The organism is Streptomyces sp. YIM S03343 (assembly GCF_054729195.1).
This window is the reverse complement of the sequence record NZ_JBPUKX010000001.1, coordinates 115,344-173,014: the sequence shown is the minus strand read 5'-3', so window position 1 is coordinate 173,014 and position 57,671 is coordinate 115,344. Positions and strand designations below refer to the sequence as shown.

The following is a 57,671-nucleotide window of genomic DNA, read 5'->3' as shown; positions in this document are numbered from 1 at the left end:
TCGTGCTCGGCCCGGGCGTACAGCTCCTGGAGCCGAGCCGCGATGGCCCCCTCACCGGAGACCACCTCCACCAGCCGGGCCGGATCCTCACGCAGCAGCCCCGCCTCGTATACGGTCGTCAGCTCCTCGGCGGTCGCGGCGAGCAGCTCGGACTCCGTCTCACGCCGCCGGATCAGGGCCCGGACCGCCACCCGCGGGTCGACGGCACGCATCCCGCCCATGGAGTCCGGCGGCTGGAGCAGCCCGAGCGCGAGTAACCGGTTGCAGGCCTCGCGCACCTGGGCCGGGGAGCCGGCGCCGGTGAGCAGTGCCCAGCCGGCCGCTCCCGCGTCGGGCTGATGGAGGATCGCCTGGTAGACCAGCTCCTCGAAGACGGAGACCCCCACCGCGGCCCAGGGGCTCGCGGCAGGGGTTCGTCCCGCAGCCGGTCCGGCTGTCGCCGTGCTCGGTCCTACCGTGTCGTACGCCTTGTTCCCCATGGCCCGGCACGGTAGAGGACCTTTGTTAAGACTGCCGCACCCCGTTACTTCAGGCCGAACGCCTGTATGACCGTCTGGTCGATCGTGTTGCCATCGGGGTCGGCGGCCTTTACCCGCAGCGACACGAACCGGGCGCCCTCGGGGTGCCTGAGCTCCGCCTTGCCATGCCGCACCTTCGCCTCCTTCCAGGAGGTGCCGCCGTCGTAGGAGACCCAGGCCTTCAGACCGATGGCCGTGACCTTGCCCGCCTGGTTCCGGAGGGAGAGCCCGAGACTCGACGTCCGGTCGCCGTCGGTGCGGTTGAGGAGGTCGAGCCCCGGCAGGTCGTAGTCGACCGAGAGCAGCGGCAGCGCCGCCCGCTGGTCCGTGTGCGCCGAGATGAAGGACCATTCGGTGTGGCTGCGGGTGGAGTACACGGCCCAGTCGGCCGTACGTTGCGCGTCGAGCACGAGGCGGTAGGACGTCTTCGCCGCCGGGACGTCGAAGGTGCCCAGTCCACCGCGGGTGGTGTCGCCGACCAGTTGGCCGTCCGCGTACAGCGTGCCCTTCGCTGTGTCCTGGACGCCGTCCACGGATGCGTAGTGGCCCGGCGTGGCGTCGCTCAACTCCGCGATCTTCAGGGTGAGCCGGTCACCGGTGCGCTCGGAGACACCGTTTGCCCTGGTTGCCGGGCGGAGGACCTGCCGCAGCCAGTCCTCGGCGGGCCGTCTGCCCGCCGTGTCGAAGACCTGCAGCGAACCCCACTGCGGGCTGTTCGCCCGGTAGTCCGGATAGACCGCGTGCCAGATCCGGCTGTCGGAGACGTTGTAGTACTCGGTGCGCTCCGTGCCGAGCCGCAGGGTGTCGGTGGTCGAGATGTCGATCAACTGACCGGGGCGGTACCGGTACACGCTGTCCATGCCGACCGCACCGGCGGCAGCCGCGTGGTAACGGACCTTCTGCCGGGCAGTGTTGGAGCTGTTCAGCTCGTAGGTCTGATCGTTTGAGACAGCACCGGCCTGCGGGAACTGCACGTTGTACACGTACGGGCTGACCGCGGTGCCGTCCAGCTTCAGCGTGACCTTCCGCCCGCTCTTCAGCAGGGCCCCCAGCTTCGCGCCGTCCTCGCCGGCGGCGATCATCAGGGGAATGGCTGCGCTCTTCACAGAGGCGATCCAGAACCCGGGTGCCTCGTGGTAGGCGATGACGTAACCGGCCCCGGCCGCCGCCGCGTTGGCCAGCGCCTCGTCCGCCGTCTGCCCGGCGGCCACCCGGACGACCGCCACCTTGCCCTTGACGTCGAGTCCCTCGAAGTCGGCCGCGGTGCCGGTGCCGGCGTCCACCGCCCGCACCGTCCGGCTGCCGTTGATCTTCACCGGGAGGCCGGTGAAGGTCTGCGCGTAGGACAGGGGCAGCGCGTACTTCCCGGGGCTGACCACGGCTGCCTTCAGCTCCTTCGCGTACAGCCGGAACCTGGAGGAGAACTCGAATGTGCCCTTGGTGACGTGCTCGGTCGGAGCCACATAGATGTGGTCGGTCCAGTAGCCCTGGCTGTACGTCAGCCCCAAGGAGCTTCCCGGGCCTTCCCGGTGCCAGCTGGTGCTGAAGCCCTGGAACTCGGAGTCCTCCTTGGTCCTCGGCTTGATCTCGACCGCCTTGCGGGCGTCGAGGACGACCTCGGTGTTCCCGGTGACCTCGATCTCCGGGTCACCGACGACCGAGGTGCCGACGGCCAACCTGGCCGAGTCCAGGTCCGGGATCCAGGCCGCCGTCGAGTATGTTCCGGCCGGTACCTGGAAGGTCTCGTCCTTGCCGATGAAACCGTACGTGTCCGGGAATGCGCCGTTCAGCTCCTGCAGCATGAAGAGCGAGGCCCCGGCGGACGGGTTGCCGTCACGGCCCTTCACCGTCACCTTCAGGTCGTAGGTCTTCGCCAGTTTCTCGAAGCCGACGCCCGTGGTGACCCGGACTCCGCCGGCGCTCGCCGTGATGTGGCCCGTGTACCGTCCCTTCGCCAGCCCGGCCGGGTCGACGGTGACCGCGACCGTGGCGCTGCCCTTGGCGGGCACGGTCACCGCGTCCGCACTGGGTACGGCCTCGGCAACATCGGACGACAGCTGCAACTCCACAGGTTCGTCAGTGGTGTTGGTGTAGGTGATGTCCTTGCTGCCGGCTTCGGAGGCGCCGTCCGTATATTGGCCGAAGCTCAGCGTCGGCGTCGCGAAGACACCCTGCCGCACCGCCCGGACGGCGTCGACCCGGCCGTCGCCCTGCTCGAACGCGGAGCTGCCGGGAGCGGTCTTCGCGGTGGTCGCCAGGGCCTCCTTGATCTGCTCGCCCGTCCAGTCCGGATGAGCCTGGGCGACCAGCGCCGCCACACCCGAGACATGCGGGGTCGCCATCGACGTACCGCTCGCTGCGGTGTAGTAGCCGTCGACGGGCGTGCCCATGGTGGTCCCCGCGGCGCGGGCCGCCGTGATGCCGACACCCGGTGCGGTGATCTCCGGCTTGACCGCCGAGTCGTCCAGGCGCGGTCCGCGGCTGGAGAACGAGGCCAGCTGGTCGGACCTGTCGACGGCGCCCACCGTGAGCGCCGAGTCCGCGATGCCCGGGGTGCCGATGGTCTGCCCGGATGGGCCCGTGTTGCCCGCCGCGACCACGAAGAGGGCACCGGTGGACGCGGACAGCTCGTCCAAAGTCTCGCTCAGCACGTCGGAGGAGCCCGAAGCGGTGCCGCCCAGCGACATCGACACGATCTTCGCGCCGGAGGCCGCGGCCCACTCCATGCCAGCAATGATCCACGACGTCTGGCCCTCGCCGGCGTTGTCCAGCACCTTGCCGACCAGCAGCTCGGCACCCGGCGCCACGCCCTTGCGTCTGCCGTCCGACGCCGCGCCCGAGCCGACGATCGTGGACGCCACGTGGGTGCCGTGACCGTGACCGTCCTGCACGGACTCGTCCGGCACGAAGCTCCTGGACTCGGCGATCCTCCCGGCGAGATCCGGATGCCCGGCGTCCACCCCCGTGTCCAGGACCGCCACCTTGACGCCCGTGCCGTCATAACCCGACTGCCACACCTCTGGCGCGCCGATCTGCGGAACGCTCACGTCGAGCGACGCCTTGACCTGCGCGTCGAGCCAGATCTTGCCGATACCGTCGCCGAGCCGTCGCGCGGACGCAGTGGTGGGCTCGGTGCCGAGTGCGGGGGCGACGTCCGCCCAGAATGCGGTCGACTTCCGGGCGCTCAGCGCGGCCCCGTCGATCCCGGGGAGCGCGAGCGTGCGGCGCGTGCCGTCGGGGGTCTTGCTGCCCTTCTCATAGGTGGCGATCACGGGGGTGGTGCCGGTCCTGGCGTCGGTGTAGCCCTGCTTCACCAACTGGCTGACGTTGAACAGGGCCGGGTCGAGGCGGCCCGCCTGGATCAGCGGGATCGCGTCCGCCGGCAGCACGCTGACCTCGCCGCCGCGTTCGCTCGACAGAAAGGTGGCGGACTCACGGCCCGCGCCGCGCCGGACCTCGACGGCCTGCTTGCCGTCCGGGCCGGTGGACAGGGACACCGTGTCGCCGGTGATGAGGGTGACGGTCTGCGTCGCGGGTGCGGCTGCCGCTGCCCCGGCCGGGACGCTCGTGGCGTCCGGGCCGGTGAACAGGAATCCGGGGCCGGCCGCCGCGGGCGACATCGCGCCCGCGAGCAGCCCGGCCGCTCCCGCCACAGCCCAGACGGCGTGGAGTCTTCGCATGGTATGGACGTCCTCCCCTGAGCACGGATAACGCCTCCGCCTGTGAGCGGAAGCCGCGATCAGGGTGAACGCCGCGCCGGAAGGGGCTCAAGGGATTCCGGTGGCCGAGGAGTGCCAATGCCTGCTTCGGCCACGGCAGTCGGCCAGCCGCGACGCCGGGGCACATCCTCACTGCCGAACCCGGAACGGTTCAAGTCGGCGGATGTGCACGGTTGTCGGCGGAAACGCCGAGACGGTCACGAGAGCGGCGTTGAGCCGTGCCGCATCAGCCGGAACCTGGTCACGCGGGTTGGACCCGGGAAGCTAGGCTTCTGCAATGCCCCAGCACCAGTACGTGTGCTCCGCGCTCGAGCAGTTGTCGATCATCGACGGTTTGAGCACGCTGCCTTTCCCCGGAGAAGAGGGAAGGCCCGGAGCGGACGGTCGGTGGAGTGGACCCGGGTTTCACCTGGCCGTGATCCGGGAGAGCCGGGACTTCTGGGAGGACCGGAGCACAGTGATCGTCGAGGCTGCCGAACGGGACCTGGAAGCCGACCTTGCCGCCCTGGCTGTCATGTTCACGGGACGATGGGGTGCTTCGGAAACCGTTGATCTGTGGCCGTATCTCGGCTTCGACGACCACGGCCCTGACGGCAGGACTCGCGAGCCGCTCCAACGCACCAGGTGCGCACCCACCCGCCCGGTGGTGCGGCTATCGGTGTAGAGCCACCACGGTGTCCACCACCGCACGGGTCCGTTCAAGCTGCTCGTCGCGCAATGCCTGCAGATTCTGGACGACGTCCTTCGGTGCGTCGGCGAGGACCTGGCCGACGAAGTGCGCGATCACCCCGCACCCGGTGCGCATCGTCCATCCGGTGTGCAGCACGGTCCGCACACTCGCCTGCCGTTGTGCATCCACTCGGTGGGCGATGCTCGCCGGTGCGGTCCGCGGCGCGGGAGTCTCGGTGAAGTGGATGCCCGGGCGTCGTCGGTGCGCACCGCAGCATCGGGTGCGCGGTATGGGGTGCAGTCAGTGGCCGGTCTCCCGGCCGCGGTGCGTTCCGGGCTTCTGCGGGTGGTGCGCCTGCTGGTCGTCCTCGCGCACCGGCTGTACTGCGTCGGCATCGTCCCGGGCGGCTGCAACGTCGAAGAGTCCCACCAGGGCCGCGCGACATCCGTCATCACCACCATTTCCTACCTCGGCTTCCTCCTCGGCCCCGTCTACGTCGGTTCGTGGGCCGCTGCCACCGGACTGCGGGGGGCCATGACCGCCGTCGCGGCACTCGCCGCCGCCCTGTTCCTGCTGACCTCACCACTCCTGGGACTCAGCAGATCCACCGGCAAAGGAACCCGCCACCCGCGCCCACGCGACATCAAGAGCCGCCGACATTGAGGCCCGCCGATCGCTGCGAAACGGCTTCCGAAGCCGCGTCGAAACGACTCCCCCGGAACTGGCACAGCCGGCAAGGTCCGCCAGACCCCTCAACCGGGTACCCCACAGCCCTCAGAGAGGTCCACCAACGCCCGGAGCGGCTGGCCCACTTCACCATGCTGCCTCCGTTTCGCGGAGGCGGCGACGGGCGCGGTGGACCCGGGCGGGGGAGCGGCTGCGGGCGTACGCCACGGTGACGCTGGGGTCGGGGATGCTCAGCCTGTCGGTTCGCGCCTTCCCGCTCGACCCACTGTGCGAGGGCGGACAGGCCGTGCTGGAACGCCTGTTGCGCGCCTTGCTCGGGCCCTCCGTCGGAGGCGTGGCCGCCGGATGGGAGGAGGTGCCTCAAATGGCCGCACACCCAGCTGGGGAAGCCGCTCCTGCTGCTCGGTGGACAGCTGCGTCCGGGTGCCCGGCTGCTTGTGCCGCTCCAGCCACTTGCCCAGGTTGTTCTGTGGCAGCAGCGCCATGCCCAGGCCATGACCAGGCCACTCCCGTACGCCCTGGTGCTCGCCGATCGGGCAGACGAAGGTGCCCCTGCTGCACTTTCCTGTGCAGCAGGGGCACCTTCGTGCGGGTGATCCTCACGCCGGGGCAGACAACGGCGGCGCTTGAAATACAGACTTGCTCCTCTACGGATGGAAGATCTCCTGCGCGGCGGTGATCTGGCTGTGGCGGTTGACGCGGTAGTAGAAGTACGGGGTGTTGGTGAGCTTGTGGTTCACCAGCCACTTCGGGGTGACCTTCACGGTCGTGCTGTCGCGGAGGACCTTGACGGAGGCGCCTGACGCGAAGCCCAACGACCGGGCCGGTCCACTCGGGGTGTAGACGACGTTCTCGTCGTTGTGTGTGTTCACCTTGCACGTTTCCGGAGTGACGCGCACGACGGTCTTGCCCCGGACGTTCTTGGCGGAGTCCAGCTTCAAGAAGTGGTCGTACCCCGCCGGCAGGTAGCACGGCCGCCACGCCGTAGCCCCCGTGGTCCTGGCCGAACTGGCCTTGGTGGATACGGCCGTGGTGCTTGCCGCCGCGTTCGGGCTGGCGTTGGAAGGCCCGCCCGCGATGGCAAGAAGCGCGGCGGCGGAGGCGAAGACGACGGCACCGGAGACGTAACGGTGGTTCATGAACATCCTCTTCTACGAAGATCTGCTTACGCCAAGGGAGATACCGGACCGAAGGTAGGGGTTTCGCCGATCGCGGGCTGTGACGGAACGGTGACAATCGCTCTTGGCTGAGACGATCGGCCGGCCTGGCGCTTCTGATGCACTGCCTATTTCGGTGGCGTCCCGCGGCGGCTCGTCCCGGACGACCTGAAGACCGGCGTCGACGAGCCCGATCTCTACGACCCGGAGATCAACAAGGCGTAGGCCGAACTCGCCACGCAATACGGGTTGAGCGGCCGATGCCCTGTGTCCGCGACTCGTTCTGGCGGGGACGGGAGTTCACCTCGATCGAGCACATGCAGGTCGAGGCCGTGACCTGGAGTCAGCAGGTTGCCGGCCGGCGGAAGTGCCGGCCGCTGGGCGGGACCCCTCCGATGACCGTGTTCGAGGCACTGGAGGCAGCAGAACTGCTGCCCTTGCCGCCGACGCCGTTCGTGCTGATGCGCTGGTCGACTGCCACGGGCGGCCCGGACATCCACATAAAGGTCGGCCGCACCCTCTACTCGGTGCCGTGGAAGCTGATCGGCCGCAAGGTCGACGTCCGCTCCACTGCCACGATGCTCCAGGTCTTCCACGACGGCCAGCTCGTCAAGACCCACACGGCCCTCGACCAGGGCAAACGCACCGACATGAGCGACTACCTGCCGGAGAAGATCGCCTACCAGATGCGGACGCCGGTCTGGTGCCGCAGCCAGGCGTCCGAGACCGGCGGCGCCTGCCGCGAGGTCGTCGACCAGCTGCTGGAAGTCAACGTCCGCGGAACTGACCCGACTTGATTGCCGAGCGCAGGTCGTCCAGGAACCGCGACACCCCGATCTCTGCTTCGATCCGGCCGGGCGTCAGCCCGTCCGAGCCTGCAGTACGAGCGCCGCGGTTGGCCTCGACGCTCCACCACGCAACTTTCAGCGTGGCAGGGTCGTGCACGAGGCTGTGAGGTCGGCCCGGGGCGCCCTGTCAGCATTGCTGCTGGTGGGTTTCCCCGGACCGCCTCCCGCACCCGGCATACCCGTCTCCGGGCACCGGGTGCTCCACAAGCCCCGTTGGGTGACCGTCGGATCAGGCCCTGCTCGCCCACGGAGTGGGAATTGCTGCTCCCCGGTAGCGGTATCGAGTCGTTCCGAATCGTCCCGGACCAAACAGCGCCGTCTCGCCGTTCTTCGGCCACCACTGGCTTTGGCAATAGCGGCGGCGCAACTGCTTCCAGTTCGCCCGGGGGCGCTTTCGTCGCAACCATCCGATGACCCTGCGCCAAGTGAAAGCACGCAGGAACCGGAAGGTGGCGCTCGAAACTCCCGGCTGGAAGTAGAGACACCAGCCCCGCAACACAGGGTTGAGCCTGTGCAGCAGGACTTCGAGCGGAAGGGCGGTGGTGTGGTCGTCCGCGTCCACCTCACGCTCGTCTCCGTGAATGTGGGCCGTGGCCGCGGCGGCAGCGTCGATCCGGTCGTTCTTGCGGCCACCGCCACGGGCGAGTTGACGGACGCGGCTGGTCGCCGAGGCAGGTACATCGACGACGCTCTCGCCGCGGGCGACGAGCCACTGGGCCAGGTGGCGGGCCGAGCCCATTGGCGTTCTCCACCACCCACTTGCGCTGCGGCCACCCCCGTGATGCCTTCCATCGTCGGCCAGGCCGATTCCTCGGCCATGGCGTCATCACCGTACGGGATGGAGGACGTCGCAGCGCGAGGGGGAGCAGGCCCGGCCCGCCCGCTTCCCGTTTTTCGCGCGACAGCCAAAGGAACACACTCGCGCGGACGAACCCAAGGACTGGAAAGGCCGTCAATCAGCACGTCGGGCATCATCCGATCCAGGGAAAGGTCTCCCGTGCCTCCATTCGTGCGAATACGACGGTCGCGCATACTCATCGTGCTCGTGGCAGCAGTGACCGTCGTCCTGACTGTCGCGGTGATCATTGCCCTGACGGTCACGACGTACGATCACACGTCGCCGCGTGCCGCCCGGGACAAGGCATCCGGATCCGTGGCCGGACCCGTCGACTGCCGTAAGGCGAAGTGCGTGGCCCTCACCTTCGACGGTGGCCCCAGCCCGACGACCCCCGGGCTGCTGGACATCCTGAAGCGGGAGCATCTGCACGCGACGTTCTTCGTACAGGGCGCCGGCCACATCGGGAAGTACCCCGAGATTCTGCGTCGTATCTCGGACGAGGGGCATGAAATCGGCAACCACACCTGGAGTCACAAGATCCTTACGCAGATCGATCAGGACGAGGCGCGTCAGGAACTGACGCGCACACAGAGCGCCATCGAGAGGATCACCGGCACCAGGCCCGCTCTGATGCGCCCGCCGCAAGGCCGCACCAACCGCAAAGTGGCCAAGATCTGCCGAGAGTTGGGTTTGGCACAAGTGCTGTGGAGCGTCACGGCCAAGGACTACGAGACGACCGACTCGGCCCTGATCACCGAGCGGGTGTTGGACCAGACCCACCGCGACGGCATCATCCTGCTGCACGACCTGCACAAGGGCACCGTGCCCGCGGTCCCTGGGATCCTCAGGGCGCTCAAGCAGCGCGGCTACACGATCGTCACGGTGTCGCAGCTGCTCGCCCCGGCCAAGCCCCAGCCCGGTATGGTCTACCGGCCCTGAGTCAGGGTCAGATGGGGACACCGGACATGACCGGACAACCGATGGTGTCCATCGACTCGTAGCGCACGGTGGACTCAGCGTGCTGGTCACGGCGGGGGAGTACTGGACCGGCATGATCCGGCTTCATTTGCCTTACCAACATCCTGAAGTACGCCGGCGCCCGCAGCCGTGTCCCCCTGTCGATCGCTGCCAGGGACACCCGGCTGAGCGTCCGGGGCCTGGACACCGGCGCGCCCGGCCGGACCGGACCACCGCCGGAGTAGGAGGACACGACCTGGTGGGCGTGCGCGAATGAGCCGCCCTGCGTGGCGGAACCGTCACCACGGGTCCCGCGCCCGGCGGCGGCTGGACCGTGAGGCCACGCTCGACCTCACCCGCCTGCGGCCTCGGCCTCGCCCGCCCCGACTCCGGCTGAGCCGACCGGTCCGCCCGCGCCCCGCCCCTGTCCTCGCTTACGCCGTTGCCGTCGTCTACGTTGTCTCTGTCTCCGTCACCTTCACCGAGAAGTCGTTGTCGACCGTGTAGTAGGGGCGCAGTACGGCCGTGCCGACGGTGACCGGTGGGTAGACGAACACCTCCTTGCGGTCGGCCACGTCGTCGAGCAGTCGCGCGAGACGGATGAGAGGTTCTTGGGCCGAGGGCTCCACGAAGGCGTCCCAGACACCCTTCCCGGTGTCCGCCCGGGCGGCCAGCTCCGTGAGGCCGACGGCGAAGGAGAAACCCCGGCCGTCGTCCGTGGCCCGCGGCTTCGGGACACGTACGACGGTGCCGGTGCCCCGCAGACTCAGATGGACGGCGGCTTCCGCCCCCAGGACGGCACCGTGCAGGCGAGCGCGGACCGTCACCGAGCCGGCCGAGACGGCTATGTCACCGACCTCCGCGTGGGCGGTGCGCAGCCAGGCGCGCACCGCGAGGAAGCCGTCCTTGGTGACATAGGGAATTCGGACGGCCTGGGGGGACGGCCGGTCGCGGAGATGTCCGTCGACGAGGACGCGCAGATCGCGCAGGCCCGCGCGCAGACGCTGCTGCCGGGGTTCCTCCTCACGGAGCAGGTACAGGTCCCACCGGCCCTCATCGAGAACGGGTCGCGGACCGAGGACGGCGCGTTGCCGACCGTCGTCGGCGGTGTGCAGTTCGAGGCGGTGCAGGACCGTCTCGGGCTGTCCCTTCTTCGGGCGCAACCGCAGCAGCAACTGCCGTCCGCCGGGTACTCGCGGCGGCAGCTCGAAGGTGATCCGGCCGTCTGCGTCCATCACGCAGTCGACGCGCCGGTGTGCTTCGTGGTCCGGTCCGGTGCTCATCGCCGCCCCCTCCGCACGAAACGCAGCGCACCGCCGGCCGCGCACAGCGCGGCATCGCGGGCGGCGGAGCACTCGGCGGCCAGAACGTGGCGCACGCGCGCACGTTCGACTACGACCCGGCGCCCGGCCCGCCGCGCCGAGACCGCCTCGGCGAACAGCCGCTCGGCTTGTCCGACCACCGAGCCCGGGGCGAACCGCCGGGCGTTCGCCGCAGCGGCACGACCGCTGCGGAGGCGGCGCTCGTCGTCGCCGACCAGCTCCAACAGGGCCGCCCCGAACGCCTCATGGTCGCCGACCGGCACCAGTCGGCCGTCGACCCCGTCCTCGATGATCTCACCGGGACCATAGGGGCAGTCGGTGCTCACCACCGGCAGACCGCAGCGCATTGCCTCGACGATGGTCATGCCGAACGCCTCGAAGTCGGAGGTCACCGCGGCGATCGAGCCCTTGACCCACTCCGCCTCCATCGGGGCGGCCGCGCCCATCAGGAAGACGTTGTTCCACAGGCCGAGGTCCGTGATGAGTTCGCGCAGCCGCTTCTCCTGTTCGCCCCTGCCGTAGATGCGCAACTGCCAGTCCGGATACGTGGCGGCGACCCTGGCGAAGGACTCGAGGAGCAGGTCGTAGCGTTTGAGCCGGACCAGCCGCCCGGCGGCGACGATCACCTTCGCGGTGCCGTCCGCGGTCGGCAGCAGGGGAGCCGGGATACTGTTGGGGAGGGTCTCCACCTTTACGCCGGGCAGCCTCATCCCGCGCCGGTAGGCGGCGGCGTCCGCCCGGGTCACGGTGGTGAGTGCGTCGAGCCGGCGGTAGGCCCGGCGCAGCGCGGTGCGCAGCCGCGGCGAGTGGTGGTCCAGGGTGAGGTGCTCCTGACCGACGCGGGCGATGTGCCCGGGTGCCTGGAGTGCCAGATGCACATTGAGTCCCGGCCGGGTGCCGACGACGACATCGGCGTCGATCGTGTCGAGGCACGCGCCGATCCGCCGGTCGGTCAGCTCGCTGTACTGCCCGTAGCGGTACTCGGCGCGCGGGAACACTGTCGCGGGTCTCCCGTGCAGCGGATGGTTCTGCTCGTCCCTGAGGTCCACCAGGGGCCGGAGCGACACTCGCGGGTCCAGGACGAGGGCCGGCTGTTCCCGGTGCCGCAGGACGGAGACGATCTCCACCTCGTGCCGGTCGGCCAGCGCTTGGGCCAGGTTGAAGGTGGTGCTGATCGTGCCTCCGATCCCGTAGGCGTTGTGCAGTAGGAAGGAAATTCTCATGCTGGGTAGACAACGACAACTCCCTTACCGTTGTGACCCGTTACAACTCCGTTGTGCCCGTCGTGGGATGCTCCGCGCCGCCTTCGGTGCGGCCGGGTGGGGCATGGTGCCCCCGCGGCGTGCGCGGTGTGTCGCCCCCGTCGCGCGTCCCGCGCCGGGGCTGTTGCGGTAGACGTGCTTTCCGTCTGTCGACTGCCAGTTCGAGCCTCGCTAGTGACTTCACTGCGGGCCGGTCGGAGCGGAGACGTGTCCCCGGGCCGGCGTCTGCGACGTCGGAGGTCGTGTCCCACGAGGTGCCGGTCCGGATGCCGCGCCGCCACCCTGACCGGCGCCAACCGGGATCGCCTGCCGGGGTGCCGTAGTCGAGCGGGACCATGGCCTCCCGGGTGAGGACCCACGCGTGCAGCTGTTCGTCGCCGGATTCAGCGGCGGCCCTGGCGGCGGTGGCGAACCACGAGCGGCCTTCGCGACGGCTCCAGGTCGTGCAGGACGATCGCGGTCATCCCGGTCAGTTGCCCGGCTGCCGTGGTGAGGTGTCCGCGCGAGCCAGGCGCGATTGCGTGGGGAACCGGGCACTCGCAGCGAGTAGCCGTCGAAGGACACCGTCCGGTAAGCACCGAAGCACACTTCTGGCGTCGTCGGGCGGGCCGGCGGCCCGGCGAGGGTCTCGAACAGAGACCTCACCGGCGCGGCCCCAGTCTCCGGCGAAGGTCTCCGGCGAAGGTCCCGCAGTGCCTTCGCGCTCGGCGAGGCCACCGGCATCCCGGCCGGACCGCCGGTGAGCTTGTCCCAGACCGGCCGGTAGCCGATCTCGGGGAACAGGCCCTGCTCAGCTGCGCGTACCGTTCCGGCAGGTGGATCGGCGTCGGCGCGCTGTGCGACGATCGAGACGTGCCGATCTCGTGGCCAGAAGGCGTTCTTGACAAGCCGACCGTGATACCGCGCCTCATCATCCTGCTGCTGGTCGCCGTGGGAGACCTCACGCTGCTGCAGAACGGCAGCCGGACGCCATGGGCCGACTGGGTTTTCGCCTTCGCGGCAGTCGCGTTCGGCCTGTTCGGCGCCGTCCGGCCGCTGGCCACCGCGCTCTGCCAGGCGGCCCTGTTGCTTGCCGCAGACGCGTACGGGACCTACGAGCACGGCCCTGCGGCCCTGGTGAAGTACCTGGCCGGCATCTCTCTGCTGGAGCTGGCGATCCGCAGGCCATGGTCGAAAGCGATGATCGGGGCCGGCGCTCTGAGCGCGGTGTACGTCATCCATGTCAGTGACGACATGCCGAAGGAGTTGCCGGCGCTGTTCTATCGCGTGGCGGTGACGGTGGGCGGCCCGGTACTGCTGGGCGCCTATGTCCGGACCACCCGTCAGCTCGCCTGGCACACCCGGCAGCAGGCGGAAGAGGAGAAGCGCAGCCAGGAGCTGCGGATTCGTGCGGCGCGGGTCGCCGAGCGCACCGCGATCGCCCGGGAGTTGCACGATCTGGTGGCCCATCATGTCTCACCGATGGTGCTGCGGGTGGGTGTGGCCAGGCACGTGCTGCCCGTCGCTGACGAGCGGGTGACCGAAGTCCTCGACGATCTGCACACCACCGGCACAGCGGCCCTGACCGACCTGCGCCGCCTGGTGACCGTCCTGCGCGATCCGGAGCAGCTTCCGGAGGGCGACGCCGCGGCACCGTTGGTGGCCCCCGAGGGGCTGCCCGCGGCCCTGGGTGCGGTGGTCGAGCAGGGCCGGCGGATCGGGCTTGACGTCGAGGAGACGACAGATCCGGAGGTCCGGGACCTCGACGCGGTCCGCGGGCTCGCCGTACTGCGGCTGGTCCAGGAGGGCCTGGCCAACGTCGCCAAGCACGTTGGGACCTCGGCGCACGCCAGGGTGGCGGTGGGGATGACCGAGACGGGCGCTGTTCGCCTGCGCATCTGTGACAATGGGGCGGTGCGCGGTGACGATCGGACAGGGCCCGTCGGGTCCAGGCCGGGGCTCGGACTGGTCGGAATGCGGGAGCGCGTAGAACTGCTCGGCGGGGAACTGTCGGTGGGTCCGTCCGACGACGGCGGCGGCTGGCAGCTCTCGGCCATGCTCCCGGCCCATCCGGCACGCGCGTGCGACGACGCCCCGGGCGAAGAGGGCACGGACGGCGGGTACGGGGACGGGGAGCGCCAGTGATCCGCGTACTGCTCGTGGACGATCAGCAGTTGGTCCGTGCCGGACTGCGGATGCTGTGCGAGGCCGCCTGTGATGTACGGGTCGTCGGTGAGGCCCCGAATGGACGGCAAGCGGAACGCCTCGCCGAGGAACTGCTGCCCGATGTGATCCTCATGGATCTGCGCATGCCCGGCGTCGACGGCATCACCGCGACCGGCCGTATCCTCGCTGCCCGTCCCGCCACCCGTATCGTCGTGCTGACTACCTTCGACGACGACGACCACCTCTACCCGGCGCTCGCCGCCGGCGCGTGCGGCTTCCTTGTCAAGGACGCCGCACCGGCCGAGCTGTTGGACGGCATTCGGCGGGCCGTCGGCGGGGACGACCCGTTCAGCACCTCCGTACTGCGCCGTCTGGTCGGGCAGGCGGTACGGGCGCGGGGTGGCGAGCCCGAGCGGCAGCCCGGCCCGCCCGCCGGACTCACTCAGCGCGAGCGTGAGGTGCTGTCACTGGTCGGGGCCGGGCTGTCCAACGGTGAGATCGCCGAGCGGCTGCACATCGGGGTCACCACCGTCAAGACACATGTCTCCAGTCTGATGGCCAAGACCGCCACCGCCAACCGGATCCGGCTCGCGGTGCTGGCGGTCCAGACCGGCGTCACACCGGGTTGACCGGCTCGTAGGCCGGGTCCGTGCCGTGAAGGCGGTGGTGGATCCGGGGCCGGCGCGCGTGGTAGACAAGCGCGGGCGGAAGGTTGGCCCAGACCGTACGGCTCGGCACCAGCTCCTCGAACGCCGCGCACAGCAGCCGTCGCAGCCGCACGGCCGGCGGCGCCCATCTGCCGAACACGTAGGTGAACGTGGTGAAGGCACCGTCCGGGACCAGACCGGCCGTCACCGCTGCCACCAGGCCCCGTTCCGCATCCGGCAGGAAAGCGGTCCACGGCAGCCCGCTGATGACGGCGTCGGCCCTGTCCAGCCCGCGCGTCGTGAGTATGTCCGGCAGCCGGGCGGCGTCACCCGCCACGACATCGACACCGGGGAAGCGCTCCCGCAACCGGTCCGCGAACCGCGGGTTGATCTCCACGGCGAGGTGCCTGCCGCGCCCGGCCAGCCGCCGCTGGATCGCGGCGGTGAACACCCCGGTGCCCGGCCCCAACTCGACGATGACCGGATCCCCGGTCTCCGGCACGGGAGCCACCACTCGCTCCGCCAGGCGCGGCGAACTCGGCGCCACCGCACCGACTCTGAGCGGATCGCGGACGAACTCGCGAACGAATCGGGACGGTTCGCTTCCGGCCCGCATCTGGTCAGCTTTCATACGGCCGACGCTAGTAGTGCTTGGTCAGGTTGATGGGGCTGGTGCGTGTCCTTCGGGTCCGGTGTGGTGTTGAGGGGGTGTGACTCCGGACGAGATTGCTGTGGTGCGTGGTGAGCTGGAGGCGTTCGCGGAGGAGGTGTTCGAGCCGTTCGCGCGCAAGGACCAGCGCCGGTGGGGGCAGGTCTACCTTCGGGGACTGCTGACCGACGGCAAACGCAAGTCCATCGAGCCGATGGCCGCCCGGCTCGGGGCTGACGGCAACCGTCAGGCTCTCGCCAACTTCATCACCACCAGCCCCTGGAACCCGGCTCACGTCCGGGCCCGGCTCGCCTGGCGGATGGAGGCGGCGATCAAGCCCAGGGCCCTGGTCTTCGACGACACCGGGTTCCTGAAGGACGGGAGTGCCTCGGCGTGTGTGTCGCGGCAGTACACCGGCACTGCGGGCAAGGTCACCAACTGCCAGGTGGGCGTCTCGCTCCACCTCGCCTCCGACCATGCCTCGGCTGCGGTCGACTGGCGGCTGTTCCTGCCCGAGACCTGGGACCCGGCCTCACCGAAGGCCGACCCGTGCAAGATCGCCCGCCGCACCGCCTGCGGCATCCCGCCGGACGTCGGGCACGTGGAGAAGTGGCAGCTGGCCCTGGACATGCTCGACGAGGTCCGCTCCTGGGGGATCGAGGTGCCGCTGGCCGTCGCGGACGCTGGATACGGCGACGCCGCGGCCTTCCGGCTCGGCCTGCAGGCCCGGGGTCTTCGCTACGTGGTGGGGATCTCCACCACCATGTCGGCGCAACCCGACGACGCGGTCCCGGTGTGCGAGCCGTACTCGGGGCACGGACGCCCGCCGGTTGCGAAGTACCCCGACCCGGCCCGGTCGGTGAAAGAGCTGGTCCTCGCCGCGGGCCGGAAGGCCGCACGGCCGGTGCAGTGGCGGGAGGGATCCCGTCCCGGCACCGGCCGCTCCGGCCGCAGGCGCATGTACTCCCGTTTCGTGGCCCTGCGGATCCGGCCTGCCGGGCGCGAGATCCGGCAGGCCACCGACGGCCCGGAACTGCCCGAGTCCTGGCTGCTGGCCGAATGGCCCGCCACCGAACCGGAGCCGGTGCAGTTCTGGCTGTCCGACCTGCCCGCCGACACCCCGCTCACCACGCTGGTCCGGCTCGCCAAACTGCGCTGGCGCATCGAGCACGACTACCGCGAGATGAAGCAGGCCCTGGGCCTGGCCCACTTCGAGGGCCGGACCTGGAACGGCTGGCACCACCACGTCACCCTCGTCTCCGTCGCGCACGCCTTCTGCACCCTGCAGCGGCTGAACCGATCCCCAAAAGACACGGCGCCGGCCTGAGCCTCTACCAAGTCGTCCGCGAGCTGCAGACACTCCTCGCCCTCTGGACCGGCGCCTGCCCCACCTGCCACCGCGACATACCCACGGCGATACCAACCTGACCAAGCACTACTAGGAGTAGCCCGAACAACGCGCTTCATCCCCGCGGGCCGCCTTCCGACCGGTTGGAGGATCCTGCCTTCACCCGGCGGACGCTACGGAAGCCCGGCCCAGGTACGGTGTCCGCCTTGTGGCCGGCCTTCCGGCCGGTGGGAGGAGAAGCGGGGCCGGGCGGGAAGCGCACGACCCGTTCGCGTGCAGCGGCCGCCGGGCGGCCCTCAGCCTGCGTGCAGGTACCGCGCCCGTATCCGCGCGGCCACGCCCGCACCCACCCCAGGATCTGGTCACTTCTCCTCGCCGAGTAAGGGAGTTCGTGCTCGTCGGCGGCCATCCGGACGGATACAGCGACTGGTTCGTCCATTCTGATTCGTGGCAGGTCCTTCCGCTGCGGCCGATGCCGGCACATCGTGGGTGCACTCCATCACTTGGAAGTTCACCGGTCTACGCCCGAACCCGACCGGCTCAAACCCTTGAGGAGACAAGCTCAGGCGTAGCTGATGATCAGGCAGGTCAGCACGACCTGAGCCGTCCACTGGACCACGACGCTCCCGACTCTGGCGCCCGTCCAGCGGGCACGGGGCCACAACAGCGCCGTCAAGCCGGCGACGACGGCCGTCCAGAAGCATCCGTAGAGGAGTGCGCCGGGGACCTCAGAGCACTCGTCACCGTAGGTGATACACCGGCTGCCGCGCCCGCTGGCGAGAACGGGGACGCAGCTTAGGGCGACCATCGGCAGGAGCAGTCCGAGTCCCCAGCCGGACCACCTTCGGAGCCCGCGGTCAGTGTCCTGCTGATGCGTGGTTGCCCAGGTCGCGTCCATGAGCCCAGCCAACCGTCCCGGCGAGCTACCGTGATCGGGCGCGGTACTCACATGTCCTGGGTTCGTATACTCAACGCCCGCTCTGCGATGGCTGCCTCGACGCGGGGCCCCGGACAGGACCCACGGTCAGGCGAGACCGCCCGGGAAGCCCTCCGCGCTCTCGTGTCGACGCCGGCAGTGCCCTTCCGCGGGCCTGCCCACCATGAGGTCGCGCGATGGGCCCAGAGGCTTCTGGGTAACTCGAGGAGGGACGGAATGCTTTGTCAGGAGCCTTCCCGCCACGGCTTCATGCCCTCCTCGGCGACGAACTCGTAGAAGTCCATGTTGGCGATCTCCAGGTTGCACGCCATCGATCCGACCTCGCGGCACGGAAGGACGGCCTGCCGCCCCGGGGTGTCGTACAGGTCGACGACGGCTGGCGGTCGTCCGGGTTCGGCAAAGGTCCGGGCGTCGGCGAGCGCGACCAGCGTGGTGTGCTCCTCGGGAGGGACGAGCGCGTACAGGATGGACGCCCACATCAGATTGGTATGGACCAACTCTCATGTCAAGGCGTTCGGGAATCCGCTCCAGGGCCTGAGCGATGTCGAGCCCGCTCCCCTGGAGGAGGCGGACCGCACCGGCAGGGCTCCGACCGCAGCCGGCGCGGCGTGCACGGCCCCGGTGACGAGTTGCCCGGTCTCCCTGGTGGGAGGAACGGCTGGGCTCACGCTGTCTCTTCCTGCGTAGCCGCTCGGCTGCCAGGGGTCCCGTCGTTGTGCGCGGGCTTTGCCGCCGGTCGGGGGCTCGTCGCCTTGTTGGCCGGGAGGGCGATGCTGGGGATGACTGCGGCGATGGTGATGCCGATCGCCCACCAGAACGCCCCCCGGAAGGCACCGGTGGCGTCGTGGCCGAGGAGCGACTGGAGGGCGACGGCGGCGATCGCGGTGCCGAACGAGGCCCCCACTTGCTGGGCGATGCGGGTGTTCATGGTGGCGTGCGGGATGCCTGACGGTTGGATGCCCTGGTAGGCGACGGACATCGGGGGGATCAGCATCGCCCCGATCCCCAGACCGCGAACCAGCAGCACGGCTCCCAGCCACCACAGGCTCGTGCCCGGCCCGGCGAGCGCGAACGGGACGGTAGCGGAGGCGGCGAGTAGGAAGCTGGCGATCGTCACGGTGCGCGCTCCGAACCGTTCGACCAGCTTGCCGACCACGAAGCGCGAGGCGAGCGCCCCCACACCCTGCGGGATCATCAGCAGCCCAGCCCCCAGCACGCTGTCGCCTCGCAGTTGCTGGTAGTACAGCGGCAGCAGGAACATGCCGGCGTACATCGCCGCGCCGGCGGCGAACAGGACCGCGGAGGCGCTGCCCAGCGAGCGCACGCGCAGCAGCCGGACGTCGACGATCGGCTCGCGCTCGCCAAGCCGCCACGCCCAGGCGATGAACGCGGCGAGTAGGACGCCCCCGGCGAGCAGCGGCAGCAGCACCCCGGCGTGGCTGATCCCGCCGTCCTCGGACAGCTGCGAGAGGCCGAGCAGGATGCCGGCCAGTGCCGGCGCGAGCAGCACCAGGCCGATCCAGTCCAGGCGCCCGCGCCCGGCCGAGGTGTCGGGGTGGTCGGCGGGCAGGAACCGCCAGGCCAGCAGGAGTCCGGCGGCGATGAGCGGTACGTTGACGAGGAACAGCCAGCGCCAGCTCAGCCAGTTCAGGATCACGCCGCCGATCACCGGACCGAGGATCGGGCCGAGCGCGATCGGCAGGCTGACGGCCGCCATCAGCCTGCCGCTGACACGTCCGCCCGCGGCTCTCACTGCGAGCGTCTGCATCAGCGGGAAGATCAGCCCGGCACCGAAGCCCTGCAGGGCCCGGAAGCCGATCAGGCTGACGTCGTTCCACGCCACCGCGCACAGCACCGAGGCGAGGACGAACAGCAGCAGCGCGGCCAGCCAGACCCGTTTTCCGCCCCAGCGCCGCTCTGCCCATCCCGTGACCGGGATCGCGACGGCCATCGCCAGCAGGAAGCCGGTGGTGACCCACTGCATCGTGTCGGTGGTCGAGTGCAGCTTCACCACCAGCGTGTGGATCGCCAGCGTCACCATCGTCGAGTCGAGGATCGCCGCGATCCCGCCCACCACCAGCGCCAGCAGCGCGTTCTTCACCTGCGGCGACAGCTTCGCCTCGGTGGTCTCTGTCATCGTCTCGCCCCCAATATAAGAGTGGAATCCCTCTCTTGTGAGGCTAGGGTGCTTCACTACGGAATGCAAACCTTCCTTATAGTGGAGCCGTGACCACATCCGCCGCCGCACCCTCCCGCCAACGCCGACGTGGCCCCGAACTCGAGGCAGCGCTGCTGGACGCAGCCTGGGACGAGTTGGTCGAGTTCGGCTTCGCGAAGCTGACCATGGAGTCCGTCGCCTCCCGCGCCAGCACCGGAATTGCCGTGCTGTACCGCCGCTGGGCCAACAAGGACGAGCTCGTGCTCGCCGCGCTCGAGCACTACCGGAACAGCCACTTGGTCGAGATCCCCGACACCGGTACCCTGCGCGGCGACCTCCTCGCCGCACTGACCGGCATGGGCGAGGCCCGCGCCCCGTTCTTCGCCGTCGCTGCGGCCACCGCCTTCTCGGGGCTACTGGCCGGCACAGGGCTCACCCCCGCCCAGGTGCGCGACCGGATCATGGGCGACCAACGGCTCTCGCGCGTTCAGGCCATCTATCAGCGCGCCCATGACCGAGGCGAGATCGACCTGGAACGGATCCCGTCCGCGGTACTCGCCATGCCGTTCGACCTGGTGCGCCACGACCTGCTCATGGACCTCAAACCCCTGAAGCCCACACGCATCCGGTCGATCATCGACGAGCTCTTCCTGCCCCTCGTCCACAACCACCACAACGGGCCGGATTCGGCAGGAGCCATCTGACCTGACTCATGTCCCGGTGTGCCGAGGGGGTCAGGCTGCCTGGTGACGAACGGACCGGAGCTCAGGGCACGTCGCCGTCGGCCGCGGTGAGGCGGACGCTCGCGGTCTCGGGTCCAACGTCTGACTTCCACACTCGTGATGCAGAACGTGATCGACGACCCGCCCCTTCCCGAGTAGTCGTGAGGAGGGTGCCGCACAGGCGCACTCCCGCACTCGGAAAGATCACTTCCGCCTGGACGATCAATTCCAAAGGGTCCGGTCGGCCGATCGTCCCGGCGTCAGGCCGCGCCGACAGCCGGGGATAGGGTCGGCCGTGGTCGTGTTGTTGTCGGAGAGCGCGAGCCTTACTGCGCGGGAGACCTTGACGGTGCTCGGTTCGGGCGGTGTCCGGGCTGACGCGCTCACTGCGGGTGGGTCGTCGATCGGGCGGTTCAGTCGCTGGCGATGCCATCTGATCCCGGCTCCGTCGCCGGGCACCGATCCACTCGGCTCTCTGTCCCGAGTGTCGGGGCTGTGTTCGACAGGCGAGTACGAGGCCGTGCCGGCCACTCACGAACAGGCATGGCTGTTCGCAGCGAGACGGCATCTGCTCCCGCTCGATGCCTCGATCGCCGTCGCGCCGATCGAGGCGTTCGACAGGATCGCGGGCAAGGCGGAGTTCGCGACACTCTGCGACGAACTCGACATTCCCCAGCCGCGATGGTGGTGGTGCGACGAGCGGTCGGCGCAGGTGCCGTACCCGCACCGGGTGAAGGCGTCCTACGGGACGGCTGGGCGGGCCGTGTGCCGGGTCGAGACGGCGGAGTAGGAGCGTCATGCGGTTCGGGAACTGTTGGGGACCGGAGGCCCGGTCAGGGGCCAGGCCCCTGCTGTTGGCGAATACGGCCAGGTGCAGGCCCTGTTCGAGCACGGATGGCTGGTGGCCGCGCACACCAGCGTCCGGATCGGTGCCGGTACCGGCGGGTCTGCGGCGGCACGGCTGAGCGTCGATCACCCGGCGGCCCTCGACTACGCGACCAGAGTGGGCGCACATCTGCGCTGGCACGGCGGGCTGACCCTCGACTACTTCCACGTCGACGGACAGCCGGAGTTCATCGAGTGCACCCCGCGTACCGTCGAACCCGGCAACGCCGCCCACGCCGGTGTCGACCTTCCCCGGCTGACCATCGCCCTGTCCCGTGGCCGGACGCTGCCCGACCGCCCGGCCGTCGGCCGCCCGGGCGTCCGGACCCGTGGCGCCCTGGCCCTCGCCATAGGGGCGGCCGAGCAGCAGCAACGCCGCGCGACGATGCTGGTTCCAGCCTCGACGACACCGCACCAGCTCCGGACCTGCCTGGGCGCCTGGGTGGCGAAGGGCAGACTGACCTTCTCGCTCAATTGCTGCAGCGCTGCGACGTTCGCCCTGTAGACGCAGGCACCGGGACCCCGCTTCTAAGCGCTTAACATTGCTGACGACACAGGCGGCGAAAGGTGAAGAACGTGGCGAAGACGGCGACGGTCTACGAGGTGGCGCAGCGTGCCGGTGTGTCGATCGCGACTGTGTCGATGACCTTCCGTCGTCCGCACAAGGTGAGGGAGGAGACGCGGCAGATCGTCCTGGCTGCCGCACAGGCGCTGAACTACGTGCCGAGCGCGAGTGCGCGTGGGCTGGCGCGAGGGCGCACCGGGGCATTGGGCGTGTACTCATTTGACTACTTCCGCCCGGAATTGGCGAGGGATTTCGCGGAGCTGCACCCGATGGGAAAGAAGCCTTCCGCGGGCGGGGTTACGGTGGTTCGGGGTGACGCGGGCGACGATCATCTGCGGTTTCCGTTGTATGTGGACGAGGTGCAGCGCGGTGTCGAGCTGGAGTGCTGGCAGCGTGGTTATGCCCTGTTGATCGGTGGGGGCGGCCGGTCGGACAGTGCGACGGTGGTGACCGACATCGTGGGGCGGGTGGACGGGCTTGCGGTTTTCCCGAACACGGTGCCGGCCGACGTGCTGGAGCGGATCTCGCAGCGGATACCGGTGGTCGAACTGTCGGAGGGGCCCCAGCACGAGGGACTCAATACAGTCTCGGTGAACAACCGCGGCGGAATGCGGGCGGTCACGGAACACTTGATCGTCGAGCACGGGCTGCGGGATCTGCTGTTCGTCGGCGACATCGGCACGTTCGATGCGCGGGAGCGGTTCGCCGGGTTCCAGGGGGCGCTGCGGGCGGCGGGATTGCGGGTGCCGCGCAAGCCGCTGGCTGGACTGGCCGTGCATGAGGACGAGGTGCGCGGCGTGATCGGCGGAGTGCTGGCGGACGGGGCTCTGCCGGAGGCGTTCGTGTGTGTCACCGACCTGGCGGCGCTGAACCTGTTGTCGGTGCTGGCCGAGCTGGGTGTGCGGGTGCCGGATCAGGTGGCGGTCACCGGCTTCGACGGGATCGTGGCGGGACGGGTGGTGCGTCCGGCGCTGACGACCGTGCGGCAGCCGATGCAGGCGATGGGCAGGGCGGTGGTCGACATCCTCGTGGAGCGCATCGCTGATCCCGCTGGTCCGCCGATCGCGCGCAGGCTACCGGTGCAGGTGGTGCTGAGGGAGAGCTGCGGCTGCACGCAGGCATGAGCCTCCCTGCGGCAACGCCACATGCGCTGGTCATGCCTGAATGCGGCTGGCGGGCGCGCCCGCGGCCGCTCAGCTGCTGATCTTTACCGGCGTATCACGTCTGAAACATAACCAGCGACGCCCCTTTACAACCTGACTCTAAGCGCTTAGATTCTCGTCATGCACTGAATCTAAGCGCTTAGATGAGCTGGATTGAGTTCATTTGCGAGCCATCCGGTCAGGATGGTTTCCAGCCAGGAGAGGAGCGGCGACCATGCTGAGAAGGACTTCCGCGGCCGCGGTGAGTACAGCTGTCGTGTTGGTGCTGGCGGCGTGTGGGCGGGGTGAGGACAGCGGGTCGTCGGCGCCGTCGGCCACCGTGCCCTCCGGCAAGGTGACCGGCACGGTCACCCTGTGGGCGCAGGGCACCGAGGGGGAGAAGCTGCCGGAGCTGCTCAAGGGCTTCGAGGCGGAGAACCCCGGGGTGAAGGTGAAGGTCACCGCGATCCCGTGGGGGGATGCGCATGCCAAGTACCAGGCGGCGATCGCGGGCGGCACGACGCCGGACGTCGCGCAGATGGGCACGACGTGGATGGCGGACTTCGCCGACTCCTTCCAGTCGGTGGGGAGCGCAATCGACACGAGCGACATCTTCCCGGATGCGAAGGCTCCGGCGGTGGTGAAGGGCACCGCGGTGGGGGTGCCCTGGTATCTGGACACCCGGGTGATCTACTACCGCACCGACCTGGCGAAGAAGGCCGGCTACAGCAGTCCGCCGAAGACCTGGGACGAGTTCAAGGCCATGGCGAAGGCGATGCAGACCAAGGCCGGCGCGAAGTGGGGGATCGCGCTGCCGCCCGGCGGCGGTGGCACCTTCGAGTCCATCCTGCCGTTCGCGTTCTCGGGCGGGGCCTCGCTGATGAACAGTGCTGGCAGCAAGTGGACACTGGACAGCCCGCAGATGGTCGGCGCGATGAAGTACTACCAGAGCTTCTTCACCGAGGACATCGCCAACCCCAACCTGACCACCGCGCCCGGTGCGCAGGAGTCCGGGTTCGTCAACGGCAGTACGCCGATGCTCATCAGTGGCGGCGCGGCCATCAGCGGGCTGAACCAGGCCGGCGGCGCCGGTTTTGCGAGCAAGTACGCCGTGATGCCGTTCCCTGCGAAGGTGTCCTCAACCTCGTTCGTGGGCGGCTCCGACCTGGTGGTCTTCCGCAACTCCCCGCGTGCCGCCGCGGCGTGGAAGCTGGTGCAGTACCTGACGAAGGCCAGTGTTCAGGCGAGTTGGTACAAGGCCACCGGCGACCTGCCGGCCGTTCAATCGGCCTGGAACGTCACGTCCCTGAGCACGGACCCGAAGCTCAAGGTGTTCAAGCAGCAGCTGGGCTCTGTGCAGGCGCCGCCCGCGAACACCGCGTGGACGCAGGTCAGCACCGTCGGCGACAGCCAGGTCGAGCGGATCGTGAAGGGGACCGATCCCTCCTCGGCGCTGAAGTCCCTGCAGAAGAGCGCTGAGTCGATCGGAACAGGGAACTGACCGATGGCACAAAGCAACACCAGCGCCCCGGTCGGCCGCCGCAAGGCCGGCCGGGCTGCCGGACACCGCCATCCTGGCAGGAGGCGCGCCCTGAGTGAACGGCGGCGGCAGGGGCTGGCGGCGTGGCTGTTCGCGCTGCCGTTCCTGCTGGTTTTCGGGTTCTTCATGCTTGTCCCGCTCGTCTCCTCCTTTCTGATGTCGTTCACCGACTTCCGCGCCACCGACGTGCAGAGCCCGTTCTCGGTGAACTTCGTCGGACTGAGCCAGTACGGGGACCTGTTCGGCGACGCGCAGTTCCGCAAGGCGATGCTCAACACCGCGATGGTCGTCGTGGTGGGCATCCCACTGACCATGGCGATCGCCCTGGCACTGGCCGTGGCCCTCAACAGCGGCATCACCCGCTTCCGCACCGCCTACCGCGTCGGCTTCTACACCCCCGTGGTGACCAGCATCGTCGCCGTCGCCGTGGTGTGGCGGTTCATCCTGCAGCCCGACGGGCTGCTCAACACCATGCTCGACTGGGTCGGCATCAGCGGCCCGGACTGGCTGCACAGCACCACGTGGGCGCTGCCCTCGCTGATCGTGATGACGGCCTGGCGCAACATGGGCACCCTCATGGTCATCTTTCTGGCCGGACTCCAGAACGTTCCGCCGGAAGTACACGAGGCGGCCATCATGGACGGCGCCGACGCCTGGCAGCGGTTCCGCCGCATCACCGTGCCGCTGCTGCGCCCGACTCTGCTCCTCGGTGCGGTCCTGCTGTCGGTCGCCTACCTGCAGTTCTTCGAGGAGTCCTTCGTGATGACGCAAGGCGGCCCGCTGGACTCGACGCTGTCGGTGAGCTACTTCACCTACAACCAGTTCGGCTTCGGCAAGTACGGCTACGCCTCCGCCGCAAGCTATGTGCTGTTCACCGTGATCGCCGCGCTGAGCATGATCCAGTTCCGTCTGCTGCGGTCCAAGGATTGAGGCGGCCCCACCATGACCCACCACACCATCCCTGCCGGTACCGGCCCGACCGCAGCCTCCCGGCGCGCCCGCGTCCTGACCCACCTGGTCCTGATCGTGGCCCTCGCGGCGACGATCCTGCCCTTCCTCTGGATGCTGCTGGCTTCCTTCAAGACCCAGGGCGAGCTGCTGCGCGACCCGAGCGGCTGGCTGCCGACATCGCCCACCTGGAACAACTACGCCACCTGGCTCGGCCAACTGCGGATCGGCCACTACTTCCTCAACAGCGCGGTCGTCGCGGTCTTCACCGTGCTGGGCAACCTGCTGTTCTGCTCCATGATCGGCTACGCACTGGCCAAGCTGGACTTTCCCGGCAAGCGCGCACTGTTCGCCCTGGTGATGATCACGCTCATGGTCCCGGGCGTGGTGACCTTCGTGCCCCTGTTCGTCATGGTCGCCAAGCTGCACCTGGTCAACAGCTACCCGGCGCTGATCCTGCCCTACCTGGCCTCGCCGCTCGGGGTGTTCCTCATGCGCCAGTTCATGCTCGGCATCCCCGACTCGCTCCTTGAAGCCGCCAAGATCGACGGCGCCGGGCAGATGCGCATCTTCTTCAGGATCGTGCTTCCGATGTGCGGGCCGCCCCTGGCCACCTTGACGATCCTGACGTTCCTCGGCTCGTGGAACAACTTTCTGTGGCCGCTGGTCGTCGCCCAGAGTCAGGACAAGTACACCCTCCCGGTCGCCCTCGCCCTGTACTCCCAGGGTCAGAACGCGACCAACTACGCACTGCTGCTTGCCGGCTCGGTCCTGGTCATCGCGCCCATGGTCGCCCTGTTCATGGCTCTTCAGCGGTTCTTCGTCCAAGGCGTCGCCACTACCGGCATCAAGTAACCGTCCCCGCACGGCCCGACTTCTCATAACCCGATCCAAGGATTTCCATGCCACCGAACCACCTGACCTTCCCCGCCGACTTCCTCTGGGGCTCGGCCACCGCGGCCCACCAGACCGAGGGCAACAATGTCAACAGCGACTGGTGGGCCCGCGAACACGCCCCCGGCACCAGCATCCACGAGCCCAGCGGCGACGCCTGCGACAGCTACCACCGTTACGGCGAGGACATCACCCTCCTGGCGGACCTCGGATTCAACACCTACCGCTTCAGCCTGGAGTGGGCCCGTATCGAACCGGAGCAGGGCTTCGTCTCCCGTGCCGCCCTCGACCACTACCGGCGTATGGTGGCCGCCTGCCACCAGGAGGGCCTCACGCCGATGGTGACCTTGCACCACTTCACCGTCCCCCGCTGGTTCGCCCAACGCGGGGGCTGGCAGGCGCCCGACGCAGCTGACCTGTTCGCCCGCTTCACCGAGGCCGTCCTGCCCATTCTGGCCGACGGGGTGGAATGGGTGTGCACGATCAACGAGCCCAACGGTGTCGCGCACGACGCCGGCCAGACCGACGAGGGCCTGCCCAACCACGTCTATGGCCTGCCCGATCCGGAAGTCTCTCAGACCCTGGTCCTTGCGCACCGCAAGAGCCGCGCCGTGCTCTCCACCCTCGCCGGGGTCAAGTCCGGCTGGACGGTCGCCACCCAGGCGTTCCAGTCCGAGCCCGGCTGCGAGCAGATCGCCCATACCTACGGCTACCCGCGGGAGGACTTCTTCCTCGAAGCCGCCCGCGGCGACGACTTCGTCGGCGTCCAGGCATACACCCGCACCATTATCGGCCCCGACGGCCCCAAACCGCCCCGCGAAGACGCCGAGAAGACCCTCATGGGCTGGGAGTACTACCCGCCCGCCGTCGGCGACGGCATCCGCAACGCCTGGAAACTCACCGACGGCGTCCCCGTCATCGTCACCGAGAACGGCATCGCCACCGACGACGACCGCGTCCGCATCGCCTACACCACGGGCGCCCTGACCGCCGTCCACCAGGCCATGACCGACGGCATCAACGTGCAGGGCTACCTGTACTGGTCGGCCCTGGACAACTACGAGTGGGGCAGCTTCCGCCCCACCTTCGGGCTCATCGCCGTCGACCGCCAGACCTTCGCCCGTACCCCCAAGCCCAGCGCCCACTGGCTCGGCGAGGTCGCCAACTCCGGCCGGCTCGCCCTCGACATCACCCGTCAGTAACGTCCTTGCGCCGGTGGCTTCGAGGGCGCCCGGACCCAGCCCCCGCTGTCCGGGCGCCCCCGGGGCCACCGGTTCCGACTGCGGCTCTACACGCACCGAGGCTGGGAGCGGGCATTGGCCTCACGCTCGCTCGCAGCCAGAACCCTCTCCCCTTCCGGAGCCCTACAGGCTCCGACGTCCGCCGGCCGGTGCCGGCTGTCTGAAAGGTCACTGTCCGATGGCGATCCCCGGTGTGCCGTGGTGGCGCAGCGCCGTGATGTACCAGATCTATCTGCGCAGTTTCCGCGACGGAAACGGCGACGGTGTGGGCGACCTGCGTGGCGCCAGGGCCGGACTGCCTTACCTCGCCATGCTCGGCGTCGACGGGTTGTGGCTCAGCCCCTGCTTCCCGTCCCCGCAGTACGACCACGGCTACGACGTTTCGGACTACCGCGCGATCGATCCGCTCTTCGGCGACCTCGCCGAATTCGACCGGCTGGTCGCCGACGCACACAGCCTGGGACTCAAGGTCATCCTCGACGTCGTCCCCAACCACTGCTCCCGTGAGCACCCGTGGTTCCGCGAGGCGCTGGAGGCCGGACCTGCAAGCGCCGCCCGCGCCCGGTTCCACTTCGCCGACGGGCGCGGCGAACACGGGGAACTGCCGCCCAACAACTGGCGCGCCATGTTCGGCGGACCCGCCTGGACCCGTATTCAGGAAGCCGACGGCCGTCCCGGACAGTGGTACCTGCACCTGTTCACCCCGCACCAGCCCGACTTCAACTGGCGCCACCCGGAGGTCGCGGTCTCCTTCGACGACGTGCTGTGCTACTGGCTGGACCGGGGGGTGGACGGCTTCCGCATCGATGTCGCGGTCGGCCTCTACAAGCACCCGGACCTGCCCGACTCGCCGGACCCCACCGCCGACGAGGACGCCCGCGACGCCGTCAACCCGCAGGCCTGGAACCAGCCCGAGGTACACGAGGTCTGGCGCCGCTGGCGGGCGATCTGCGACACCTACACCGCGCGGGACGGCATGGAGCGCACCCTCGTCGGAGAGGTGGCCGTTCCCACCCCCGCGCACCAGGCCGTCTATCTGCGCCCCGACGAACTCCACCAGGCCTTCTACTTCGACCTGCTGCACGCCCCCTGGGACGCCGCGGCGTTCGGCGCCCGTATAGACGCAGCCCTGAAAGACATCGCGTCCACAGGTGCACCGGTCACCTGGGTTCTGAACAACCACGACCAGCAACGCACTCCCACCCGCTACAGCCGCGGGGTACAGCCCGGCGAGGAACCGGATCCGGAGCGCGGTGCGGCCAGGGCCCGCGCTGCGGCACTGCTGATGCTGGCACTGCCGGGCAGTGTCTACCTCTACCAGGGCGAGGAGCTCGGCCTGCCCGAGGTCACCGACCTGCCGCCGGAAGCCCTGACCGACCCCATCGTGGCCGCGACCGGCGAGCCGGCCAAAAGCCGGGACGGCTGCCGCGTACCGCTTCCCTGGACCGGGGAGCAGGCGCCGTTCGGCTTCTCCGACTGCCCACCGCACCGGTCGTGGCTGCCGCAGCCGCACTGGTTCGCCCGCTACTCCATGCAGCGCCAGCGCGGTGACGACGAGTCCAGCTGGCACCTCTACCGCGACGCCCTGCAGCTGCGGCGCAACCTCACCTCGCTCTGCGACACCACGCTGCGCTGGCTGCCCGGTCCTCCCGACACACTGGTCTTCGGCCGGGGGCCAGGCCTCGTGTGTGCCGTGAACTTCACCGACGCACCAGTTGCGGCGCCCGTACCCGGCAGACCGCTGCTGTCCAGCCTCCCTTGCGACGACGGAAAGCTCGCGGCCAACAGCGCTGCCTGGTGGCTCGTGGACCGCCTCCCGGACTGACTGTTCGCGCCCGCAGCGCTGGGCCCTCGAGGAGTTGGCGATGGTCGACGGTGAGACCCCGGACATGCGTTCCGCAAGGTGATCCGCGCGGTCGGAAGACCGCGCCCCGCGCCCTCCGAGCCGTCAGCCGAGGTCTTCCTCGACCCCGCACACCTGGCAGGTACCGGAATAGTTCTTGGAGCTCGTGTTGGAACACTCGCCCCGCTCTGCCCTGTATCTCGATCCCGACGCGTCCGTGGAGGCGAGGACACGTGACCTGCTGGCGCGGATGACCCTGCCGGAGAAGGTCGGGCAGTTGCTGCAGCTCGACGCCCGTCAGGATCTGGTGGACATCGTGGCGGCCAAGCTGGCCGGGTCGGTCCTGCACGCGTCCCCCACGCGGATGCGGGAGGCCAGCGCACTGGCCCGGCGGACCCGGCTCGGCATTCCGCTGCTGACCGCTGACGACTGCATCCACGGTCACTCGTTCTGGCCCGGGGCGACGATCTTCCCGACCCAGCTTGCCATGGCCTGCACCTGGGATCCCGCGCTGCTCCAGCGAGCCGCCCGCGCCGCCGCCACCGAGATCTCGGCTACGGGAATCCACTGGACGTTCTCCCCGGTGCTGTGCATCACCCGGGACCTGCGCTGGGGTCGCGTCAACGAGACATTCGGGGAGGACCCCTTCCTGATCGGCGAGCTGGGGGCCGCGATGGTGCGCGGCTACCAGGGCGAGGGCCTCGGCGACCCGACCGCCGTCCTGGCGTGCGCGAAGCACTTCGCCGGGTACTCCGAGACCCAAGGCGGGCGGGACGCGAGCGAGGCCGATCTGACCCCACGCAAGTTGCGCTCCTGGTTCCTTCCGCCGTTCGAACGGGCGGCCCGCGCCGGATGCCGCACCTTCATGCTCGGCTACCAGTCGATGGACGGGGTGCCGATCACCGCGAACCGGTGGCTGCTCAACGACGTGCTCAAGGGCGAATGGGGCTTCTCCGGAACGCTGGTGACCGACTGGGACAACGTCGGCCGGATGGTCTGGGAGCAGAAGGTCTGCGCCGACGACGTCGAGGCAGCGGCCCTCGCCATCAACTCCGGCAACAACCTCATCATGACCACGCCCGGGTTCTTCCAGGCCGCCAAGACGGCGGTCGCGCGCGGCTTGGCCGACGAGAGGCAGATCGACGACGCCGTTCGACGGGTCCTGCGCCTCAAGTTCGAGCTGGGCCTCTTCGAAGACCCCCGCGCCCCAGACCCCGAGCGGCAGAAGGCGGTGATCGGCTGCCGGGAACACACCGAGCTCAACCTCCAGATCGCGCGCCGCTCTCTGGTACTTCTGCGCAACGACGGAAGTCTGCCCCTCGAAGGGGGGCTGACCGGCGACGGGCTCGGCCGCGCCGTCAGCCATGGCCCACCGCGCACGATCGCCGTCGTCGGCCCGAACGCCGACAGCCCACAGGCCATGCTCGGCGACTGGGCCGGCGCCTCCGGCCAGGTCGACTGGATGCCGGACGGTCAGCCGCGCGAGCTGGTGGAGACCGTGCTCGACGGACTGCGTGCTGTCGCGCCCGCCGACTGGACGGTGACCCACACGCGCGGAGCCGACATCGAGGTTCTCGTGCCCGATCCCCGGGGGCCGTTCTGGCCCGACGGCCAGCCACGGCCACCCGTCCTCAGCCCCGCCCCGGTCGATCAGGAACAACTCCGGCAGGCCACCGCCACCGCGGCGGCCGCCGACTACGCCGTGGTGGTCGTAGGCGACACCATCGCCCTCACCGGCGAGGGGTGCTCCACGGCCACGCTGGATCTTCAGGGCGGCCAGATCGCCTTGCTCGACGCGATCGCCGCCACTGGCACACCCACGATCGTGGTGCTGATCCAGTCCAAACCGAGCACTCTCCCGGACTCCGCGCTGAACGCGGCGGCACTCGTCGAGGCGTTCAACCCGGGCATGCGCGGTGGCCGCGCCATCGCCGAACTCCTCGTCGGACTCATCGAGCCCACCGGCAGGCTGCCGATCTCCTTCGCACGGCACGTCGGGCAGCAGCCCGTTTTCTACAACCAAGTGCGAGGCCAGCACGGAGACCGCTACGCGGATCTCAGCCAGGACCCGTTGTTCGCGTTCGGCGAGGGCCTCAGCTACACAAACGTCACCTACTCCAACCTTGTCGTGCGGGACCAGAGCGTACCCGCAGACGGCACAGTCCACGCGACAGTGCGCCTCACGAACGCTGGCGGCCGCCCCGCCCTGGAAACCGTTCAGGCCTACATCAGCGATCTCACCACCAGCGTCACCTGGGCCGAGCAGGAGCTGAAGGCGTTCCTCCAGTTTGAGATCCCCCCGGGTGAGGCTGTCGACGTCGACATCCGTATCCCCGCCTCGCACTGCTCACTCGTGACGGCCGACAACCGCCGGATCGTCGAATCCGGCGAGTTCGAACTCCGTGTCGGCCCCAGCTCACGGCACGAGCGACAACTGACCGCGCGTTTCCGTATCCAGGAATGAAGGCGGGTCGTGCAGCACGATCCGCTACGCGATCTTCCCCCACCCCTTCGCCCGCCGGGACGCTGCGGCTGACGACACGGTGCGGCCACGGGGCACCGACACCGGCTCAATGGCCGGAGAAGACACGGCATCAACAGTGGGGGAGGGGCCGTGGTCGCAGAACATCGCCGCCGCACAAGCCCCGCCCCGTGCCACCTGCGGAATCCCGCCCAGCAGCCGTCGGCTTCCCCGCCGCTCGGTGTGCCCCGAGCCGGCCCAGAGCGTGAAGAAGCCGGCGTGGATCTGCTGGTGGAGTTCGCGGGTGCGGGCGACCAGCGGGCGCTGACGTCCGTGCACGTCGAGTGCGCCCTGGGTAGTGGGGCGGACGTCGTCCTGGCCGGCCTGGACGGTGAGAGGTTCGCGCCGGTCGGCGCGGTGTCGTCCGACGACGCGTTCGACGGCCTCGGCGAGGTTGTGCAGCAGGTGCCGGGCATCGGCAACTTGCCGGGCCTGTGGTGCACCGGCGTGGGCGCCGTCGCGGAAGGAGCCGGTACGGTCTTGGCAGACGACCCTCACCTCGGGGTGTTCGCGCAGCCGGGCGGCGAAGGTGTGTGCAGTGCGGTCCACGAGGACGTCGACGGGACGGCGGGTGTGCATGTCGACGAGGACCGTTGCGTAAGTACGGCCGCGACGCACGGCGAACTCGTCCACGCCCAGACACGGGACGGAAGCCGGCGGCGGGAGGGGCAGTGCCCGAAGGAGGCGGAGCAGCGTGTCCTTGCCGGCGGCGACGGCTATGTGTCCGCACCGACTGGCTCCGGGAGTCCGCCCAGGACCAGGGCGATGTCCGTGAGCTGGGCGGTGAGGGTATTCGTGCGGCGTGCGTGTCGACGTGTCAGGTCCGGGATCTGCTCGGCAAACGTCCGATGCCCGCAGCTGTCGTTCTCGCACAGGAGACGACGTGCCCGCAGATCGAGTCGCACCCGGCGGCCGGCTACGGGACGGTCCGTCAGACACCGCCGGTAGTAGCAGTGCACACGCGAGGATCTCCATCCGCATTCCGGGCAGGCCGCCGATCCTGCCGAGGGAGCGCACAGCGAGACGGACCTCAGTGTCCCCGAGAACCACTTCTTCTACCGCTACCCCAACCCCCTGAAGTAGAAGGTCAGCGACGCGAACTACATCCACCACACACAGGTGATGCCCACCTGCTTGTGATCGTCACCCACCACCAGATGAGCACAGAGCCCAAGATCTGTGCCAGAACCTGGTTCTCGTGAGCAGAACCATCGCTGGCCGATCACTTGAAGCGCGCCACTGACGGGTCAGCTCATACCCCAGGAGGCAAGAATCCTCATGTCCCGATCGGGCGGGTCGTCGGCTGCGGCACACATCCAAGGAGCCGACGGGGCGTGACGGTCTGGAGGCCGGGCGCGTTCTCTTTGGCCGCGTGATCGGCCCCGGTGACGCCCTGCCGGTGACGCCCCGTCGGCTGCATGCCGTCAGGGCGCCCATGGTGGTCACGGGCAGCCGGGACCGTCCTTGACGGTGCAGCTCACCTGCCAGGCGGTCCACGCGCCGCTGAAGGAGCGTTCCCGGAACCAGTAGTTGCCGTCGCTGCCGATGGCCGCGATGGCGAAGTTCGAGAGGCTGTCTTGCAGATGGCTGATGAGGATCCGGCTCTTCACCCACCCGCCCAGGGTCACCCATCCGTTCCAGGAGCCGTCAGGGTAGCTCCAGTTCGTCCACACCGCGTGATCGGCACCGACGACGAACTCCTCCGTCGTCCCGTTGTCGAGTTTCGTGGACGAGACGCCGTACTCGCAGAAGTACTTCTGGCCCTTGTGCGTACAGTAGGTCGCCGCCTGTGCCGGCGCCGCCGCGACACCCACCCCCGCGAGGGCGGCCAGCGCCGCAACCGCTGTGAGGGCACTCTTGAATTTGTACATGTCCATGCTCCTTTGCCAGGTGGCGTGGTCGTGTCGGGGGAAGGGAAGAGACAGCGCCCCCAACGCTCCTGACAAGTCGATCACGGGCATGCGGGAGAGGACCATGCAGAACTACCGGCAGAAGTAGCCCCCGCCCTCCCTCGCCACCCGGACCACGCCGGACCGGCCTGCTCCGACCCTGTCCGAACCTGTTCCCCACGGCCTGCCAGGTTGGGTTGCGGCCCCTGATGCAACCGAAGACACCGCACTCGACCTGGTGCATTGCTATTGAGACGGCTTTATGCGAGGCGAGGGTCGAGGTGGTCGCTGTGAGCGCATCTGGCTGCGTGGCCTGACGGGCTGCACTGAGTGAGGCAGAGTGCAGTCGAGGGCAGGGCGGGCCGCGCCCCTGCAGGCGGCGGCCGCGCTGCCGGCGATGTCCCCTTTCCCCGGCCTGGATGCGGCGGTGCCCGCATCGGAGCTGCGTAACCAGCCGGCGGTCACGCCGAACGACCTGTCCGAGCCGCCGGTCCGGCTGAACGGTTGACTTGCGCTGGAGTGCGCTCCAGGTCGTAGCGTCGCAGTCAGTGCGGCGCACGAAGCCCGTGTCGCCCGGGCGCCCCCACGGGATGCCGGGCGGTGGAATCCGTCGCCAGATGGATGAAGGGCTTTGTGTCCTTCGAACGAACGAGTGTGCAGGGGAAGGCTGGGACTCGACATGCAGAAGCGTAATCTGCGGGATCTTCAGGTATCGGCCATCGGCCTGGGGTGCATGGGCATGTCCGCCTTCTACGGATCCGCCGATCAGGAGGAGGGGATCGCGACCGTCCGGCGCGCCCTCGACCTTGGGGTGAACTTCCTCGACACCGCGCAGATGTACGGGCCGCTCACCAACGAGTCGCTCGTCGGCGAGGCGATCCGGGGGCATCGCGACGAGTACGTGATCGCGACGAAGTTCAACTACCGGATGGACGACGCCGTACCCGGTGACATCAGCACGGTCGGCCCGCAGGACGGCTCGGCCGGGCACGTCCGGATCTCGGTCCACGGCTCCCTGAAGCGTCTGGGGACCGACCACATCGACCTGTATTACCAGCACCGGGTCGACCCGAACGTGCCCATCGAGGAGACGGTCGGCGCGCTGGGCGAGCTGGTCGCCGAGGGCAAGGTGCGCTACATCGGCCTGAGCGAGGCGAGTGCGGAGACCATCCGGCGCGCCCACGCCGTGCACCCGATCACCGCGGTGCAGAGCGAGTACTCGCTGTGGTCACGGGACGTGGAGGCCGAGGTGTTGCCCGCCTGCCGGGAGCTGGGCATCGGCTTCGTGCCGTATTCGCCGCTCGGCCGTGGGTTCCTCGCCGGGCGCTTCACCTCGCCGGACGAGCTGGACGCGAACGACTGGCGCCGCGAGAACCCGCGTTTCCAGGACGCCAACCTGGAAGCGAACCTGCGGCTGGCGGCAAAAGTGAAGGAGATCGCCGCCGAGAAGGATGTCACGCCAGCCCAGCTGGCCATCGCCTGGGTGCTGGCCCAGGGCGAGGATCTGGTGCCGATCCCGGGCACCAAGCGCCGCACCTACCTGGAACAGAACGCCGCCGCGGTCGGCATCGCGCTGACCGAGGACGACCTGACCCGCATTGATGCCGAGCTGCCCGAGAGGCGGGTGAGCGGTATGACGAGGCAGGGATGCGAGCCGTCAATCGCTAGCCGGATACCGGCGACTGCCGGATTCTGGGCCGGCGCCAGGGCGGTCATGGGGCGCCCCGCACCAAGCACGGCGCCGGCCGGCTCGCTGACGAGCACGTGCGCTTGCGAATGCCGTCCAGGGTGAGTGGCACGTCCCTCTTCCTCGCCCGCGGGAACCCCGATACGGTGCCGTCGCCCCCGGTCCGAAGAACCCGTACCACCTCCTGGACCGCGTACCTCCGCGAGCGACGCCGCATCCTCCTGCCTCTCCCCCTGCTGGTCACATGGATCGGTTCGGGCGAGGAGTTCGCACGCCGCTATCCGCAGGTCCTCATGGCGGTCCCGCACCCGCTCGCTGCGGCTTTCGCTCCCCTCACCGCCCGTACCGTCGTGTGGGGTGTCATGGTCCTGGTCTGGCCCCAGGGGAGACCTCCCGAGCTCAGTCCCGCGGAGCGCGAGGTGATCAGCGCTTCCGGTGACCGCCTGGCCAGGCTGATCGAAGGTGCCGCCGAAGCCGGGCATCGCCTCGTGCCTCCGCCCGTGCCCCGCTACAAGGCCCGAAGGCGCAGTGATTCCAAGGGCCCAGCGGAGGCCCGCGCGGCAGGGGCTTCGTCTCCCGTCTCCCCGAGGGCCGATGCGCACTGGACCCGGCCGGGCGGACGGGTCGTCTTCATCGACCGCACCGCGGCCGACCTCTTGGGCGACAGCATCCCGCGTCTGCCGGGCGTCCGGCCGTGGGAGGCCCTGCCCTGGCTGGACGAGCCGGACTACGAGCACCGGTACCGGGACGCGGTGCTCAGCCAGCGGCCGACCTCCTTCACCGCCGTCCGGCCCCCCGACCGGTGCCTGCTCGTCCAGCTCTACCCGGACCCCACCGGCACCAGCGTGCGCGTCACCGACACCGGAGCCGAGCACCGTCCCCAGAGCCCACCCGATCCCGGACCACCGGCCGGACCCACCCGGCTGGGCGCGATCTACCACCTGATGCACCTGGCCGGCGTCCTGAACGAAGCCGTGGACGTACGCGACCTCGTCGACCTGGTGACCGACCAGTTCCCCCTCGCGTTCGGCACCGAGGCGTTGGCGCTGTTCGTACCGGAAGCCGGCAGGGTGCGGATCCTCGGCGCCCGCGGCTTCACCACCGAGTACCTCAGCCGCCTCGATCACGTGTCTCTGACCTCGGACATCTCCAGCACCCTGGGCCTCAGCGCGGGGCCACCGGCATTCTTCGCCTCGCGGAGCGAACTCCGCGAGGCATCTCCCACTCAGCCGCACCCCCAGCATTGGGGCAGCTCTGCCCGATTCCTGGCCGGACGGCTGACAGGGATGCCCCGGCATCGGGCCGGGGCTCCTGAGCGATGCGGACCGGTCGTCAGGCCGGTTCCGTGGCCGCTGTCGCCGCGCCCGTCACGGCGTGGCCGCCGCCGCGCAGAGTGGGCGCCCAGGCCGCGGCGGCGGTCGCGAGGTCGTCTCCGCATGTGCCGCCGGGGCGTGGCCGGGCGGCGGTGGCGAGGACGACGCGGTCGGGGCGGATCAGGACGGCACCCGCGCCGCCCATCCAGCGCACCAGGGCGCCGGTGCCCGGATCGCCGCGGCGCGCGGCGCTGCCCGTGTCGGGTTGTTGACACCTGGGGTCGTGCAGGTGGATGACGCGGGCGTCCAGCGCCCGCACCAGCGCGCGCAGGGCGGGACTGAGCGGCGCGGTGGCAAGGAGCGCGAAGTCCTCGCCGAGCAGGTCGTCCAGCGGGTGGGGAGTGCCGTACGCATCATGGACCAGTGGCTGGGGGCACAGTGTGCCGGGGCGCGGGTGGCCGAGGCGGCGTGAGCCGATCAGGGTGCCCGGCCTCAGGGGCGGGCTGACGGCGGACAGTACGAGCCGGGAGACGCCCGGCAGGCGGGAGACGGCGGGCAGGACGGCCTTGCGGGCGAGTGCGGTGCCGTTTCCGCCGCCGGTCATGAGGGCGCCGACGGCCACGGCGGTGCGGATCAGCTGTCGTGCGTGGTGGTGGCGCTCGGTCTGGTAGGTGTCGAGCAGGGCCTCGCTCGCTCGGCCGGTGAGGACGCGGGCGAGCTTCCAGGCGAGGTTGTGGGCGTCGCGCAGGCCCGCGCACATCCCTTGTCCGATGAAGGGCGGTGTGAGGTGGGCGGCGTCACCGAGCAGGAAGACGCGGCCCTCGCGCCAGCGGTCGGCGACCTGGGCCCGGAAGGTGTAGGTGGCGGTGCGCAGGACGTGGAGTTCGCCCTGGGGGATGCCCGGTGTCCAGGGGGCGATCAGTGCGAGCAGACGACCCCGGTCGGTGAGCTGCTCCGGCCGCTCGCCGCTCCGCAGACGGAACTCCCAGCGGTAGCGGTCATCGCCGACACGCATGTAGGTGGCCGCCCGGTGGGGGTCGCAGATCTGGTGGACGCCGTCCCAGGCGGGCAGCGGCAGGCGGCAGCGGATGTCGACGACCAGCCACTGCTGGGCGTCGGCGAGGTTCCGCATCCGGGAGCCGATGGAAGCGCGCACCAGGCTGTTGGCGCCGTCGCACCCCAGCACGGCGTCGGCCAGGACCGTGCGGGAGACGCCGGTGTCCTCGTCCCGGAAGGAGACCTCCACCGGAGCGCCACGGTGCGCGGGCGGGGTCACGGAGGTGACCTCGATGCCTCCGCGCAGTGTCACCGAGGGGTGCTGGTCGAGGTTGTCCCGGAGGAGATGCTCGAGTTCGGGCTGGTCGAACATGTTGGCCTGGGGAAACCCGTGCCGACCGCGGGGGCTGTCGCGGAGGAACTCGGCCAGCACCCGGTGGGAGCCGTCCAGCAGCCGCATGCCGCGGGCGGGGCGGCTGATCGCGCTGAACCTCTCATGGATGCCCATGGCCTGGAGGATGCGGTGCACCTCGTCGTCCAGATGGACAGCCCGGGGCAGCGGGTACGGGGCGCGGTGACGCTCCATGACCAGGACGGGCACGCCATGGCGGGCGAGGAGGGTGGCGGCGGTGAGCCCGGTCGGCCCGGCACCGATCACCGCGGCGCGCACCCGCCGCGGTATCACGGCGGTCACCTGCTCAGGGCTTTCATCAGGCCCAGGAGACGGGCGCGGTCGATCTCGTTGTCCTCGCGCAGCGCGGAGATCGCCTGCAGCAGCGCCCGCGGTGTGGGCGTGGTGCCGAGGAAGTCCCGGGTGGCCGGCGGGCCCCACTGGGCCAGGCCGGAGGCCGACATGGCGGCCCAGCCCGGTTCCAGCGTGTCGTCGAAGACGTCGCCGTCGGCGTAGTGCTCCAGCATGAAGCGGTCGGGGTCACGCCAGTAGTCGAAGATCTGGCTGCCCTGGATGTGCCGCCCGATGCCCCAGGAGTGGTGGTGGCCGCGCTCGCGCAGGTACTCGCCGCCGGTGGCCAGCGCGTCGAGGTCGGCGACCTGATAGGCGGAGTGGACATAGCCCGTGTCGGGGCCCAGGTGCATGGCCAGGGTGTGGTGGTCGGCGGGTTCGCTGCCGCGGTCGCAGCGGATGAAGGCCATGGTGGGGCCGCGGTCGCGCTGGCCGTCCAGATAGAGGAAGTCGCTGACGATCAGGCCGAGATGGTGCAGATACCAGTCCAGGGCGCGCCGGAAGACCCGGGTGGACAGCACCACGTGGCCCAGGCGCTGCACCTGGGCCGGTGCGCGGGGCGGGCGCTGGGTGGCGTTGACACGGGCGGCCGCGCCGGGCGTGCCTGTGTTGAGGACGAGGGGCTGCCGCAGCGGCTGCGCGGGCTCCTCCGTGACGCCGTGCACGACGCGGACCGGGATGCCGGAGGCGTCGACGAGGTCCACGGCACGGCCTCCGCCGTACTCGGTGCGGGTCCGGACCTGGCGGCCGGTGACGCGGGCCAGCCGGTCGAGGTCGGCGGCGTCGGCGGCTCGGAAGGCGGGGCCGGTGAACCGGGAGGTAGGGCCGCGGCGGATCACCAGGCAGTGGGAGCCGGCGAGAGCGCCGCGCAGATACAGGGCGTCGTCGCTGCGGGCGGCGATGGTCAGGCCGAAGTCGTGGGCGAAGGTCTCGGCGCGGTCCAGGTCGGGCTTGGTGAACTCCAGCCAGGCCAGGTCCACCACCTTGATGACGGGCTGGGCCGCGCGGCCGGGGTGCTCGCCGCGCAGGGCGCCTTGTTGGCTGTGCAAGCCCTGGTGGGCGTCGGTGGTGGGGACGGGGATGGATGCCGGGTCGTTCACGGGGAGATTCCCTTCCTGTGGGTCCCGCGATCTGCAGTGAGGGCGGGGCAGGTGCCGCGGTGTCTGGAGGCGGGGGGCGGGGCTGGCCCGCCGACTGCGGCGGCGATCGGCGGGCCGGGCGGAACGGCAGGTGAGCGGTCCCTACCGTGCGAGCAGGACGTCGAGCGCGGCGCTGAGTTCGGCGACCGGATCGGGGGCCGCGCCGTGGGCGCGCCAGCCGATGAATCGGTCAGGGCGCACCAGTACGGCGCCTTGCGGGGTGTGCCCACGTGTGGCGGTCCAGGTGGAGCGCGGGTCGCGGTAGTCGCCCTCTATGTGGCCGACCCGGATCATGTCCAGGGGCAGCCCGCTCTCGGCGGTGATCTTTCCGGCGGCCTCGCACCAGGCCTGGCCGTCCTCTCCGGCGATCAGCAGGAAGCGGCCGGGGCGGACCAGGCCGGCCAGGGCCGTGCGGTGGCCGTCGAGGTCTTCCAGCCAGGCGTGGGGCAGAGGGTGTCCGGGGCGGGCGGCGGGCTGGTAGATGCGGACGGGGTCCGGGTTCCCGGGTGCGGGAGTGCCGTCGGGGACGATCGCGGGGGAGTCGTCGTAGGTGTAGCCGAACTCGATGCCCAGTTCGTCGAACTCCATGGACTGGGCTGCCACAGCGGCCAGGAAGGTGCGGCGGAAGTCGGTGTCGGCGGGGTCCTCGCTCCACAGCCGGCGGGCCTGCCGCCAGTTCCCGTCATCGCCGGCCTGTGGCCCACCGCCGAAGAGGGCGTTGATCGCGATGTGGTTCATGGCGTTCTCCAGCGAGCGCCGGACGTTGGTGGCGTCCGCCGGGCGCCGCTCGGCCTCGTAGGTGTCCAGGAGGGCATCACCGGCATGGCCGTTCAGGACGGCGGCGAGCTTCCAAGTGAGGTTCTGCACGTCGTGCATGGCGGAGGTCAGGCCGAGGCCCCCGGTGGGCGGGTGGCGGTGGGCGGCGTCGCCGGCGATCAGGACACGGCCGACGCGGTAGCGGTCGGCGACCACGCCCTCCAGGGACCAGCGGGAGATCATGTGGACGGTCAGGCCTTCCTGGCTCAGGCCCAGCGCCGTGCGCAGGTCGGCCAGGACCGATCCGTCGTCCAGCGCGCGGCCGTCCTCGGGCCCGTAGTTGAGGTGGAAGACCCACTCCTCGGACTCGGGGCCCCAGTGGTCGGGGCCCATGGGCACCAGGACCCCAGGGATGCCGAGGCCGGGCAGCCACAGCCAGCGGATCAGCACCTCCGGGTCGCGCGCCCAGCGGGACAGGTCGGCGGAGATGTGGAACGAGACCACGCGGGCGAGGTCGCGCACGCCCTCCTGGACGATGCCCACGGCGGGTCCGACGGTGCGGCCGCCGTCGCAGCCCAGCAGGTAGCGGGCCCGCACCTGGTAGGTCTCGCCGCTGTCGCGGTCGGTGACGGTGGCGGTGACGCCGTCGTCGTCCTGGGCGAGTCCGGTCAGCTCGTGGTGGAAGCGGACCCGGCCGGGCGCGAGTTCGTCGGCTCGGGCGCGCAGGACCGGCTCCAGGCGGATCTGCGGCAGGTTGGCCTGTCGTTCGGGGCTGGCCGCGAGCCACTCGGGTGAGTGGCCGCCGGCTCCCCATGCCTCCAGCCTGGCGACGCGTCGGCCGAAGTCCGCGTGGTCGCCGGCCAGGCCGACGTACCAGGCGGTGTGGGACATCTGTTCGGCCGGGGTGGAGGCGGCGTAGATGGTGTCGGCAACGTCGACGTCGCGCATGACCTCCATGGCGCGCTGGTTGAGGACATGGGCCTTGGGCAGGACGGAGGTGCTGGGCCAGGCGGTGACCAGCAGGGAGTCGACGCCGATGCGGCTGAGCAGCATGGAGGCGGTGAGCCCCGCGCCGCCTCCGCCGACGACGAGGACGGGGACGTCGATGATGTTCATGGGTACTCCATGGGGTGTCGCGGCTCAGCGGCCGGTGGCAGGGGGACAGCTCAGGAGAGGCGAGGGAACAGCGCGTGGGCGTTGTCCCGGTCGATGGCGTGGTGGCCCGCGGTGTCGAGGGCGGGGTAGCGGTCGTAGGCGCCGGTGAAGTGGGCGACGGCGGTCTCGGGTGCGAAGGGCCAGTCGGTTCCGAAGAGCACCCGGTCGGGATGGGCGAAGGTCAGCAGGCTGGGCAGCGTCGAGGGGCTGCCGGAGAGGGTGGTGTCGAACCAGAAGCCGCGCAGGTTCTCGTGTGTCTCCTCGTAGCCGCGGCCGGTCTCGGCGACCAGGGCGGCGGTGATCCGGTGGGCGGCGTAGGGGGAGGAAACCGCCCGCGTGGGACAGGATGATCTTCAGGTTGGGGTAGCGGCGCGGGACGCCGTGCAGGACGAGGTTGGCTGATGCGCGGGTGGTGTCGAGGAGGAAGTCGGCGGCGAACGGCGGGAGTCCGGGGGCGGGCGGTGCGGGCAGTTCCGAGGGGTGGACGAACACGAGGGCGGAGCGCCGGTCCAGTTCGGTCAGGAGCGGATCGTGGGCGGGGTGGCCCAGGTGGACACCGTCGGTGTTGGCGAGCAGCACGACCCCGTCGGCGCCCAGTTCGTCCAGGGCGTGGGTGGCGGCGCCCACGGCGGTGTCCAGGTCGGGCAGCGGCACCGTGGCGAAGTGGCCGAACCGGTCGGGACGGTCCTTGGCGAGTTCCGCGCCGAACTCGTTGACGTGCCGGGCCATCGCGGCCGCCTCGGCGCCGTCGCCCAGCTGCCGGGGGTGGACAGGGACAGCACTCCGGTCTCGATGTCGTAGGTGTCCATCAGGGCGATGGCGTGTCGCGGGCTCCACCGTGGCAGTTCGCGGCCGCCGCGGAGCGTGGATGCCCTTCGACCTCAGCCACCGGGTGTAGTCCGGGGGCAGCCGATGCTGGTGGACGTCGATGCGGCTCACGGTGATGCTCCTCCCGGTGCCCAGGCAGCGGCGGGGCGGTCACGGTCGCGCCGGCTGACGGCGCGGGCCACGGGCGGGGGACCTGCTAGCCACCGGCCAGCAGGAAGAGATGGACGGCGGCCAGGCCGCACACGACGGCGGCCGGCAGGCAGCGGGCGGCGGGGTCACCGCTGCGCAGGTGTACGGCCACGGCTCCCGCCATGAGGAGGATCAGGCCCGTGGATGCGGCCTCGCCGAGCACGGTGAACCGCAGGCCGACCAGCAGCCCGGTCGCCGCGGCCACCTCCAGCGCGCCCAGCAGGCGGTAGTGAGTGGTTGTCATGCCGACGTGGTGCGCGGCCCGGCGCATCGCGGGAACAGCGGCGAGCTTGGCCGACCCCGCCAGGAGGAAGATCCCGGCGAGGAGCACGGTGGTGACGAGGGTGGTGGTGCTCATGGGTTCTCTCTCAGGTGACGTGCTGGGGGTCGTACTGCCAGTGCAGGGCGTACCGGTCGAGCGCTGTGGTGACTCCGCGCCGTACCGCCTCGTCCGCGGGGGCGGGCACCACGACGCGGACCACGCCGTCGTGCGCCCGGCACTCGATCCGTTCCAGGTCGACGTCCGCGCCCTGGGCGGCCAGTTCGGCGTGGACCACGCGGCGGGTGGCGTCCAGGCGCAGAGCGAGCTTGTAGGGCTTGCCCACGGCGGTGAGCGGGATGGCGTCGATCACGCGCACCTCCCGCGGAGCGGCGGCGCGCTCGGGGGCCCGTGCGGTGGCCCAGTCGAGCAGGTCGGCGGGGTCCGCGCGGGCGCCGGGGGCGAGGGTGACGTAGGCGACGGGCACCTCGCCGGCGTGCGGGTCGGGACGGCCGACCGCCGCGGCGGCGGTGACGTCGGGGTGGGCCAGGAGGGCGTCCTCGATCCCGGCGGGGTCGATGTTGTGGCCCCCGCGGATGATCAGATCCTTGGCACGGCCGGCGAGCGTGATGAAGCCGTCGGCGTCGATCCGGGCCAGGTCGCCGGTGTCCAGCCAGCCGTCGCGGATTTTCCCCGCCGTCTCCAGGCGGGGCCCGCCGGCGGTGTGCCCGGCGACATACCCGGCGAAGACCACAGGGCCCTTGATGACGAGCACCCCGGTGGCTCCCGGAGGCAGGTCGTGCCACTCGCCGGTGTCCGGGTCGATCCGCACGGTCTTGACCTGCTGGTAGGGCAGGCGCCGTCCGACGGTGCCGGGCCGGGTGCGGCCGGGCAGGCCGAGAGCGGAGGCACAGGTGGCCTCGGTCAGCCCGTAACCCTCGCACAGCGGGATGCCGGTGTGCTCCTCGAAGGCGTCCCGTACGGCGGGCGGCAGCGGGGAGGCACCGACGGCGGCGAACCGCATGCTGGAGATGTCCGCGTCGACGGGGACGCGGGCGAGGACGGAGTACACGGTGGGCACGCCCGACAGGGCGGCGATGCGGTAATGGTCCACCAGCTTCCAGAACACCGGGTACAGCTCGGGATCGCGGTAGCCCATCGGTCCGGCCCACACCACCTGCTGACCGCGCAGCAGCGGACCGAGCAGAGTCACGATCAGAGCGTTCACGTGGAACAACGGCAGCGCCGCGAACATGGCCGTGTCCTCGTCCAGAGCGATGCTCGCGGCCACCGTCCAGGCATCGACGACTTCGTTGGCGTGCGTGTGCGCGGCGAGCTTGGGGGTGCCGGTGGTGCCGCCGGTATGGAAGCAGGCGGCCAGGTCGTCGGTGTCCGGGGGCTCGATGTCCACGAGGTTGTCGGCACGTCGGGACGCTGCCAGCTCCGCGAGGTAGCCCACCCGGACGCCTTCGAGGGGCTCCAGAGCCGGGGCCGGGCCGTCGGCCGTGGTGGGCGCCAGGGCCAGCAGCGCGTCCAGGCGCAGGGCGGCGGCGACCTGCCGGGCCGTGGCCCACACCGGTTCGTCCAGTTGCGGACCGGCGGCGATGAGCACCCGCACCCCGCCGCGCCGCAGCAACTGCTCCACATGGTCAGCGGCCAGGCCGGGGTTGACCGGGACGGCGATACCCGCGGCCTGTGCGGCCAGTAGAGCGGCGGGCAGCTCCGCGGTGTTCGGCGCGAGCAGGCCCACGGCTGCCCGGCGGGTGACGCCCACGGAGCGCAGCAGGTTGGCCGTGCGGTGCACCTGGTCGCGCAGCTGCGCGAAGGTCGTGGTGACGGGGGCCAGGTAGCGCGCGGCGTCGGGCAGCACGGTAAGGGCCGGGCGGTCGGGCCACAGCCGGGCCGCGCGGAGCAGGGTGTCGTAGGTGGTGGCGGGCAGGCCGCGGTTGCGCAGCGGGACGGCCTCGATCGCGGACAGGTCCGTGAGTCTGTCGTGGGCGGGCCACAGCAGGTCGGTGGGTGTGAGTGTCACCGGTGCGCCTTTGCAGGTGAGGGATGGGGTCGAGTGCCGGCCCGGTACGGGGAGCCGGGCCGGCAAGGTCCCGGGCGGGGGTCCCGGGACTCGTCAGCGGGCGCGCACCAGCGTGCGCTGCTCGCCGAGGTCGAGTACGCCGTCGTCGGTCGCGATCCGGGCCGTGACGACGTCGCCGTCCTGGAGGTAGTCGGGGTTGTTCTGCTGGCGGGCGAAGAACTTCTGCCAGCGCCTGTGCGGGGGCAGCAGGGCGCCGAGCGTGGCCGGCAGCCTGCCGGGGGACTTCAGGGCGGTGCCGCCGGGTGTCCCGGTGAGCAGGACGTCACCCGGCTGCAGGGTCTGGAAGCGGGCCAGCAGGCTCAGAGCGCGTGCGGGCCGGACGATCATGTCCGCGGCGGTGCGGTCCTGCCGGGTGGTCCCGTTGACCTTCAGCGTGAGCCGCAGGTCCGGCAGGCGTGCCAGGTCGTCGGCGTCCACCAGAATCAGGCGGGGGCCCAACGGGGTGAACGTGGGGTACGACTTGGACTCGTAGAACTGGGTCTTGGGCAGTTGCAGATCGCGAGCGCTGACATCGTCGGCGACGACCAGCGCGGTGACATACCCGGCCAGGGTGGCGTCGGTGACCTCGGCGCCGAGCGGGAGGTCCGCGCCCATCACCAGTCCGAGTTCCACCTCGTAGTCCAGGAAGCGCACGTGCGGCGGGCGGACGATCGTCTGGTAGGGCCCGCTGACGGACCCGGACGCCTTCCGGAAAAACGCGGGCGGGACGGTGTCCGGGTCGAATCCGGAGTCTGTCGCGTGGGAACGATAGTTGACCATCTGCGCCACTACCCGGCAGGGCGTCGTGACGGGCGACAGCAGCTCCGTTTCTCCAGCGGAAAGCCCGGTGTCTGGGTCGGCCGCTGCACGGGCGGCCGCCCGCCGGACGGCGGAGCGGTCGGCGAGCAGTCCGGCGGTGGTGTGCGCAGCGGTGTCGACGTGCTGCAGCCGTCCTGTACCGCTCTCCACCCACCAGCCGTCTTTGGTGCGGACGACCTGGATACTCATCGGCTCTCCCGAGTCCTGGGACAGGTGTCGACCGGAGCGCTCTGACGAGCGACTTCAGTCGTTAGTGATGAAAGCATCAGTACAGATGGCTTCCTCGTCAAGACTTCATCGGTACTGATGCCTCAATCAGCACTGATCCTTTGCGTATGATGGAGCGATGAGCACCGACCGACAGGCCATGGGCAACACTCGGACGCCGCGCTCCGCGCCCAATCGGCTGGACCGGCGCAAGGCCCGCACACGAGCCGCGCTGGTCGCCGCCGCCCAGCGGTTTCTCGCCGACCAGGGGCGGGCCGACGTGAGCATCCAGGAGATCACCGAGGCGGCGGACGTCGGCTTCGGCTCCTTCTACAACCACTTCACCAGCAAGGACGAGCTGTTCGACGCCGCCCTCGCCCTCACCCTGGAGCAACACGGCACACTTCTGGACTCCGTCGTGGGAGGCCTGAAGGACCCTGCCGAGATCTTCGCCGCCAGCGTCCGCCTGACCGGCCGCCTGCAGCGCACCCACCCGCAGATCGCAAGAATCCTCGTACACACCGGCATGTCCTACGTGACCTCCGACACCGGCCTGGCCCCGCAAGCCATGCGGGACCTGCAGGCCGCCGCCGACCACGGGCGGCTGGACATCGACGACGCCCGGACCGCCGTAGCCATGACCGGCGGCGCCCTGCTCGGCGTGCTTCACCTCCTGGAGACCAGCCCCGACCTCGATGCCGTACGCGTCACCGACCAACTGGCCTTCCGTCTGCTGCGCATGTTCGGCATGACGCGCGCCGAAGCGCAGGAGATCGCCACCCGGCCCCTGCCGTCGCTGCCCGCCGCCTGACGTCGGCGAGAGACGCCGCCGGGGCGCGCAGGGCCGACCGTGGCGTTTGGGTCACTTTGAGAAGACACGGTCGAACGCAGCGGCACGCCCCGTCCCGGCGACTCAGAGCTCGTCTTCTCCCGCCGTTTCATCCCGTGATGCGGATTTTGTTCCGGTGATGTCGGGTCGCGCCAGGAGATGGTGGCTTCGCCGGTGAGGCGGCGGGCCATGAGGTCGGTCATGGCCAGGTGGATCATGGCTTCTGAGCGGGTCGGGAGGGTCTCGTAGTCGCGGGTCGGGCGGCGGTGCAGCATCAGCCGGCCGTAGGTCCGCTCGACCGTCCACCGCTTCGGTATCGGGGTGAATCCCCTGGTCCCGGGGGCGCGGGTGACGATTTCCGTGGGTGCCGTTGCCGGGGACGGCATGGTGGAAGACGAGGACGAGTTCGAGGGCGGCCTGTGCAGAGGTGAGGCCGCTCTTGCAGATCTCTGTGTGCAGGAAGCGGGCGATGCAGCCGTCGTGGGCCAGCCGCGGTCCGGCCGCCTGCACCCGGGCCGCAGTTCCATCCGGTCTGGGGTCGGGCAGGCGCTGGCCCCGCCCAGTCGCAGAGGGCGTCCGGCCCCGGCCCCTATGCTCGCCAGGACCGACCACAACCGGAACTACAGCTGCCGTGTCCGAATCCGATCCGATGCGGGCGGCCCTCGGTAACGCGCCGGCCCCATGACATCGTGGGTACCTGGGTTCGTCGGCCGACCTGCCCGGAAGCCCGCACCCGGACCACCAGGCGCCTGCAGGACACATCGCGGTCAGGTATCAGCCAACTTGCAGAAAGCGTTTTCCGTCACCGAGGCTCCGCTTCACAGAAATCTCACAGTTGAGGCGGTCGGCGGCGCGGGATTCCGGCGGATCTTGTGGTGTCCGGTTCGGTGTTGTGTGGCTGTGTGGTGGTTGGTGTTCGGGATGCCTGGTACCTACGGTGATCCACAGCTCAGCGCAATACGACCGGCCGACCCGACTCATTGCCGGATCGGTCCAACCGGCACGGGAAGCGTTGCAATGGAGCACCACAAACGCGTTTCCCCTGATGCCAGGAGGAGGGGGAACGTGAAACCTGGGGCGAACGTGACAGTTCCCGCACCCACGGCGCTCGCCGTAGCCGGAACTCCTTTATTGATCCGAAACGGTTCGGGTTCTGGGTCGTTGGTGGGGTGTGAGCGATCTGGTGGGGGACGCGCGGCATCTGTCGCCGTCGGCGCAGGAGGCCCTGCGGTTGCGGGCGGTGGCCGCGTTGGTGGCGGGGCGGGACCGTGAGGACGTCGCGGCAGTGTTCGGGGTGTCGTTGAAGGCGGTGGACGGCTGGTGGGCGAAGTGGCAGGCCGGCGGTCGGGAGGCGCTGGTCATGCGGCCCCGCGGCAAGCCGGTCGGGGTGCATCAGATGCTGGACGAGGCCGAGCAGGCCGCCGCGCGTCAGGCGGTCCTCGATCACCGGCCCTGTGAGGTGGGGCTGGGTGGGCAGTTGTGGACGCGTCGGCTGGTGGGCGAGCAGATCGCGAAGCTGTACCGGGTGCGGCTGACCGAACCCGGGGTGGGCAAGTACCTCAAGCGGTGGGGACTGTCCTTCCAGCGGCCGGACAAGCGGGCCGTCGAGCAGGACCCGCAGGCCGTTCGGCGGTGGCACGAGGAGACCTGGCTCCTGGACCGCCTCGACGGCCACTTCGACCACAAGATCCACCTCGTGGTCGACGGACACTCCGCCCACCGCTCCAGGAAGGTCCGCGACTGGCTCACCGCCCACCCCGACAACGTCGAACTGCACTTCCTGCCCCCGTACTCACCCGAACTCAACCCCGACGAACCGGTCAACGCCGACCTCAAGCACAGCCTGCCCAGACAGCACCGAGCCCGGAATCAGGCCGAACTCGCCGCCGAGACCGCCGCTTCTTCCGCAGACGCCGACGTCAGCCGCACATCGTCCGCGGCTACTTCGGCGGCCTACACGTCCGCTACACCTGGACGAGAACCCCATGAGTTTCTGATCAATAGAGCCACCTGCTTTGACTCGAATTCTGTCCAGCAGAGACATAAAACGTCGAGCACTTCAGTGGTGAGGAGTCCGCATGGAGCTCGATCGGAGATCGGTACGACGCCGCTGCAGCCGTTTACGCCGTACAGCGCCGATCGCGGGAGTGAGCGCGGCGCTGCTGGCCGTGAGCACGGCCGTGGCTCCCGGCGCCTTGGGCGCGGGCAGCGCGGGCGTGACTGTGAATGTGTCCTCCCGCGTCGCCGCCCTCATCGCCCGGATGACGCTGGACGAGAAGTTGTCCTTCGTCCATGGCGGCACCGATCCCCGGGCGCTCGGGCAGGCCGGATACATCCCGGGGGTGCCCCGCCTCGGCATCCCCGAACTGCGGCTCACCGACGGCCCGGCGGGCGTCCGGGTCAACGAGCGCGCCACCGCGATGCCGGCACCGGTCGCCCTGGCCTCATCCTTCGACGACCGGCTGGCCCGTGAGTTCGGCCGGACCATCGGCCGCGACGGCCGTGCGCTCGGCCAAGACGTTCTGCTCGCACCCATGACGAACACCATCCGGGTGCCGTACGCGGGGCGGAACTTCGAGACGTTCAGCGAGGACCCGCTGCTCAGCTCCCGCATGGTGGCCCGCGAGGTCGAGGGCGTCCAGAGCCAGGGTCTGATCGCCACCGTCAAGCACTACGCGGAGAACAACCAGGAAGACAACCGCATGGGGGTGAACGTCAACGTCGACGAGCAGACCCTGCGTCAGATCGAACTGCCCGCCTTCGAGGCCGCCGTCAAAGCCGGCGCCGGGGCGGTGATGTGCTCTTACAACTCGGTGAACGGCAGCCACGGCTGCGGCAGCGACGAACTGCTCGACTCGATCCTCAAGGAGCAGTGGGGCTTCCAGGGCTGGGTCATGTCGGACTGGGGCGCGGCTCACGCGACGACCGACATCGTGAACGGACTCGACCAGGAGATGCCGAACGGCGTCCACCTGGGCGAGGAACTGAAGACCGCGATAATCGACGGCACCATTCCGGTCTCGGAGCTGAATGATTCGGTCGCGCGCATTCTGCAGCAGATGACGAAATTCGGTCTCCTCGACGGTGCGGCGGCCCAGCGGCCCGCACGCGATCCGAAAAGCGGCGCGAAAGTTGCCCAGAAGGTGGCCGAATCCGGCGCGGTCCTGCTGAAGAACACCGGCAAAGCGCTTCCGCTGACCGGCAAGGACACCAGCATAGGACTCATCGGTCCGACCGCGAGGACACCGAAGGTCACCGGCGGCGGCAGCTCCAACGTCGTACCGGACTCAGCGGCCTCGCCGCTGGACACCATCACCGAGCGGGCCGGCCGGCACACCACTGTGCGCTACGCGGCCGGCGGCGACAACACAGGCGTCCCCATCCCCGCGTCGGCCCTCAGCCCCGCCCTGCCGGTCGACGCGGACGGCACGATCCCCGTCACACCGGACGCCTCCTTCGACTACAGCGGCACCCTCACCGTGCCGACCGACGGCGACTACTCCTTCGTCTTCGACCTTCCCGCCGCGTACGGCCTGCTGAAGATCGACGGGAACAGCGTCATCACCGGCTTCCTGGGCTCCAGCAGCGCCACGGTGCACCTCACGGCGGGAGCGCACAGCCTCGCGGCCGGCGCCCTCGCGGTCCAGAGCGGACCGACGAAGGTCCGGCTGAACTGGGTCACCCCGCAAGCCGCGCAGACCGCGCGGGAGCAGGCGGTGGCCCTGGCCCGCCAGGTGAAGACCCCCGTCGTCTTCGCCTACGACGACGGCACCGAGGGCTTCGACCGCAAGAACCTCTCCCTGCCGGCCGACCAGGACGGGCTCATCTCCGCCGTCGCCGACGCCAACCCGAACACGATCGTCGTCCTCAACACCGGGTCGTCGATCACCATGCCGTGGCTGTCCAAGGTCAAGGCGGTGCTCGACATGTACTACCCCGGGGAGAACGGGGCCGAGGCCACCGCCGGGCTGCTCTACGGCGACGTGAACCCCTCGGGCAAGCTCACCCAGACGTTCCCCGCGAGCGAGTCCGCCACACCGGTGGCCGGCGACCCGCTCAGGTACCCGGGAGTGGACGACCAGGAGAACTACTCCGAGGGCGTCTACGTGGGCTACCGCTGGTACGACAAGGAGCAGGCCGCCCTGCTCTTCCCCTTCGGCTACGGACTGTCGTACACCTCCTTCGCCTACCGCCACCTCGCGGTACGGCAGAGTCACGGCGCGTTGACCGTCTCGTTCACCCTGAAGAACACCGGCACCCGCGACGGTGCCGAGGTCGCCCAGGTCTACGTCGGCGCAAGCCCGGGGACCACCGCGCCGCAGGCGGTGCGCTCGCTCGGCGGCTACCAGAAGGTGCATCTGCGCGCGGGTCAGTCGAAGACCGTACGCATCCGGGTCGACATGCAGCAGCTGAAGTACTGGAACACCTCCTCCCACGCCTGGGTGCTCGGCACCGGGAAAAGGGACGTGTGGGTCGGCTCCTCGTCGAGGACGCTCCCCCTGCACGACAGCGTCAGCGTCACCCGCTGACCGCCCGGTTGCTCCCCCCACCACCACGCGTGCCGGCCGCACCGCTGCGGCCGGCATCCCGCCAGAGAGGTTCCCATGACTGCCAGCAGAATCCGTACTGCCCTGGGCGGCGCGCTGATCCTGTCCATGACCGCCGTCGGGCTGCTGCCCGCGACGGCGTCCGCGACGGCGTCCGCGAGTGCGCCGACCGCGGTGCCCACCGACAAGGGCGCCGTGCGCGGCGCCGTCTCCCAGGGCGTCGAGCGGTTCGTCGGCATCCCCTACGCCGCGGCCCCCACCGGCTCCCTGCGCTGGAAACCGCCGCAGCCCGCGGCGCGCTGGACCGGCGTTCGGGAGGCCACCGCCTTCGGCAATCCCTGCCCCGTACTGCCCAGCGGCAACGGCCCGCGCAGCGAGACCGAGGACTGTCTCGACATCAACGTGTGGAGGCCGGCGGGAGTGCGGGCCGGCGCCCGTCTTCCCGTGCACGTGTTCATCCACGGCGGTGGCCTGACCAACGGCAGCGGCGCACAGAACGACGAGTCGAAGCTCGTACGGGAGACGGGTGTCATCGGCGTCTCGCTCAACTACCGGCTCGGCGTCTTCGGCTTCCTCGGACTGCCGGCCCTCACCAAGGAGGGCGGCGAGTCCGGCAACTACGGCTTCATGGACCAGCAGGCCGCGCTGCGCTGGGTGCAGCACAACATCGCGGCCTTCGGCGGGAACCCCGCCGCGGTCACCATCGACGGCGAGTCCGCGGGCGGCTGGTCCGTCTGCGGACATCTGGTGTCGCCCGGCTCGCGCGGTCTGTTCGACCGTGCCATGATCCAGAGCGGCTCCTGCCCCAGCGAGCCGCAGGACCGGGCCGAAACCACCGGAGAGGCGTTCGCCCGGCAGGCGGGCTGCGACGGCACCGACCAGACGGCCGTCCTCGGCTGTCTGCGATCGGCCTCGGCGGGCTCCCTCCTCGACGCGAGCCGGACCTTCTCGCCCCACTTCGTCGACGGGACCCCCACGTTCCCGGTCAACGTACGCGAGGCGGTGGGCAGCGGGCGGTTCGCCCGCGTGCCCCTGGTCGTCGGCGCCACCCGCGACGAGGGCCGCACCTTCGCCCAGGGCTACATAAGGGCGGGCAAGGAGGCCTACCTCGCCTTCGTCCAGGGCATCGCCGGGGACCGTGCCGACGAGGTCCTCGCCCGCTACCCCTGGCCCGAGGCGTCCGACGCGTACACCGCGGCGTACCTCGTCGGCGCGATCATGACCGACTCGGGGATGATCAGCGGGATCGGCGGGTGCGGGCAACGCTCGCTCGTGCAGACCTTCGAGCGGTACACCCCCGCCTATTCGTACGAGTTCGACCACCGGACCGGGCCCGGCCTGACGCAGATACCCGGTTACGTCTGGGGAGCCGGCCATGCCGCGGAACTCGCTTACATCTGGCCCAGCTTCGACAACGGCACGCCGATCGCCCCGCTGTTCAACGCCGACGAGCGCAGGCTCGCCCGCGAGATGACGCAGTACTGGGGCGCCTTCACGAGGACCGGCCGACCGCATGTCGCCCGGCAGGCCGCCTGGCCCGCACACAACAGCGGCAAGGGGTTGACGCTTTCGCTGCGGGCGGGGGGCAGGAGTTTCCTGATCGACGACGACCAGTTCTCCGCAGAACACCAGTGCTCGCTCTGGGACACCATGCCGGTCACACACAGCTCCTGAGGACACGACGCGTTCGACGCGACCAGTGACCGCCTGTCAGCACGCGGGCGGCCGTCGTCGGCGGGGCCTGGCCGAGCCGAGCTCTGGGCGGCCACCGGCGCGGCAAGGATGTACGCGGGGACAACCGCACCGTCACCGGGGGACTGTGAAACCGGTAGCCGAAACCCCGGACGGTCTGGATGCAGTGCGGTTGCCGCGGGGTGCCTGTTGAGTCGGCACGGAGCGCGTGCCGGTGTTGCCACCGGTCCGTTTCTCCGTGCCGATCGCCGAACCCGGCGCACCCGTCTCCGAGTACCGGGCTCTCCACGGACTCCCGGGTTTCATGCGGCGAGTGACAGAGTACGTGACGTGATCACGCGCTGTTCGAACTTGACCGGTGTGAGGTAGTCGAGCGCGGAGTGCCGGCGGTGTCAGTTGTAGTACGACATCCAGCGGAACAGTTCCAGGCGTGCCTGGGCCTTCGATGTCCAGCGCCGTCGGTGCAGCAGTTCCCGCTTTAGCCCCAATACCGGTAACTTAGGGCTTTGGTGTTCGTTTGACCCGTTTGGGTTTGGTGGCGCCGACGAGGGTGATGGCCGCGGTGGGTGAGCGGTCTGCGGCCCGGTGGGCGGCGCGTTTGAGGGGCCAGCCGGCGACTTTGCGCTTGATGACACGGGGGTTGGCCCGGCGGCGTCGCCGTGGCAGGAGGCGTTCCAGGAGTTCAGTGTGGGTGGCTTTGACCGCGCGGAGGAGTCTGCCGGGGGGAAAATGCCGCCTGGTCGGTGACCTGGCGGCGGGCGACGCGCAGTGAGCGGGTGAAGGAGATTCGGTCGGGGTCCTGGTCGGCTTGTTGTGCGGCCTGGTGCATCAGGTGCCGGATGGCGTGGTGGACGAGCAGGAAGCCGTAGAGTTCCTGCTCGGCACCGTCAGGGTGCTGCGAGCGCAGTACCAGGTGTGGCCCGCCGAGGTGGGTCTTGATCTCGTCGAGGGTGGACTCGAACTCCCATCGCTGGGCATAGAGGGCGGCCAGTTCCGCGGCCGGGGCCGTCTGCGCGTCGATGATCGTGGTGAGGAGCCGGTAGACGCCGTCATGGCCGGCGATGGTGTACTCCACCGCACGCGCCGGCACCCCACGGCGGGTGTGGTGGATGTCGCTGCGGTCGAAGATCTCGGTGAGGTAGGAGCCGTCCGGCAGTTGCTCGAGCACGGGCAGCACGAGGTCTTTGCGTACTCGCCACAGCAGGTCCGCCCCCGTGGCCGCGGCTGTGCGCCACAGGTCCACGCTGTAGAAGCCGCGGTCGGCCAGCAGCAGTATCCCGGGCTGCAGGGACCCCAGGACCGCCCGGGCCAGAGTCTGCTCTCCGGTGCGAAGAGCTCCGGTCGCAGCATCGAAGACGGCGTGGGTGCCGCACTCCACCAGGCCGACCATGCGCAACTGCGGGTAGCCGACGTCCTGTTCACCGCGCCCGGAGCGGGGCGGACGGCCGAACGCCTCCACGTTCGCCTTCGTGTCGGGCAGGTCGAACGTCGTACCGTCGATCGCGGTCAGCCGCCATTCGCGGTAGAAGGCGCCCTGAGTGTCCGGTGTGGCAACCGGACGACACACCCTCGCGAACAACTGCCGCACCGGCGCCACCCCCAGCCGGGACCTGGCTTTCCAGATCGCCGCCGTACTCGGTACCACCCATGACGTACGCCAACGCCGCGCGCCCTGCAGACCCGCGGTCAGCAGACGGGCGACCTCCTCATAGCTCTGCCCGGAGAACAGGCACATCGCCAACACGAAGTAGACCACCAGCCGGGCCGGCAACAGCCGGTTCCGCTGCTGGACCCGACCCGTCTGCGCCAACACCTCGTCCACAAGCGACTGAGGAAACGCCTGTGTCAGCACCCCGATCGCGACCCGATCCGACAACCGCTCACCAGATGACTTCAGTTGACCCGCTCTTGCCACACCAACAACAACGACCAGATTGCCCCTAAGTTACCGGTATTGGCTTTAGCCCTGGCTATTCAGCGGAATTGGTTGATCTGACGCTCCGATAGCAGAAAGGTGCCGTTGACCTGCGAGGATGCGAGTGTCTAGGTCGTATCCGCTGCGGGAGCAAGGCACCTTTCTGGTGGTTGAGCGTACAGGGTGGGACGGTCGGCTGTCGGTGGTGGCTGACGGGAAGGGGCTGATTGGGCATGCGGGGGCGGTGCTGCTGCGTCGGTGTGCGGACCGGACGGGGCTGACGGACGCGCTGGCGAGGGTGCTGCCGTCCAGTACGGTGGCCGGCTGGCGGGACCGTGCGGCAGTGCTGGTTCACCTGGCGGTCGCGATAGTACTCGGGGCCGAGAACCTGTCGGAGGCCGAGCAACTCCAGTTGCATCACCGGCCGTTGTTCGGGTTCGCGGCCTCGGATTCCACCGCTCGCCGCACGCTGGCCGCGCTCGACGAGACGACCCTGGTGAAAATCGCAAGGGTACGGGCGCGGGTGCGTCGGCACGTGTGGAGTCTGCTGCATCTGCGGCCGGGTGGCTTTCCGTGGCTGACGGCGGCGGGCAAGCGGCTGGCCGGCTGGATCGTCATCGACCTCGACGCCACCGTCATCACCGCAGCGTCGAAGAAGGCCGGGGCTGCGGTCACCTTCAAGAAGACGTTCGGGTTTCATCCGCTGGCCGCGTGGTGCGCGAACACCACCGAGTCCCTGGCCATGCTCCTGCGGCCGGGGAATTCAGGAGCGAACACGGCGTCTGACCACGTGCGTGTGCTGACCGATGCCCTCGCCCAGATTCCCGGCTCATCGGCCGCGAAGCTCCTCATCCGGGTGGACGGGGCCGGGGCCACCCACGCACTGCTGGAGCACCTCGAAGCGTTGAACACCACGCGGCGCACGGTCCGTTACACCGTCGGCTGGAAGATCACCGAGGACGACGAGCGGGCCATCGCCCGCCTGCCCGAGGCCGCCTGGGAGACCTCCGTGCACCAGGACGGCAGCATCCAGGAGGGCTGCTTCGTGGCGGAGCTGACCGGGCTGAACACCTGCGAGGGCTGGCCGGAGGGAATGCGGCTGATCGTGCCGCCGGGTGCGTCCGACCCGGCGGCACCTGAAGAAGCTGACCGCGTTCGAGAAGAAGACCGGCTGGCGCTACTGCGTCACCGCGACCAACATCCCCAGGCCTATGTGAACGTGCTGCGGCGTTGCCGCCCCCGGCCCGGGGACAAATGGCACCTGGACGAGGTCTTCATCAAGGTCAACGGGGAGCGGAAGTACCTGTGGCGGGTCGTCGACCAGGAGGGCAACGTGCTGGACGTCCTCGTGCAGTCCCGCCGGGACACCGCCGCGGCCAGGCGCTTCTTCCGCAGGCTGCTGAAGAAGACCGGTGCGGTGCCGAGAGTGATCGTCACCGACAAGCTCCGCTCCTACGGCGCCGCCCACCGTGAGGTCATGCCCTCGGTGGAGCACCGCTCGCGGTTCCTGTCCGCCCTCAGCGGCATCTCACCCCACTTCCGGCCCCACCGCCACCGGATGACCGCACACAACTACCGAGCCGAAATGACTGACCGTCCGCTTCATGATCTGGGAGCAGGTCACCGGAGTCGTCGGCCTGCCCACCAAGGCCTGAGCAACGCCCGGAACCGGGCTTCACCACACCCCGACGCACCGTCAGACACCCCACACCCAACAACGTGACAACGCCCCGCCGAGGCCTGCGCCGACGGCGAGGTGATACCTGAACCCGGTGAGCCCGAAGTCATCCTGTGCATGGACGAGTTCGGTCCACTCAACCTCCAGCCCCATCCCGGACGCCAGTGGGTGAACACGGTGGCCAGGGCAAGGACCCGGCCGCGCCGCCGGGCCACATACACCCGCCCGCACGGTGTGCGCCACCTATTCGCAGCCTGCGACCTGGGCAAAGACCAGCTCTACGGCCACATCAAGAAGACCAAGAACCGAAGCAAGTTCCTGGAATTCTGCTGCCACCTGCGCTCGCTGCACCCGGCGGACGTACGCATCGCGATCGTCTGTGACAACTAATCGCCGCACTTGACGACCAAGCGCTGCCAGCGGGTCGGCGCGTGGGCGGCTGCCAATAACGCCGAGATCGTCTACACCCCGACCAACAGCTCCTGGCTGAACAGGATCGAGGCCCAGTTCACCGCCCTTCGCTACTTCGCCCTCGACGGCACCGACCACCCGACCCACAAGGCCCAGGGCAGTATGATCCGCCGATACATCATCTGGCGGAACAAGAACGCCGCCGACAAGCGCCTCAGCCCTCGTCCACAGGGCGAACGCCGCATGACCCGCGCCGTCAGCGTCTGTCTTGGGTCGTCAGGGCCGGATCGGTGGCGCACTCATCGCTGCCGTCAGGAACGTGATCGCCCATCGCCGGGCCGCCTCGCCCGCTACCGGGGACACGCAGCCAGGGGAGGGCTGCTGGT

At 69.8% G+C, this 57,671-nt stretch carries 44 protein-coding genes and 7 pseudogenes (2 of these 51 cut by a window edge); 25 read left to right on the top strand and 26 right to left on the bottom strand.

The features are described 5' to 3' along the window. Both ACSYGN_RS00825 and ACSYGN_RS00820 read right to left on the bottom strand, forming a co-directional pair. Positions 1 to 479 carry the 5' end (the start) of a helix-turn-helix transcriptional regulator gene (locus ACSYGN_RS00825; RefSeq protein WP_460390774.1) on the bottom strand. 559 nt of this gene lie to the left of the window's left edge, so only the first 479 of its 1,038 coding nucleotides appear in the window; the start codon lies at positions 477 to 479; the stop codon falls past the left edge of the window. Between the two features lie 44 nt (positions 480 to 523). Further along, positions 524 to 4,198 (bottom strand): S8 family serine peptidase, encoded by a 3,675-nt coding sequence (locus tag ACSYGN_RS00820; RefSeq protein ID WP_460390772.1) that lies wholly within the window; start codon positions 4,196 to 4,198, stop codon positions 524 to 526. Between the two features lie 316 nt (positions 4,199 to 4,514). On the opposite strand from ACSYGN_RS00820, the gene ACSYGN_RS00815 reads away from it, so the two are divergent. Further along, positions 4,515 to 4,901, top strand: coding sequence for a hypothetical protein (locus tag ACSYGN_RS00815; protein ID WP_460390770.1), 387 nt, complete (start codon positions 4,515 to 4,517; stop codon positions 4,899 to 4,901). On the opposite strand, the gene ACSYGN_RS00810 is transcribed toward ACSYGN_RS00815, so the two are convergent. Then, the gene (locus ACSYGN_RS00810; protein WP_460390768.1) at positions 4,890 to 5,063 is read right to left on the bottom strand and encodes a hypothetical protein; all 174 of its coding nucleotides are present in this window, start codon (positions 5,061 to 5,063) and stop codon (positions 4,890 to 4,892) included. The genes ACSYGN_RS00815 and ACSYGN_RS00810 overlap by 12 nt on opposite strands. A gap of 147 nt (positions 5,064 to 5,210) precedes the next feature. On the opposite strand from ACSYGN_RS00810, the gene ACSYGN_RS00805 reads away from it, so the two are divergent. After that, the gene (locus tag ACSYGN_RS00805) at positions 5,211 to 5,570 is read left to right on the top strand and encodes a hypothetical protein (protein WP_460390766.1); all 360 of its coding nucleotides are present in this window, start codon (positions 5,211 to 5,213) and stop codon (positions 5,568 to 5,570) included. A 671-nt stretch (positions 5,571 to 6,241) separates the two neighbouring features. Here the strand turns inward: ACSYGN_RS00805 and ACSYGN_RS00800 are convergent. Further along, positions 6,242 to 6,733, bottom strand: coding sequence for a hypothetical protein (locus ACSYGN_RS00800; RefSeq protein ID WP_460390764.1), 492 nt, complete (start codon positions 6,731 to 6,733; stop codon positions 6,242 to 6,244). 413 nt (positions 6,734 to 7,146) lie between these two features. Between ACSYGN_RS00800 and ACSYGN_RS00795 the strand changes: the two genes are divergently transcribed. After that, complete coding sequence (locus tag ACSYGN_RS00795) at positions 7,147 to 7,548, top strand: Mu transposase domain-containing protein (RefSeq protein ID WP_460390762.1); 402 nt, start codon at positions 7,147 to 7,149, stop codon at positions 7,546 to 7,548. A gap of 280 nt (positions 7,549 to 7,828) precedes the next feature. Here the strand turns inward: ACSYGN_RS00795 and ACSYGN_RS00790 are convergent, their stop codons facing one another. Further along, positions 7,829 to 8,338 (bottom strand): group II intron maturase-specific domain-containing protein, encoded by a 510-nt coding sequence (locus ACSYGN_RS00790; protein WP_460390760.1) that lies wholly within the window; start codon positions 8,336 to 8,338, stop codon positions 7,829 to 7,831. A gap of 306 nt (positions 8,339 to 8,644) precedes the next feature. On the opposite strand from ACSYGN_RS00790, the gene ACSYGN_RS00785 reads away from it, so the two are divergent. Then, the gene (locus tag ACSYGN_RS00785) at positions 8,645 to 9,376 is read left to right on the top strand and encodes a polysaccharide deacetylase family protein (RefSeq protein ID WP_460390758.1); all 732 of its coding nucleotides are present in this window, start codon (positions 8,645 to 8,647) and stop codon (positions 9,374 to 9,376) included. 470 nt (positions 9,377 to 9,846) lie between these two features. Here ACSYGN_RS00785 and ACSYGN_RS00780 read toward each other — a convergent pair whose 3' ends face one another. Then, positions 9,847 to 10,677, bottom strand: coding sequence for a transferase (locus ACSYGN_RS00780; RefSeq protein WP_460390756.1), 831 nt, complete (start codon positions 10,675 to 10,677; stop codon positions 9,847 to 9,849). After that, on the bottom strand, positions 10,674 to 11,939 hold the full coding sequence (locus ACSYGN_RS00775; RefSeq protein ID WP_460390753.1) for a glycosyltransferase family 4 protein: 1,266 nt from the start codon (positions 11,937 to 11,939) through the stop codon (positions 10,674 to 10,676). Before ACSYGN_RS00775 ends, ACSYGN_RS00780 begins: the two co-directional genes overlap by 4 nt. Positions 11,940 to 12,830: 891 nt before the next feature. On the opposite strand from ACSYGN_RS00775, the gene ACSYGN_RS00770 reads away from it, so the two are divergent. Beyond that, the gene (locus tag ACSYGN_RS00770) at positions 12,831 to 14,102 is read left to right on the top strand and encodes a sensor histidine kinase (protein ID WP_460390751.1); all 1,272 of its coding nucleotides are present in this window, start codon (positions 12,831 to 12,833) and stop codon (positions 14,100 to 14,102) included. After that, the gene (locus ACSYGN_RS00765) at positions 14,099 to 14,752 is read left to right on the top strand and encodes a response regulator (protein ID WP_460390749.1); all 654 of its coding nucleotides are present in this window, start codon (positions 14,099 to 14,101) and stop codon (positions 14,750 to 14,752) included. Before ACSYGN_RS00770 ends, ACSYGN_RS00765 begins: the two co-directional genes overlap by 4 nt. On the opposite strand, the gene ACSYGN_RS00760 is transcribed toward ACSYGN_RS00765, so the two are convergent. After that, entirely contained in the window at positions 14,739 to 15,401 is a 663-nt protein-coding gene (locus tag ACSYGN_RS00760; RefSeq protein WP_460390747.1) for a class I SAM-dependent methyltransferase, read from the bottom strand. The genes ACSYGN_RS00765 and ACSYGN_RS00760 overlap by 14 nt on opposite strands. A gap of 79 nt (positions 15,402 to 15,480) precedes the next feature. Between ACSYGN_RS00760 and ACSYGN_RS00755 the strand changes: the two genes are divergently transcribed. Further along, a complete protein-coding gene (locus ACSYGN_RS00755; RefSeq protein ID WP_460390556.1) occupies positions 15,481 to 16,746 on the top strand; it encodes an IS701 family transposase in 1,266 nt (421 codons plus the stop codon). Between the two features lie 583 nt (positions 16,747 to 17,329). Here ACSYGN_RS00755 and ACSYGN_RS00750 read toward each other — a convergent pair. The 3 genes from ACSYGN_RS00750 to ACSYGN_RS00740 form a co-directional block, all read right to left on the bottom strand. Continuing rightward, on the bottom strand, positions 17,330 to 17,665 hold the full coding sequence (locus tag ACSYGN_RS00750; protein ID WP_460390745.1) for a hypothetical protein: 336 nt from the start codon (positions 17,663 to 17,665) through the stop codon (positions 17,330 to 17,332). A 263-nt stretch (positions 17,666 to 17,928) separates the two neighbouring features. Then, entirely contained in the window at positions 17,929 to 18,183 is a 255-nt protein-coding gene (locus tag ACSYGN_RS00745) for a DUF6924 domain-containing protein (RefSeq protein ID WP_460390743.1), read from the bottom strand. Between the two features lie 185 nt (positions 18,184 to 18,368). Beyond that, on the bottom strand, positions 18,369 to 19,841 hold the full coding sequence (locus tag ACSYGN_RS00740; RefSeq protein WP_460390741.1) for a DHA2 family efflux MFS transporter permease subunit: 1,473 nt from the start codon (positions 19,839 to 19,841) through the stop codon (positions 18,369 to 18,371). Between the two features lie 89 nt (positions 19,842 to 19,930). Here ACSYGN_RS00740 and ACSYGN_RS00735 point away from each other — a divergent pair, with 89 nt between their 5' ends. The 10 genes from ACSYGN_RS00735 to ACSYGN_RS00690 all read left to right on the top strand — a co-directional run bounded on the left by ACSYGN_RS00735 (position 19,931) and on the right by ACSYGN_RS00690 (position 32,106). Then, positions 19,931 to 20,566, top strand: coding sequence for a TetR/AcrR family transcriptional regulator (locus tag ACSYGN_RS00735; protein WP_460390739.1), 636 nt, complete (start codon positions 19,931 to 19,933; stop codon positions 20,564 to 20,566). A 538-nt stretch (positions 20,567 to 21,104) separates the two neighbouring features. Next, positions 21,105 to 21,374, top strand: a complete 270-nt coding sequence (locus ACSYGN_RS00730) for a hypothetical protein (protein WP_460390737.1) — start codon at positions 21,105 to 21,107, stop codon at positions 21,372 to 21,374. Positions 21,375 to 21,455: 81 nt separating this feature from the next. Continuing rightward, positions 21,456 to 21,974, top strand: a complete 519-nt coding sequence (locus ACSYGN_RS00725; RefSeq protein ID WP_460390735.1) for a hypothetical protein — start codon at positions 21,456 to 21,458, stop codon at positions 21,972 to 21,974. A gap of 71 nt (positions 21,975 to 22,045) precedes the next feature. Beyond that, positions 22,046 to 23,158 carry a LacI family DNA-binding transcriptional regulator gene (locus tag ACSYGN_RS00720; protein WP_460390733.1) on the top strand — a complete coding sequence of 371 codons (1,113 nt, stop codon included), beginning with the start codon at positions 22,046 to 22,048 and terminating at the stop codon, positions 23,156 to 23,158. Positions 23,159 to 23,411: 253 nt separating this feature from the next. Beyond that, positions 23,412 to 24,677, top strand: coding sequence for an extracellular solute-binding protein (locus ACSYGN_RS00715; RefSeq protein ID WP_460390731.1), 1,266 nt, complete (start codon positions 23,412 to 23,414; stop codon positions 24,675 to 24,677). 3 nt (positions 24,678 to 24,680) lie between these two features. Further along, positions 24,681 to 25,646: a carbohydrate ABC transporter permease gene (locus ACSYGN_RS00710; RefSeq protein WP_460390729.1), complete on the top strand. Its 966-nt coding sequence runs from the start codon at positions 24,681 to 24,683 to the stop codon at positions 25,644 to 25,646. 12 nt (positions 25,647 to 25,658) lie between these two features. Further along, positions 25,659 to 26,519, top strand: coding sequence for a carbohydrate ABC transporter permease (locus tag ACSYGN_RS00705; protein WP_460390727.1), 861 nt, complete (start codon positions 25,659 to 25,661; stop codon positions 26,517 to 26,519). Positions 26,520 to 26,566: 47 nt separating this feature from the next. Further along, positions 26,567 to 27,760: a glycoside hydrolase family 1 protein gene (locus tag ACSYGN_RS00700; RefSeq protein ID WP_460390725.1), complete on the top strand. Its 1,194-nt coding sequence runs from the start codon at positions 26,567 to 26,569 to the stop codon at positions 27,758 to 27,760. A gap of 217 nt (positions 27,761 to 27,977) precedes the next feature. Beyond that, the gene (locus ACSYGN_RS00695) at positions 27,978 to 29,624 is read left to right on the top strand and encodes a glycoside hydrolase family 13 protein (protein WP_460390723.1); all 1,647 of its coding nucleotides are present in this window, start codon (positions 27,978 to 27,980) and stop codon (positions 29,622 to 29,624) included. A 184-nt stretch (positions 29,625 to 29,808) separates the two neighbouring features. Next, the gene (locus ACSYGN_RS00690; protein WP_460403133.1) at positions 29,809 to 32,106 is read left to right on the top strand and encodes an exo-beta-d-1,3/1,6-glucosidase; all 2,298 of its coding nucleotides are present in this window, start codon (positions 29,809 to 29,811) and stop codon (positions 32,104 to 32,106) included. A 24-nt stretch (positions 32,107 to 32,130) separates the two neighbouring features. On the opposite strand, the gene ACSYGN_RS00685 is transcribed toward ACSYGN_RS00690, so the two are convergent. The 3 genes from ACSYGN_RS00685 to ACSYGN_RS00675 form a co-directional block, all read right to left on the bottom strand. Then, positions 32,131 to 32,796, bottom strand: a complete 666-nt coding sequence (locus ACSYGN_RS00685) for an ISL3 family transposase (protein WP_460390721.1) — start codon at positions 32,794 to 32,796, stop codon at positions 32,131 to 32,133. Between the two features lie 83 nt (positions 32,797 to 32,879). Next, positions 32,880 to 33,182: a transposase family protein gene (locus ACSYGN_RS00680; RefSeq protein ID WP_460403131.1), complete on the bottom strand. Its 303-nt coding sequence runs from the start codon at positions 33,180 to 33,182 to the stop codon at positions 32,880 to 32,882. A gap of 423 nt (positions 33,183 to 33,605) precedes the next feature. After that, on the bottom strand, positions 33,606 to 34,034 hold the full coding sequence (locus ACSYGN_RS00675; protein WP_460390719.1) for a hypothetical protein: 429 nt from the start codon (positions 34,032 to 34,034) through the stop codon (positions 33,606 to 33,608). Positions 34,035 to 34,731: 697 nt separating this feature from the next. Between ACSYGN_RS00675 and ACSYGN_RS00670 the strand changes: the two are divergent. Then, positions 34,732 to 35,720 (top strand): annotated as a pseudogene (locus ACSYGN_RS00670) (aldo/keto reductase). A gap of 1,351 nt (positions 35,721 to 37,071) precedes the next feature. Here the strand turns inward: ACSYGN_RS00670 and mhpA are convergent. The 8 genes and pseudogenes from mhpA to ACSYGN_RS00630 form a co-directional block, all read right to left on the bottom strand. Then, the gene (mhpA, locus tag ACSYGN_RS00665; protein WP_460390717.1) at positions 37,072 to 38,742 is read right to left on the bottom strand and encodes a bifunctional 3-(3-hydroxy-phenyl)propionate/3-hydroxycinnamic acid hydroxylase MhpA; all 1,671 of its coding nucleotides are present in this window, start codon (positions 38,740 to 38,742) and stop codon (positions 37,072 to 37,074) included. Then, entirely contained in the window at positions 38,739 to 39,890 is a 1,152-nt protein-coding gene (locus tag ACSYGN_RS00660) for a VOC family protein (RefSeq protein WP_460390715.1), read from the bottom strand. Before ACSYGN_RS00660 ends, mhpA begins: the two co-directional genes overlap by 4 nt. A 141-nt stretch (positions 39,891 to 40,031) precedes the next feature. Next, complete coding sequence (locus ACSYGN_RS00655) at positions 40,032 to 41,801, bottom strand: FAD-dependent monooxygenase (RefSeq protein ID WP_460390713.1); 1,770 nt, start codon at positions 41,799 to 41,801, stop codon at positions 40,032 to 40,034. Between the two features lie 50 nt (positions 41,802 to 41,851). Then, entirely contained in the window at positions 41,852 to 42,085 is a 234-nt protein-coding gene (locus tag ACSYGN_RS00650) for an amidohydrolase family protein (RefSeq protein ID WP_460403129.1), read from the bottom strand. 133 nt (positions 42,086 to 42,218) lie between these two features. Next, positions 42,219 to 42,779: pseudogene (locus tag ACSYGN_RS00645) on the bottom strand (amidohydrolase family protein); the annotation flags it as partial. 85 nt (positions 42,780 to 42,864) lie between these two features. Further along, positions 42,865 to 43,215, bottom strand: a complete 351-nt coding sequence (locus tag ACSYGN_RS00640; protein ID WP_460390711.1) for a DoxX family protein — start codon at positions 43,213 to 43,215, stop codon at positions 42,865 to 42,867. 10 nt (positions 43,216 to 43,225) lie between these two features. Further along, a complete protein-coding gene (locus ACSYGN_RS00635) occupies positions 43,226 to 45,148 on the bottom strand; it encodes an acyl-CoA synthetase (RefSeq protein ID WP_460390709.1) in 1,923 nt (640 codons plus the stop codon). 93 nt (positions 45,149 to 45,241) lie between these two features. After that, complete coding sequence (locus tag ACSYGN_RS00630) at positions 45,242 to 46,195, bottom strand: fumarylacetoacetate hydrolase family protein (RefSeq protein WP_460390707.1); 954 nt, start codon at positions 46,193 to 46,195, stop codon at positions 45,242 to 45,244. Between the two features lie 157 nt (positions 46,196 to 46,352). On the opposite strand from ACSYGN_RS00630, the gene ACSYGN_RS00625 reads away from it, so the two are divergent. Further along, a complete protein-coding gene (locus ACSYGN_RS00625) occupies positions 46,353 to 47,024 on the top strand; it encodes a TetR/AcrR family transcriptional regulator (RefSeq protein WP_460390705.1) in 672 nt (223 codons plus the stop codon). Between the two features lie 161 nt (positions 47,025 to 47,185). On the opposite strand, the pseudogene ACSYGN_RS00620 reads toward ACSYGN_RS00625, so the two are convergent. After that, positions 47,186 to 47,401: pseudogene (locus tag ACSYGN_RS00620) on the bottom strand (IS5 family transposase); the annotation flags it as partial. Positions 47,402 to 48,213: 812 nt separating this feature from the next. Between ACSYGN_RS00620 and ACSYGN_RS00615 the strand changes: the two are divergent. From ACSYGN_RS00615 to ACSYGN_RS00605, 3 genes are all read left to right on the top strand, one after another. Then, positions 48,214 to 49,515 (top strand): winged helix-turn-helix domain-containing protein, encoded by a 1,302-nt coding sequence (locus ACSYGN_RS00615; protein WP_460390703.1) that lies wholly within the window; start codon positions 48,214 to 48,216, stop codon positions 49,513 to 49,515. After that, positions 49,400 to 51,571 (top strand): glycoside hydrolase family 3 C-terminal domain-containing protein, encoded by a 2,172-nt coding sequence (locus ACSYGN_RS00610; RefSeq protein ID WP_460403127.1) that lies wholly within the window; start codon positions 49,400 to 49,402, stop codon positions 51,569 to 51,571. Before ACSYGN_RS00615 ends, ACSYGN_RS00610 begins: the two co-directional genes overlap by 116 nt. Positions 51,572 to 51,646: 75 nt before the next feature. Then, positions 51,647 to 53,263 (top strand): carboxylesterase/lipase family protein, encoded by a 1,617-nt coding sequence (locus ACSYGN_RS00605; RefSeq protein WP_460390701.1) that lies wholly within the window; start codon positions 51,647 to 51,649, stop codon positions 53,261 to 53,263. Positions 53,264 to 53,583: 320 nt separating this feature from the next. Here ACSYGN_RS00605 and ACSYGN_RS00600 read toward each other — a convergent pair. After that, positions 53,584 to 53,766, bottom strand: a pseudogene (locus ACSYGN_RS00600) (integrase core domain-containing protein); the annotation flags it as partial. Between the two features lie 197 nt (positions 53,767 to 53,963). Then, a complete protein-coding gene (locus tag ACSYGN_RS00595; protein ID WP_460390699.1) occupies positions 53,964 to 55,196 on the bottom strand; it encodes an IS4 family transposase in 1,233 nt (410 codons plus the stop codon). Positions 55,197 to 55,314: 118 nt separating this feature from the next. Here ACSYGN_RS00595 and ACSYGN_RS00590 point away from each other — a divergent pair. From ACSYGN_RS00590 to ACSYGN_RS00580, 3 pseudogenes are all read left to right on the top strand, one after another. Then, positions 55,315 to 56,244 (top strand): annotated as a pseudogene (locus ACSYGN_RS00590) (transposase); the annotation flags it as partial. A 159-nt stretch (positions 56,245 to 56,403) separates the two neighbouring features. Then, positions 56,404 to 56,851, top strand: a pseudogene (locus tag ACSYGN_RS00585) (IS6 family transposase); the annotation flags it as partial. An 83-nt stretch (positions 56,852 to 56,934) separates the two neighbouring features. Further along, positions 56,935 to 57,532, top strand: a pseudogene (locus tag ACSYGN_RS00580) (transposase); the annotation flags it as partial. Between the two features lie 29 nt (positions 57,533 to 57,561). Here the strand turns inward: ACSYGN_RS00580 and ACSYGN_RS00575 are convergent. Continuing rightward, on the bottom strand, positions 57,562 to 57,671 hold the final stretch of the coding sequence (locus ACSYGN_RS00575; protein WP_460390697.1) for a TetR/AcrR family transcriptional regulator. Its footprint extends 520 nt past the window's final position; 110 of the gene's 630 nt are visible here — the last part of the coding sequence; its start codon lies off the right edge, out of view; the stop codon is at positions 57,562 to 57,564.

Bases quoted from the DNA above. Each gene is read 5' to 3' on its own strand.
- ACSYGN_RS00820 (WP_460390772.1), bottom strand. From the start codon at position 4,198: ATGCGAAGACTCCACGCCGTCTGGGCTGTGGCGGGAGCGGCCGGGCTG.
- ACSYGN_RS00815 (WP_460390770.1), top strand. From the start codon at position 4,515: ATGCCCCAGCACCAGTACGTGTGCTCCGCGCTCGAGCAGTTGTCGATC.
- ACSYGN_RS00800 (WP_460390764.1), bottom strand. From the start codon at position 6,733: ATGAACCACCGTTACGTCTCCGGTGCCGTCGTCTTCGCCTCCGCCGCC.
- ACSYGN_RS00795 (WP_460390762.1), top strand. From the start codon at position 7,147: ATGACCGTGTTCGAGGCACTGGAGGCAGCAGAACTGCTGCCCTTGCCG.
- ACSYGN_RS00790 (WP_460390760.1), bottom strand. From the start codon at position 8,338: ATGGGCTCGGCCCGCCACCTGGCCCAGTGGCTCGTCGCCCGCGGCGAG.
- ACSYGN_RS00780 (WP_460390756.1), bottom strand. From the start codon at position 10,677: ATGAGCACCGGACCGGACCACGAAGCACACCGGCGCGTCGACTGCGTG.
- ACSYGN_RS00775 (WP_460390753.1), bottom strand. From the start codon at position 11,939: ATGAGAATTTCCTTCCTACTGCACAACGCCTACGGGATCGGAGGCACG.
- ACSYGN_RS00760 (WP_460390747.1), bottom strand. From the start codon at position 15,401: ATGAAAGCTGACCAGATGCGGGCCGGAAGCGAACCGTCCCGATTCGTT.
- ACSYGN_RS00750 (WP_460390745.1), bottom strand. From the start codon at position 17,665: ATGGACGCGACCTGGGCAACCACGCATCAGCAGGACACTGACCGCGGG.
- ACSYGN_RS00745 (WP_460390743.1), bottom strand. From the start codon at position 18,183: ATGTGGGCGTCCATCCTGTACGCGCTCGTCCCTCCCGAGGAGCACACC.
- ACSYGN_RS00740 (WP_460390741.1), bottom strand. From the start codon at position 19,841: ATGACAGAGACCACCGAGGCGAAGCTGTCGCCGCAGGTGAAGAACGCG.
- ACSYGN_RS00715 (WP_460390731.1), top strand. From the start codon at position 23,412: ATGCTGAGAAGGACTTCCGCGGCCGCGGTGAGTACAGCTGTCGTGTTG.
- ACSYGN_RS00710 (WP_460390729.1), top strand. From the start codon at position 24,681: ATGGCACAAAGCAACACCAGCGCCCCGGTCGGCCGCCGCAAGGCCGGC.
- ACSYGN_RS00705 (WP_460390727.1), top strand. From the start codon at position 25,659: ATGACCCACCACACCATCCCTGCCGGTACCGGCCCGACCGCAGCCTCC.
- ACSYGN_RS00700 (WP_460390725.1), top strand. From the start codon at position 26,567: ATGCCACCGAACCACCTGACCTTCCCCGCCGACTTCCTCTGGGGCTCG.
- ACSYGN_RS00695 (WP_460390723.1), top strand. From the start codon at position 27,978: ATGGCGATCCCCGGTGTGCCGTGGTGGCGCAGCGCCGTGATGTACCAG.
- ACSYGN_RS00675 (WP_460390719.1), bottom strand. From the start codon at position 34,034: ATGTACAAATTCAAGAGTGCCCTCACAGCGGTTGCGGCGCTGGCCGCC.
- ACSYGN_RS00655 (WP_460390713.1), bottom strand. From the start codon at position 41,801: ATGAACATCATCGACGTCCCCGTCCTCGTCGTCGGCGGAGGCGGCGCG.
- ACSYGN_RS00640 (WP_460390711.1), bottom strand. From the start codon at position 43,215: ATGAGCACCACCACCCTCGTCACCACCGTGCTCCTCGCCGGGATCTTC.
- ACSYGN_RS00630 (WP_460390707.1), bottom strand. From the start codon at position 46,195: ATGAGTATCCAGGTCGTCCGCACCAAAGACGGCTGGTGGGTGGAGAGC.
- ACSYGN_RS00625 (WP_460390705.1), top strand. From the start codon at position 46,353: ATGAGCACCGACCGACAGGCCATGGGCAACACTCGGACGCCGCGCTCC.
- ACSYGN_RS00605 (WP_460390701.1), top strand. From the start codon at position 51,647: ATGACTGCCAGCAGAATCCGTACTGCCCTGGGCGGCGCGCTGATCCTG.